Raw genomic sequence first — 57,671 nt, 5'->3', positions numbered from 1 at the left:
CGGGGACGTCAGGCATTGTAGATATATCACCTTGTTCGGTATAGGTAAGCGTTCCATATGAATTTCCATAGTTTTTGCTGTCTGCATCGTAGTTGAGATATCCGATCATTAGCCCTGCGTTATCACTGTATCTCAATCTGTCATCGACGCTTTTCTCACCTATAAAACCTGCCTTGTATCCCCAGCCTGATTCATAAGCATTATAAGCCCAAGCTGCTAAGTCTTCTGAATTTTTAGTTGCGGTATCTCTGAACATATACGGATTAATTGTATTGTTCATCACAAAAGTATATGTGTGCAGATAGTCTTCAAAGTTTATCTCAAGTCCGTAATGGCTGTTGATGCTATTTATAAGATCACTGTCATCTGCTGCTTCAAAAAGACATGCGTATGCGTCAGCATCAAAGTTCTGTACACCATCAAAGAATGATACGTATATTAGTTCTGCTTTTATTGTTTGTTCAGGTACACCATGTTCAGCCATCGCAGATTCTATAGCTTCACCCGACCGCATCATGTTGTTCAGCTTTTCAGCTTGTTCACTGTCAAGCGAAGCCATAAATTCTTCATCGGTAAAAAGCGAATGGTCAATAGCAGTTGCTTGAAAATCTATAGTACCAAGATTAGAAAAGATTATAACAGGCAAACACAGCAGATAGAAAAAACCGAATGCTATACTGAGAACAAGAATGATGATCTTTTTTCTAAGCTTTTCATCAGATAAAACCGATACAAGTATCTTAATTGCCTTTGCACTCATCACTGTACCTCTATCTTACGAACTTCATATTCTGTGCTGTTATCCGAACATTTCATTTCTTCACTATGCTTGAACACATAGGCAGCATACTCCGAACAAAACAAAACGGGTGCGCCGTCCTGACGCACCCAATCTGCATATATTCCTGTCACATTTTCGGTGTAACGTGTTCTCCATATTCCGTATTTGATCAAATTATCAATCCTCCTTCACAGCATTGTCATTCCGTTTGTTGCCTCAGCCTCGAAATCACAGTCAAGTTCACGTTTGTCGAGCAGATCATACAAATGGTCGCTGAACCATTCACGCTCGGCAATGTTTTGTGGCTCGTAGCGATAAAGAATAGTTTCAATGACCGCTGCCAAAGGCTCTTTGAATCTAAGCAGATATTTCGCTTCATCATCCGATATGCATGAAACTATATTCTCCTTGATAAACTTGGCTGCCGCAATTCGTTCGGCATTATATATGAGTTCATCTGCGGTCATATCCCACCATTTTTTTCTCATGGTCTCATACTCTCTATTTATTTTACCTACAAGCATGTCAACGCTATTCTTCATATCATGTTTCTCCTTATCAAATCTATGAGTGTAACGGTACTCAAATCCATTCTCTATATATTCTTATTTGAGAACTGAAAGTATAGTAATACTAAAATTCAGCGTCTATTGCGAACAGAAAAAAAAGAGCTGCATCAAAGCAGCTCCCTAGCAAATTCTTATTCTATTGTCAGCCCATAGCTCTTCGCTTCATCTTCATCAACATCACCATCAAAAGATATATCCTGCGAATTTTTATGTGTCATAACTATCTCCAAAAGCCTGTCTATACGCTTTCTTATCTGCGTTACTATCATATTCGCTCTCTCATGATCAATAAATTTCCTGATTTTATCATCACTAAATATCTCGGATATCTCATCATCTATACCGTCCAGTTTTGAAAGATCAAGCCATGAAATATCGGATATCAGTTTTAGCTGTTCACCATGAGTTTTCTTAAATGGCTTGCAGGTGATATCTGCCGAGGGTATCTGCGATGTCAATTTATCATACCAAAGTGAAGTGCCGTTATCGAACATCGGCGCCGCACCTTTTAATTCAAGAGTATCAGCGTCACGAAGCAGACCAAAGTTTCCGAAATGTCTGTCTTCGTTGGCTATGATGTAGTCAAATACTATCATCCGGTCCAGCATCGGTACAATGTCAAATCCGAGCTCACTGCATACATTTACAAAGTGCAGATATCCGTTCTCATCATTTGATTTCGGGCGTATCTGCATCAGCCTTGCAGCGCTGACAAGCTCGGTATCCTTGGAAACAAAATTCTCACAGACACTGTAAGGCTTATCATCTATCCATGTCAGAGTGTAGGGTATGTGGTCGATGCAAAGTCTGTCAAGGATAATTGATGCTATGACCTCATTTATAGGCTGCTGTCTGAATGGAGCAGAGCCCGATTTCAGAAGACACCTCTTGCCGTCGATTATCTTCCAGCGTTTCTGCAGATTACCGTCTGAGGTATTATCGGGCGAGGAGTAGTTGAATCCTATACTTTTTCCTGCCGTTCCGAACAGAACATCGCCTATATCATCTGAAAACTCATTATCAAAAAAGTTTACGCTTTCCCAGGTCATGTCGCTGTCCGCCGGTCTTACCCAATAATGATCGGATAAGCTTAGTCCAAGGCATTTTGTGAGCAGGAGCTCTGTATTATATATGCCGAGAGTTTCAAGCGCATCATTTATACCCATTCTGCTTGCAGGTATAGAACGCCCCGTCCACCATTTGTTGAGAGCAGCTTTATCTATAATCTCCTTGTGACGCAATGGGTGTACAACGCCTAACGGCAGATGTTCCTTAGCATAAATATCTCCGATACCGATAATAACGCCTGTATCCTCATCTATCTCAATATCCGCGACACGGATATTCTTATGCATAAGCGTATAGTTCATGTTTCTCGCCTCGCTTTCTTAGATGATTATAGCATATTTCTATGCTGAAATCAAGCATTTATATAAACTTAACGTCCGCCAGCCGAGCCAAACAACGCTGCTTTATAAGCAGGTGCTATGACCTGAAGCAAGTACCTCTCATTTCCGCATCGATAGAAACAAGTACCTCTTTCGGGAAACTTGAACAGCTCGTACTCAGAATTTTCAAGCTGCAAGGTGTCTATAAATGATGCCGCTGAAATATTACCCGGATTGAACAGAAAATGGTGAGTAGGGATAGAAAATAGAGGTTTTGTAAATTCCTTGATCTCAGGCAGAAGAAAGTCTTCGATGTTCTGCGAAGCCAGAATGAAAGCTGACTCTTTCTTTCGCACACGCTTCATACCGTTGCGTATATACTCTATCGCAGTGAGATTAGACAAGAACAGATACAGCTCATCTACTGCAGCGACCGTGTTTCCCATACCTAAAAGCTGATCATTCATGTAGCTTAGGATGTTGAACAGCATGGTGTCCTTCAGCCGCTTGTTAGTATCCATAAGACCCTTTACACCAAAGCAGACAAACTCACCGTTCTTGACATTGGTGTGACCGTTGAAGTATTTGGATTCAGCCCCTTTGCACATCGAATGAAGCCCAAGGCAAATGTTCTGGAGTATTTCTTCAGTATAGAGATGTTTCTTTTCATGATCGAATGCCATGAACTCCTTTTCTGCAAGGTCATAGAGATCTTCCATTATAGGATAATCTTTACCGGATAGAGTGTTAAACTTTGTAGTATCATCTATACCGTATCTGGCATACAGTTTTAACAGCATGATCTCGATCGTATCTATCTCTGCATCGGTAAAATCTTTGTATGCTCTGAAAAAGTCTTTTAGATAGCTTATGTGCTGGCTCAGCCTGGACACCTTTCTGAATGTTTCGGGAACAGCTTCATCGCCTGTACGGTCGCCGTCAGTCCATGCTTTAGGTTCAAGCGGATTTATCATATACTCACCGCTCATCATGTCGATATAGGTGCCGCCGAGATTGCAGCACAGATCCTCATACTCATGTTCCGGATCGAGACATAAAATACATTTGCCGGACTCACGGATATTGCACAGCAAAAGCTTCATCAGATATGATTTGCCCTGCCCGCTGTTACCGAGAATAAGGGCATTGGAATTAGTCTTGTCCTCTGTCCTGCGGTCGAAGTCCACAAGTACGTTGCTGCCGTACTTGTCCCTGCCTAGGTAAAAGCCGTGTTCATCAGTCTTGCCCGAATAATTCAGCGGATAGAGGTTTGCGACAGAACTTGCAGGCAGGACTCTTTCATACTGAGTGCCGAAGCAGTTGGATCCCGAAGGCATAACAGAAAGAAATCCTTCCTTCTGGCGGAGTATGAGACGGTCAACAGATATCTTCGACCTGGTCAGTTCCATCTGTATATCTGCCTGAAGCTCTTTCAGCTTATCAAGGCTTCCCGCCCTAAGTTCGATAAAAACAGCGCAATGCAGCAGAGGTTCTTTGTTGCGGCGCAGTTCGGAGATCAGATCAACAACATCGTTTATATTGTTCTGAGCTTTTATTGACTCGTTCACATCATTGACCGTTGTCATCATATGGTTCTTTCTCATCGCCTGCTGAACTATCTTGCGCTGTTCCATACTGTCCACAAGCCGGTCATATATACGAAGCGTTACACCGTTTCTATCAGCAAGATGAGCAAGTATTGCTCCTTCTTCAGTCGTGGGCGGATACTCGGTTATTGCCCAGCATGACTTGTAGAAATTGCCGCAGATATAATATTCAGGGTAAAACTTGATCACTCCGGGAACAGTTCTGTCAAAGAAATCCTTGGTTTCAATTACCGCTTTTTGTTCTTCGGTCAGATCTTTTTTCTTTTTCAACTTAAAAATCATCTATTGCCTCCAATTCAAACTCATTTTCGCCCTCTGTATCCGGTATCTCATCGCCTGTTATCGATGTTCCGAAGTAAAGAGCAAGCATTCTCTTTGTTTCTGCCTTTGTCATTCGTCTGGCTGAAAATCCATGCTCTAAAAGTGTTTTGTCAACTCTGTTGAGAATATTGAACACCTGTTCGGTTTTTTCACGGCGGAATCTTACTGCAAACATGAACTGCCTTGCCGAAGACATTTCAAGCTGTATCTCGTCAAGAAAATCGTAATCAGCTTTAAGCAGTCTGCGGACTGCTTCATTGTGTTCGCTCTGCAGACGTTTCTTTATATATAACTTATTATCGTCAAAACGTTCGGCACTGTCTGAGGCGATCAGTTCAAGGTCAGGTATGACCGAAAGAACAAGCATCAGACTGCGGATCTTAGTATCTATATTTGTCGCAGAAAGCACAGAGATATTAGTCGGTTCAACTGCAAACATAACTATCTCAGCTTTATCAGTTTTTACTCCGTATCGAGTAAAACGTTCAAGCCCAATAAGGGCCTGAACACCGTTTTTTCTCTTTTTTGACAATCAGTTCTCACTCCTTTTCTGCCAGCGGAACTCCTGCTGTGAAACACAGAAAAACCGAAAGGCATTCATGATATAATCCATGACCGATGTTTCGTCAGCCCGAAGGCTTAGAAAAGCATAGCACAGAGTTGCGGCTGCAGGCAGGATATTCCAGAAGTTTGCAAATACCATGACCGATACTATTACTCCGCCGCTTATGATGATAAAATCCCGAACATTCCAGAACCATAGCTTTACGTTGGCTCTGAGGTTTTCGGGATAGATATACGTTTTTATACTACCACTCCTTACTGAAAACAGCCAACATTTCTGCCGGCTGATATAAATTATTTTATCTTGTGCCTCTCATAAGCCCAAGGACTTTACCGCCCATATTGACGCTCTGACTTACGTTTGTAACATTGACTTTTACGCTTGTATCCATTCCATACATCTGAGCTATCCTCGGTACTTCATTTGCAGATAAGCACAGTCCGACAGCAATAAGAGCATGTTCTGTATAGGTCAACAGACCAATATATAAAATCGTGGTCTGTAAAAATGCAGTAAGACAGGTAGCAATGACCTGCCTGCACCAATTATAGAATCCATCGGTATATCCTCTGGGCACTCCGAACATATACAGACTTCCCACTGCAATCTGACAAAGCAGGATACCACCACGCTTGATATTTGCCAAAACTACCTTAACCGTGCAGTAACCGAACAGTATTATGAACAGCAGATTCAGAAGAGAAACCTCCATAGCTATTTCTATTACTACTGCTTGTGCTGTTTCACTAATGGTAGAGATAGTGTCACTGACAAAACTTCCCATAAGGTCCAGAGCAAAAGAACCCTGTAAGCTTGTGCATGTGGCATATAATTTCGGCGGTACCACTGTGACAAGTGACGCTGCCATAAAACCTTTAAAGATGTTTATAGCCGTATTCCTAATGTTGGCAGAGCCGTTCTCATAGGATACAGCACAATCAAATACTGCTACTATAAATCCGCAGATAAAGAGCATCCAGCCCATTGCATTAAATAATGCGATAAAGGTTTTTACCCATGAAAGAGTAAATATGTCGTTAGTTGTGCTGTTTATAAACTTGAAAAGACCGGCTATAGCTCCGTATATCGTTTCAAACAGCCACTTGAACATCATATCCCATACAGTCACCGTTATAGCATCAGCTGCCGCTCCTACCGTGCTGTCCCAAAGTGAAGATATCCCTTCACCGATCCAATCTATCACATCACCTATCCAATCAAACATCAGGCTTCACCTCCAGCACATACAGATTTGAGGATCTGCCGCCGCTTGTCCTGTGCCTGCCTTTTCTCTTTATAAATCCTTCTTTTTCAAGGTCGTTAAGAGCCCGAAACACAGTCCTGCGGCTAATATTCAGATCTTTGGCTATGGTTCGTGATGATGGGAAACATTCGCCTTTTTTATTAGACCTGTCACACAGATAACAAAATACAGTTATAGCTCGGTGCGGAAGGTCTGTATCATAAATCCTTCTTGCTACTATCAAATTATGGATCCCCCCTTATTCAGTCCTTACATTTGCTTTAGTCTTTGATGCGAAATCAGTATCCATTGGTATAAATCCATTTTCTGCAGGTTCTGACCGAATCGGTGTTTTCTGCGGATATTTTTGCTCTACTGCAGATATAAGTCTGTCCCTTTCGGCATAGTCCACACGTCTGGCTCCTCTGTCATCGAGCAGGAACGGCTCTCCAAACCTGATGCCCCACTTGAAATATAGTTTAAGTTTGCTTATCATCGGGTGTGTACCCGTTTTCATTACGATGAACTGTCCCTTGGGCATACTTTTCAGCTCATCGACCGTCATAAGCGGTCTGCCCATCATTTGTATTGACTGCGATTGCTCTTTGCCAAGAGATACAGATCCGCTTTGAACAGTCTGTTCACCCAGAGCCTTGGACAGCACTTCCGCAGACTGAGAGTTTGGTGCAAATCCGCCGAACACTGTCAGCTGGGTGTTGTCGGTTATGATCTCCATACCCTCTTTTCCATATTTCTGTTCAAGCTGTGCAAATGACTGTATGATCGCTACGATAGAGATCTTTCTTGATCGTCCTGCAGAGAACATTGCTTCTGCGCCTTCTATTTTCGGAAATGTTCCGAATTCATCACAGTAAAACATGACTCGGTCCGTAAGTGTACCACCGTTTTCATCGGCAATGGTGAGTATCTCACGATAAAGCTGCTGTATAAGCAATGACACCATGAAATACTTGCTTTGATCTTCCTCCGGAAGTATGATGAATATTGCCGATCTTTCACGGCAGAAGACCTCTGCATCTATAGCTGTTCCGAAACAGAGTATCTGCTCCATTTCCGAATCGAGAAAGCTGTTGAGCCTCGATAAAGCCGTACTCATAACAGACATCATGGACTGATCTGCACTGTTCAGCGCTGCTCCCGCAAGCCACTTGGCTTTGTGTTCTGAGGGCAGTTTTTCCATAAGTGTTGTGAAATACATCTTAGGCTTGTCCTTTGCTGTTTTGGCAGGCGGTTTGGCGATAAGATCCTGTATAAGCTTGAACACGGATACTATATGCCGTTCATTCTTTTCTCCGAATTCAGCAAGCAGAAGTATTACCGAACCCAGCAGTCCTTCGGCGGCATCGTAGAAGAAAGCATTCTGTCCGTAGTTTGCACTGTCACCGCCGCCAATGTTGATTATAGTCTTGGCTGTTATCTTAGCATATTTTTCTGCTTTTGCCTTTGCTGACAAGTTGGTGCGGTCGTTCAAGTAGATGTCCATATATTTGTTTACAAGGTGCAGGATATTGTTTTCATCACTTCTGGTCGGATTTCTCAGGTCGATAACAGACACATTGTAACCGTAACAGTCACGGGCTATCCTGCCGTAGCTTCGGGCAACATCGCCTTTTGTATCGGTCGATAAAAAACTCATACCTGATGCGCAGGCAAACTCAATATTCGGATAGAGAAAATACGCAGTTTTACCTACACCTGCCGCGCCTATCATCAGGGTGTGAACATCTCCTGTATCTACAAGTGCAGTCGTATGCTTTCCACCCCTGCAAGCAACGACCGTTCCCTGTACAGATGGCAGGTTCTTGCCTTGCCTCCAGTCTTCGGGAGAGAATTGCGAAGAAGAAAAAGTCCGTCTGATCTCAGGCTTGGTCGCCCATCTGGCTGTTCCATGCTGTCCGTCACCTACTGTTTTACTTTTTATCCTGTTGATGTTCTTGTTATCAAGAGCATTAACTACAACATAAAATATGATAAAAGCAGCCGTCATCAACCCTATCGTTATCATCTGATGTTCATTCAATCTATCACTCCTATAACATTCTTCTTTTCGCTATTATATAAATAATTATATTTATAGCTTCTTCTTATGAAATGATGACGCAGGACATATGACTCGTCATCCAAAGCCTGCCTGCGGCGATAATTCTATATCTTCTTCCTCGGCTTCAGTCTGTTCCTCTGCAGGTTTATCACAGGCTTCTTCAACTGCAGTACGCACTGCACAGTCAGCAAGTTCATAAAGCATTTTGGCCGTAGCTATGGACTGTTCTTCTGTCCTTGCAGTTTTACGCAGATCACGCATGACTTCATTATATTTGCTTGTCATATCTCGTTTTTTTGAAACATACTTGCCTTTATCTTTGTAAGCGCGATATGATTTTATAAGCCTTTTCTGCAAGTTCTGAAACCCCTGCGGTTCATCCTTGACACGCATAAAAAAAGCCGAGCCTGCAAGTGCATACTCGGCAAGGTATTTGGTTTGACCGTTTTTAAAAGCTGTTCTCAATTGTTCCGAGAGCTTATCCGGACGGCAGCGGAGGTATTTAAGCTGTTTGACATATCCATAGTATAGAGCTTTTCGCCTATGATTTTTCACCAGGCAGGGCTTGCTGTCCGTTTTTGGCTTTCAGGTCTTCATTCCAGTCTTTATAGTCAGGAAAAAGCCTTGTGATGTTCAAGAAACCGCTTTCATTCAAAATATCCCTAATGCGCTCTGCACCATCGATACCTCCCTCATCATTATCGGTACACAGTACGATATGCTCAATGTTTTCGTGCGATCCCAGAGCATGAAGCACAGCGCTTTCATACACACCATTCATAGCGATATAGCTGTGTTTCTGCCAGTCTTCCGGGTGAAGCGTGATATATGACAGCATATCTATAGGGGCTTCAAAAACGTATAGTCTGCCTGATGTACCATAGTGAGCAAAGCTGTATTTTGTGTCAGATCCCTCTACGGTCATCTTGAACGGATCACCGTAAGTGGAAGTTCCTCGTTTTGAAGCTTGTCTTGGCACACCGGCTTCATCGATCCCTACGAATACGGCATTGTGATGTTTATCATCTTCATAGAGAGTTCCTGCTTTTGCAAAGTGAGTGATAACATCGGCTCGTATAAACCTCTGTTTTATAAGATAGGCGTAAACTCGGTGCATAGTGTTGTTTTTCGGCGGTAGAATAAATGCTTTTTTTTCTTTCTTCGGAACGTATTCATTTTTGTTGTGTACTATGGGCGATACAGTCACACCGAGCAATTCCTGAACAGCCTGTACAAAATCCATACCATAAAACTCCTGCATGAACTTTATTGCACCGCCTCCGATCTGCCGTTTGTGATCATACCACTTTGAACCGTTTATCATGATGCTGTCATGTTTACCGGAACCGTCTGTATATATAAGCTTTGATGACCTGCCTGCACTTTCAAGATGTTCACCTCTCATAGCAAGAAATCTTTCAAGATCGACTGTATTAGCAAGCACTTTTTGCTCGTCTGTAAATGGGATATATGGCATAGCAACACCTCACATTTCTTGAACAAACTGCTCGGTATCATGTGACACCCTATCTGCTACTTCAGCTCTTTTTGCGTCATTAAAGCGATCGAGAGAGCCAACAAGATATCCTGTTATTCTTCGGATACGCTCAAACGGAACAGCTTCTGTATAGCAGGTCAGATCCACATACTCACCATCCGATTCAATAACAAGTATTGCAATTTTATCTTCAGGATGTTTATTACTCACGTATTTCTTGTACTCCTCTATTTCTTCTTCGGGCAGAGGTATCCCTATAACTTTTACTTTCATACGTCCTCCTAGAATGGAATCTTCTCTCTGAATGATGTCATCAGTCTTGTAAACGCTTGTCTGTCCATCATATCTGTTGACACAAACTGTCCAGATACTACCGTCAGCTTGTTATTGGCAAGTGTAGCATAGGTTTCTGCGTATCCGAATTGTGTTGCCATTCCGTCAGATCTCTGCATTAAGCCGTACTGCTGGTATTTTCCTTTGGAAACCACAGTGTTTGTCATACGAAAGTTTGTATTGAAGTCATTATCGCTAACTCCTTTCATTGAACTCCGGGTAAGACCGTAGTAATAATCTCCGACTGAATCTATCATATTTCCAAGGTCACAGTCGAGATCACTAGTGGTCATATCTATGCAAGTAACATCAATGATACCGCTGCCGCTTTCACTGCTCAGTGATATCCTATCCATTCCATTGCCGATCTGCTCAATGTGCTCAAAACTGCAGTTTTTCAGTACTTGATCTGCAATATCCGATTTATCGATAAATGTTATAGGTGAATTGAAAAACTCGGTCATAAATACGTTGTTTTCAAGTTCTTTCTTTTCCTTTTCGGATATTTCCGGTTTTGTACTAACTGCAGGTTCACTGATCTCTGCTGGAGCAGTCGTGGTTTCTGCTGTCGTTGTAGTGGTTGAAGTCATTTCTGCTCTCTGCGGCGGTGCAAGAGTTCCGCAGGCAGACAGAGACAATACCAAAGCAGCGGCTATGACTGCTGACAAATGTTTCTTCACTTTCATTTCCTCCTTTGAAAATAATAAAGGAGCACCGATTTTCGATGCTCCAAAATATGATTCGATGTTATGCTTTTATATTATTGTCCAGATATACAGCGGAGCAGTCAATGAGAACAGAAGTCCTCCGAAGATTATTGCTATAGGAGTCCATTCAAGCTGTCCATGCTTACGGTAATCCAGATATGCTGCACCGATCTTAACAAACAGCAAAACTGCCAGTATGACGTCGATAGCAGGAAAAACAACATTATCTACCACCGCCTGTATCTGTATTTTTGCTGTTGTCCATGTCGATGTTACTGCATCGGATACACTTGCGCTTGCGGGTACTGCAAACAAATACGCTGCAGTCAGCACAGTGCAAATAAATGCAAGTATCTTTCTTCTTTTCATATGATCATCCTTTCATCAGACCACTAACGCGCTCCAGTCAATATTCCTGTATGCACCCGAACTTATGAGCCACCATGTTCCGCCCATAATTAAAGCGACCGCTATTACGACCGCTAAGACTATAATCACTTTTTTCATTCATCGTCCTCCTTCTTTTTCTTTGTGATCACCATGATAAGAACACATACAGCCATTGCAGCAAGCGACTTGTTGATCAGAGAATTTCCATATACACTTCCCGTATGAGGATTAGGGCTTGACGGGATCTTTGGACTTGACTTCTTTTTATCATACATGACTACTTCCGTCACAGAACCAACTTCATTAACTGTGAACTGAACATCATTAGCCACTTCATAGCCATCAGGCGCAGTTATCTCACGAAGAGTATAGGTCTTGCCTGCGACAAGTTTACCCTCAATATAATGAGTTTCATTGGTGGATATCCATTCATCGACAATATTTCCTTCATCATCGATTATAACGAGTGCCGCACCTTGCAGTTCTTCATCTGTGGTTATGTCACGCTTTGAGATGCGTACCTTTGTGGTATCGTCTTTCATTGTGACCTTATCCATCTTTCCATCCTCGGATACTGTGAAAGTAATGTCTTCAGCGGTCACGTAACCCTCTGGACTTATTTCTTCATGAAGGATATACTCTTCTCCTGCGATCAGCATGCCCTCAATGACATGAGATATATTTGAAGATATCCATTCATCAATGATGTTCCCGTCCTTGTCAATGACCTGAAGTTTAGCTCCTTCGAGTTCTCTTTCACCTGTGGTATCTGTCTTTGTGAACTCAACCTTTGTTGAGTTATCTGTCATGATAATGGTATGGATACCGTTTTCATCACTAGCCAAAGCAGAAATATCCTCAACACTGACCCTGTTATACTCGTCTATGGTGAAGGCTATGTCCGTGGCTATAACATAGCCGACAGGAGCTGCTGATTCATGAAGAACGTAGCAACCTGCAGGAATACCGCTGACGATATGCTCGGTACCGTCGGATATCCATTCATCTAAAACCTTTCCTTCGATGTCAAGGATCTGCATTTCAGCACCGGAAAGTTCATTTCCGTAATTATCCTTCTTGGATACATGAAGCTCAGTTTCTTTGTTTACAGCAGTGATGAATACTTCATCGCCGTCCTCGTCAATGAGAACACCATATCTTTCATTGCTCAAAACATATCCTTCGGGAGGTGCGATCTCCGTAAGGATATATGATCCGTATGGAATCCCTGTGATGCTGAAATAACCGTTTTCATCTGAACGCGCTGCTGCTATTGCATTATCTCTGTCAAATATCACGCTGTCTGTGCTGAAAAGACCAAACAATGCATCTGCAAGAGGTTCGTTATGCTCATTGATCTTTATACCCTGTACAGAACCTCTCTTGAGGTAATTTACAAATTCACCTGCGTCTATATCAACTGTATAGTTGTCCTGACCTGCGTATTCAAAGGTCACAATATGCTTTTCACCGCTTAATACATACTTTTCATCAGTTGAGATCTCCTGTACATAGTATCTGCCAAAGGGCAGCTTAGCATTGAAATGTGCTGTCATATCCTCACCTACAGATGCAACAGATATTAGGCCGTCCTTGGGGATAGCCGCACCGTTTCTTGATACGATCTCTTCGTCTGCAAACAGACCGAACTCAACTTGTAAAGCATCTGAATTTCCGCCGACATTATATACACTGTCATGTTCTATGAATTTGGAAAGATGGATGTTTACTCCCTGATGATCATTAATAATGGAGATATCGGCAGTGTCGGATACATCAACATCCTGACCTGCATAGGTCAGCTCTGCTGTTCTGATCTCATTATTTTTTACATATCCGTAAGGAGCCTTTGTTTCGATTATATTGTATTTTCCAAGATAGAGCAGTTCAGACACGGCAAATCCGTTCTCATCAGTAGTGAGTCTGCCTACAAGATCTCCTGCCTTAGCATGAACTGTACCGTCAGCAGTTATTATATCCTCGGCTGCCCTTATCTCAAACTCAGCACCCTCAAGGTAACCTGCATCGAAACATGGATTATAGGTTGTATATCCTTCCTCGTGTACGGTTCCATCCTCTTCTACAGATATTGCAGTGCCAAGTGATGTTACTCCGCTGAATATATCGCCCTGCTTGTGAACGCTGATCCTGCCTTTCTGAGGTGTATCGGATTTATCTACTATAACAACAGTGACCGCATTATCTTTGGAGCTGTTGGCTCGGCTAACGCTGAATTCAACAGGAGTGCTGTCAAGAACATAACCCTCTGGCGCCTGGACCTCTACCAGCTTATAGCTGCCGTATCCAAGCATTTCGGGAGTGATGAGGCTGCCTTCATCATTTGTGTAATATACGGAAGTGCCGCCAAGCACTACCTTCTCATCTGAGCCGTTGTATATCTCAAAGCCTGCCCCTGCAAGAGCGATGTTACTGCCTGATTCTGAATCACGCTTTACGATCTTTACATAGCTTTCAAATGGTTTGTTGTTTAGGGTATATTCGTAGGTCTGGTTATTCTTTCTTATATTTACTTCGATGTCAGCGACTATTTCCGCATCGTTGACAGTTCTTGTCTGATGAAGGATATACACTCCGTAGGGCAGTGTTTTGCTCTTAGCCTGACCGCTTAAGTCTGTAACAAGATGGTCACGCTCGGTATCGCTGGCATTATCATAACTGCCTGCACTCTTGAGGTAAACATCGAATTCAGCGCCTGCTTCAAGGTTCTCTATTACATTATCGTCCTTGTCGCTGTGCTTGAGAAGTGAAAAGTCACCTTTGATAGGGGACTCGAATACTTTCATTTCGACTGTATTATGCTCTGAAGTGTAGTTCTTTTCCTCTGCACCGACCTCGTATTCGGTATTATCCAGAGTGTAGCCTTTTGAAGACTTGATTTCCTTGATCGTATACGCTCCGCATGGATATTCCTTTGTTTTGAAATGACCATTGTTATCTGTAATATACTGATCTACCAGCTCATTATTCTTATAGATACCGTAAACAGCACCCTGAAGAGTAGCATCACCCTGAGGCTGTTCATTCTCTCTGTCGATCTTCGTGACCTCTGCAGTGAACTTTTTCAGCTTGTTCTCAAACACCTTTGTTGTAGTTTCATCAGCATTGAGCATAACGGTCTGATCAGCAGGTACAACATACCTGCCAGGAACATCTTTCTCACTTATAGTATAGGTGATCTTATTGTTGTTCTTATCATAAACAGGGATATCTGTCAGTTCCGCGATACCGTTTGAAGCAGTCTTTATGGTATAGGTCTGACCATTACCCTTTATTACGAACGTCCTGCCGCCGTTCTGAGAATCCTCGGACTGCTTGTTTATGCGTATATTACCTTTCTTTGTTTCATTTACAAACTTAGTTACCACTGTAAAATCGGCATCGCCGTTTGTAAGTGTAACGTTCTGAGCCTTTGGTATCTCATATCTTGTGTCTACGTTTATCTCGGAAACATTATATGATATGGGCTTGCCGTTAGCCAAATCATATATCTTGAGATTAGCAAACTTAGCGATACCGCTGTCATCTGTCCTAGCTGTTTTGCTCTTGATCTTGCCGTTTTCGTTCCATGTTACCTTGAATTCACGATCGCTGATGATGCCATCCTCAGCTGTCTTGTTTATTATGATATTGCCATATTTGTAATCCTCAGTAACTACATTTTTACCGGGTTTAACAGTATATACGGTATTATCCAGTGCATAACCGGTAGGGGCTTTCAATTCCCTGGCATAGTATGTTCCGTTTGGAAGTTTTACTGCACCGTTTCCCTTTGCACCAATCGTCAGTTCTGCAATTTTATTCTTACAGGACTTATCCGAATAGATTCCATAAACTGCAGAACTTCCGTCTACTGATGATCTGCCTACAAGAGTGCCATCTGTAGCATACTTGTCTATTTCAAAGCTAACATCACGCGGAGTTATCCTGAAACCGAACATATTCAGTGCGGAAGCAGATTTGCCGTCAGTCTTGTTGTTTATAACAACACCTTCACTTCCGCTTGCCTCGATCCTCCAGTGTCTGCCGCCATCGCCATTTCCATCACCGACGGTATTTTTGTTTATGAGAGACTCCCTTACACCGATGTTCTTAAGATAATTTACGACTTCATTTCTGTTATCGAACTCTCCCATATATATCCACGAATGATCTTCGCCGTAATTATTTTTGGCGATGACCACAGAACCCGGAGTTATCGTTGAGCCGTCTGCACATTCCCAATAAGGACGTTTGCTTGTTGCAATGTTTTCCTTTTCGACATCTATCTTTGATGTGACTCCACCGTATGTTACAGTACAGTTATCATTAAGCGTGAGCCAGTGCATAGTATCTACAGGAACAGGATTGTTCCACGAGAATCCCGAAGTGGAATAACCTAAATGTGTGAGTGTATAATAGATAAGACCTGAGCAGTCTATACCCTGTTGTCTTATCCACTCTTCTGAAAGAGGTGAATACGATCCTTTATAATATACACCCGAATAGCCTTTAAATCCGTAGCCATAGCGTGTTCCAAGAAGAGTAGCCGCCTGAGCAACCACCGTGTCAACTGACGGGAAAGCAGGTTCTTTTATGCTTTCAGCTTTTGCTGTGAAAGAATCGGAGAGCGAACTCCCGAGCATAGAAAAAGCGCAGAGTCCAGACAAGAACCCTGCGCCGATACGCTTTAATATTTTATTTTTGATCATAGTTTTTCCTTTCTAATCGTGATCGTCTTCGCTTAGTGTTATCCCAAGCGATTCTTCATATTCATCCAGAATACTTGTGTATCCGAGGTCTCCGCATAAAAATCCCGAAGCCTGAGTATCCAGCACATACCAAGTGCCATCTATTTTTACTGCATTTGCACAGTGATTGTACCAGTCACTGATCAGTGCGTATCCGCATTCCAGTCCTATACCCTGACAAAGCGCATAGGTGACACTGGACATATATATGCAGTTCCTTTCACCGTCAAAACGGTTCTGCATATGATCATATACAGCCTGTGCTTTACTGTAGTCAGAACCATTGTTTGGGAGTCCTTGGCCGATGCTTACATAATAGCTTTTGTTATTGGGATCTCCGAAGATATTGAGCCATCTTTCGATTGCAGAACGTTCATCTATAGCAGGTTCTTCGGGGATAACTTCTGTGATCTGCTCTGTGACCGGCTTCGTTTCAATAGTTGTTGTTAATGTTGCAGTTGTTGTTTTAGGCGCAGGAGTGGTTTGAACAGTTGTAGTAGTTACAGCTCTATTCTCCGTGTCCTTTGATCCTGAATCATCATTCTGAGGGTTACCATTTGATGAAGACTGATTTGAAGTACGAGATTGCGATGTCACCGTCTTATCCGTTTGCTTATTTGAAGTACCATTGTTCTTTACACTAGATGCAGATGTCTTTTTTGCAGATGATCTTTCGGATACTGTTGTGCTTACTTCTTTTGTAGTCGTATCAGTAGTTTCAGTAAGAACAGTTTCTATTTCAGAATCGGAAGATGCTGTAACAGGTGAAGTCGTTGTCACTTGGCTTACTGCCTTGGTTTCAATTTCTTTTTCTTCTGTTCCTGTGTTGCCGCACCCTGTCAGCAGGACAGCGAATATAGTTATGAGTATTGCTTTTTTCATGCTATCAGCTCCTCTCTTCTAGCACTACGATACTACATACGCCTCCTTTTGTCAAGGCTTTTTTTGAAAGTTCTACCTTTTCTACTGATTTTACAGCTTGCTTTTTACAAAGGCATCATTGGACCGGAAGCATCCATGCTTTGTTCTGCTGTTTCTTCACCTGGAGAATCCTGCACTACAATGTCTGATCCCTGAGACTGTGCAAGTTCAGCGTTGTACGCCATTATTACAGCTGTGTTAAGTGCTTCTCTTGCTTCTTTTGTTATAGGATGAAAAATGTCTTTATACTTCTTTTCTCCGTTCTGATTGGAATAGGAGGTCGAGGGCATTGATATGAACAGGCCCTTTTCACCCTCACATACCTTTATGCCGTGAACTGCGAAATAACCGTCAAAACTTGCTGATGCAAAAGCTTTAACGCTTGAATCAGGCTTGTCTATGATCCTGTTTATATTGGTATTTATCTTCATACTATCATTCCTTTCAATCCATATTCTGCGTTAAGCACTCCGATTCATTTTCTGCCATGTCTTCTGTTCTGTCCAAACATATGACAGACTGCGGGAACATCTCTTTATACCTTTCGATCTGCTCGTCTGTGAGCGAGCAGGAGTCATATTCACCATACTTGTTCACACTGTCGCCTGAAATATAACAGGTTCCATGTACAAGAGTTTCCCCTATCTTTCTGTTAGGTGCTGATCCGTTCAGCAGAAACTCATCATTGCACCAGCAGAGTGCATCACCCTTCGGCTCAAAATACACAGGCTCTATACAGCCGCCAACAACACTCTGCATAGCATGAATATCATGCCTGATCTCAGCCATATACGGTTTTCTGTCATTTTCTAGGATAATGATCTTCATCATTTTTGCATGATCGGTCTTGTCTATATTGAAATCCTCTATCTTTTTGAATCCGAAACTATCTACGAAATAGAACCCTTTTTCTTTTCCCTCGTTTACCTCGATCACGTCACTGACTGAGATGGAGTGTCCTAAATATCCCGGAGGCTGTTCTGTATTACCGAGTGCAAACACTTCTTCAAGACTGCCTGCAAGTACTTCACCGCCATATACCTGCATATATTTCTCTGCCTGTATACCTCCATGTGACATAGTATGATCATAGTTCATAAAAAGGTTGTCACTGCCGATCTTTAGCTGAAAAACACGTATCTTCATCTTTGGAGTCTCAAGTATTTCAAGCCTTTTGGCTGCCCATGACGGAAGCTGAGTTTTGTCAGCAACACCTATAAAATCACTGCGGTAAAGCTGTTCTTTTAAACCGTCGGCAAGGAACTGGCCGAAAACCTTTTTATCTCCGTTAACATGCTTACAGCCGAAACCGCTTGTGGCATAGAAATACTGGACTATGGGGTTTCGATACTGCTCCTTCAGCTTTTCCGGTTTGATTATAAGGAGTTTACCTTCATAGTCCTGCTGCTCGGTATGCTGTTCACAGTGTTTTTTACCAAGAAGTTCATTCATGTTATTCATCAGCATATTCCTCCATACAGTGTTCAAACAGCGGACAATCATCGCAGTTATCATGTGTCTGACAAGTCCTGTCTATCTCTTCTTCGGATATCCCGCAGTCAGATGGTTTGTCTTTTTTATGTTCTTCCGGCTCTTTTACAACTGCAAGTATTATATCGTCATCGCTCTTTTCAAGGCTGATGCTCACTGGGTATCCCTTTGCATCATAAAGTCCCGAAAATGAGAACTTGCCATTTGCTGATATTACTGTTCCTGTAATGATCTTATTCATAAAACAATTCTCCCTTCATTGTCAATAGGTTCGTAGTCATTGAAAAATGTTGTCTGCACTCCGTTATTATATAGGCTGAAAATGTCATAGTTTGCTATAAGAAATTCATTGTAAAGCGCACCCGGTTCGTTATGCAGGATCATACTGTTGGGTCTTGCAACACGCATCTTATACCACTTGTCCTCACAGTACAACTCATCTATAAATTTGCAATCATTGTAGGACAGCAGAACCTTGCTTTCACAGTTAAGAAGCGTGTCATGAAGCTGTTTGTGTTTTTCATCACCAAACAGCGGAACTCCGTTATACAGATCTTCAGCCATATAGTAAGGCGGATCACAGTAGAAAAATGTCCCGGGTGCATCGTGAAACTTTATAAGGTCGATGCAATCCTTATGTTCGATGATGACTGATTGAAGCATACGAAAAGCACCATTCAGCAGATTGATCACAGACTCATAATTTACCGGTTTTATAGCCCAGCTTGTCCCTGTTGCCGAGTAACTGCATTTCATAAGGATATAGAAATTCACAGCGTCCCAAAGTCTGGGGTCTTTTGTTCGGTCATCGTACTCTTTTATTATTTCGCCTGCAAGCCACAGTTTATGGAGCTTTTCATCATGGGTCTGAGCTGAATTTATGATCTTCTTTATCTGTTCATAGTAGTCATCAAAATCTTCACCATGATAAAACACCTTTGATGATATTATAAATTGATCTCTTGCATTCAAAAAATACGCTCTGATAAGATCGTCACTTAAACTGCCGTCTGCATTGTAAACACCTGTCAGCCTGCTGATTAATTCATCAGCCCTTGATTTCAGTGTTCTCATAAAATTAACTAGATGCTGGTTGAAGTCATTATATATCTGTATAGGTGCTATCTTTCCCGAAAAAGTCAGCGCACCTCCGCCGCCGAACACCTCTACATACTTCTTCGGATAGTCGGGCATTATTCTCCTTATTACTGGGATAAGAACCGATTTCCCGCCTATCCACGGAATGGGAGGGTCACAGCCTCCGTAATGCTGATTACTCATTTTTTCCTTTCCGTCATCATTGCCGATGACGAAAAAGAGAAACAGTCGCTTTGCCGCCATCGGCAAAACGACTATGGTTTTTATCTGTTTATAATATTCTTTTCTTCTCTGCGCTCACGGTTTAGTCTTGCAATCTCCTTACTGGCATCATACCAAGCAGTTGAAAATCCACCAATAAGCAGTCCGATTATACCACCGATGATCATTCCAACAAACAACATTGTCATTCTGACATTCCTCCTTCGATATCTATTGTTTCATCTTCCATTTCATCCTCCGAGCATATATCCACATACTCTCCTATAATATTCAGCGCTTCATAATAGCTGCCCGAATTTGTAACACGTTCAGACATCTCCTTTGCTTCATCCCTCATTCCATTTCTTCTGAGCGTTCTTGATGCTATCCCTATAAGATTGAAGATATTTCCGTCAGCACCTATAAGCGCACATTTCGGTTTAGGTTTTTCAAGACTATGTTCCTCATCCACGAATCCGCCAAGTCGGTTCGGTACATAGTCGGAAAGCCAGGTACCTCCGAACTGTGAGTGGGTCTGCAAGCGCCACATAGCAAGCTTACCGATGTCAATATCTACGCCCTTAAAAGGAAACAGTATACAGGTACAGCCGTCATGCTGAAAAACAGAGATATCCTCAAATCTGCTGCCGTTCTGAAGTATTCCTTGAGCTGTCAGCATATCATTTATCCCGTCAAGCCATTCCTTCAGCTCACCGCCGCAGCCCTGCAGGATAAGCCCTTCATCCTCTGACATTGAACGCAGCTTTTCAGCTTCTATAATTTCAATGCTCATTGTTTCAACTCCATTCCAATATTTTCATCTTCCGACTGTGCCGGTTTATACTCCCTGAACTCATATAGTGATATGATCTCACCGATGAAATTAGGTGAAGTATCTTCTGTAAAGGTTATACGACCCTGTTTGCCAAGATCTATAGGTTCTTTTGTCACCACAGAACCTGCGAGGTTTACAGAAACACGTTTTTCTATAGCACAGATATCTCCATCATCGCCGTGTCTCAGATGATAGCAACACATTCCTTTTGGGATATCCGCATCTGTTATCCTTTCATTCGTGAACAGTGCGGGCTTGCCAAACAGTTCGATAAGCTCATATCCATCGTCAAATTCGATGTTGATATATCCTGTCTCCAAGGCGTTCAGATAAAGACAACAGTCTTCCTCTAGTTGAACTTCCATAACTTTTGCGGCGAACTCTATGCTTTCTTTTCCGTAATCCGGGTAGTATTCCTCTATCCTTTCGCCGTTATAATACGTACGGCGCCCGCAGTTAGCACCTATGTCCTCATCTGCCCACTCATGTTCGATATTCACGCATGGAAACATTTCGGACAGCTTTTGGATAATAGGGTGTGGTGCAGACCAGGCAGAAAGAAAGCGAAGACTATCTTTATTGCATGAATAATCTTCGCCCTCATTATATCCATAAGCATTCCATTTTGTACCCCAGTTTGCTAAACTCCAGTCGTACCAGTTGTTTTTACCATAGAGTTTTTCTTCGGCTGGTTCTAAACTTCCTCTGTAGATATTATCCGGCATAGGTATGACTTTCTCAAAATCTATCGTTCCCAGTCCGAATTCATCGTTTTTGATATCTTCCATGAGTATGTGAATATCTGCATCTTCTCCGTTCAGCTTTATTCTGTTAGTAATATGATTAGGCATCAAGCACCTCCGTTTCATTTTCTCTTATCAGCCGTCCAAGAACATACTGCTGTCCCTTGCCTGTAAGATATGTCTGACGATAGATCTTCAGCTCGCCGCCCATGTTGAACACGCTTTCTTTTACTCTGAAATATCCACGTTCTATATACTCCTGATAAGGCAGATTTCCGTCCATCAGGATACCTTTTGACCTCAGCCACCTGAACAGCCTTGTGCGTCCTATGCGTATACCGTGATCTGCACATATCTTTGCCATTTCGTTCATGTCGATGAGATCTGCTGTTTCGGACACATGGTCTGCAAATCTGACCTTTGGTTCATCACGGCGAATACGATCGTTCAGCTGACCGATATACTCAAACTGTATCTTGAACAGCTCTTTTGTCGGTTCATCAGCAAAGGGCAGATAAGTGTTTACGAATTTATCTGCATCATTGACATAACCGCCTGTTTTACGAATCGTTGGGAGAATCTCAGATGTGACCCAACGCTTGATCTTTTTAGCACTCGGAAGTTTGCTTGAAAGCACAAGGCAGTAAAAACCACTTTCGTTTATTACTATTGTCCTCTGCCTTCCACCGGGGGTGACCGATTCGTTCACCCCTTTGTCCTCATCGTCAACATGGTCTCTTATCGCTTTATGAGGGTTGCTGTAACCAAGCATTAACGCTATATCCTTGCCCACCAGCCACGGCTCGCCGTTAATGCTGACTGTCCTCACCGAGCCGAAGTCTTCATTTACAAAAGTCATTATATCATTCATTTCGATTTACCTCCTTATCGATCTCTAAAATAAATAAAGCCAGCGCTGCGATGACATTAACTGTCACCGCATTGCCGGCTTGTTTGTATAATTGTGCATTTGAGATGCCTGCCGCCTTGACCTTGCTGAACTGCTCGTCTGTAAAACCCTGCAGTCTCCAGCATTCAAGTGGCATAAGTTTACGGATAAGACCGTTGTACATCACACCGTTTCTGTCTGTCACAGTTATTGTGAACATGGGGTCATCGGGGTCCTTGAATCGTCTGCCCTGCTGTCTTACTTTTTCTTTCATCGGTGTCAGCACAGGGATCGGCTTTTCCAGAAGCAGAGCTGCTGATTTCTCACCCTTATGGGTACTCATTCCATTATTCTGTCTTGCGGTTATGCACCTCGCAAGTTCGGTAATTGCAGGTTCGGGGTTGAGGTCAATGCATTTCACAGAGTAGAATCCCTGAGTTGCAGATGGTGTGACAGTATGTGCTATATCGTGACCGACACGTCCTCTGCGGCTGTTCATATCTGCATAAGCAAGGTCGATGCTGTCACCCGGTACAGCTATCTGATAACCTGTCTTTGTAAGGGACTTTATAGGAAGACCAAGAATCTCATAAAGACCAGATCTCCCGCCGAAACCGCCTGCATTGCCTGTAAGCGTTATACTCAGTCCTTCTGGTGAATAGACTCTACATCCTTCTCGTCCGGGTATGCGTTTGATAAGAGTTTTTGGGTTTGCGTCTGTGAAAGACAATACTCTGCCGGAACATTCACCTCTAAGAAATCCGATAATGAACACTCTTTTTCTGGCTTGGGGGACACCGAAATCTGCGCTGTTAAGCACCTGCCATGCGACATCGTACCCCAGTTCATCCAGCGTCTGCAGTATGGTTTCAAACGTCCTGCCTTTGTCATGTGACAGTAAGCCGGGGACATTTTCCATGAGCAGATAGCGAGGTCTTTTAACGGCAGCGATTCTGGCAATTTCAAAGAATAGAGTTCCTCGGACGTCGTCAAATCCTCGCCGCTTTCCAGCAATTGAAAAGCTTTGACAAGGAAATCCTCCGCAAATAAGGTCGATATCCGGCAGTTCTTTTGGGTCGATCTTTCTGGCATCATCAAAATACAGCTCCTTCCGCGTGTCGTATAAGGCTTCATAAGCCTGTTTTGCGAACTTATCGCATTCGCAGTAACCGACACACTCAAAGCCGCCTACTTTCTCAAGGCCTGAGCGGAAACCGCCGATTCCTGCGAACATATCTAAATATTTTATCAAGTATGGTTTTCTCCTTCCGTGGTATTCCTGGATTTTTTCTGTGTAGATATACGTTGGTCAATTTTAACACCTCTTTCTTACTTTAATATGTAAAAACCGCAGATAGTTTGATTATAATTATCTGCGGCATGATCACTTTATAAATTTTTTTCTACTTTATAATTCTTATATTTTTATTTTTTTTATTTAATACCACAAACTTTATATCCAACCTTTCTTTTTAAATTCTTCAATACGAGCTAAATCTTCTTCTGATGGTTTTTCATCTTTGGTTTTATCAACCGCCATACGCATATACTCATTATTCCATCTATTGAGTATAGATATGATTTCATCAGAAACACGAATATCACGTTTCATAATAGAGTCCATATTCCAATCAGTTAAATCCGATGTTCCAAGTGCATTTGTAATTGCTATTTTTGATGCGGTATACTCTTTTTTCTTCTTTCCAAAATATCCGTTACCAGCAACAATATTCAACTTTTTTTCAAAAGGAAGTTTATTTCCTATATGTTCAATTTTTTCCTTGATAGTTGAATCTGATTCATCTGGAAAATAATTTGTCTGCCATTTCTGAGGAAAAATATGCTCAATCTCCCACTTTTCCGGTAAAAGCTCATCCTGTTGTTCATAGGCTAATGTCTTTAACAACATGCGTACTGCATTTCTATTGGGATTTTGTATATAAGGTTCCAACTGCATCATATCTATATTTTTGAACTCGAAATTTGGTTTGTCAGAAGCAATAATTGCAGAATTCAACTTAAGGATATCTGGTTTAACCGCATTGATGGTTGGTATCATAAGATACTTGGTAATCAACTCCATAAGAAGCTTATTTAAAAATAATGCAAATCGTTCTTCAAAGTCTTCAGTATTTCTATAGCAAACATAGTAAATTACAACCGGATACTTCCAGAATTCATTTGGATAAGAGCTTAACGTATCCAGTGTCTGTTTGATTTTTGCATTCTTTGACCATGTTTCATCCTCGATTTCTTCACCCTTATTTACAACCTTCCAAAGATTCAGAATTATAAAAAGTGTATCCATCAAATCTGGCTTGTATAATCGTTGGAACTTATTTGCTGCAAAAAACTTTCTAACACCAGGAGTTGTTGTTTTGGTATCCTTTTCCAATGCACGATAATAAAACATACTATAATAAAAGAGTTGTTGGATACTTTCGTTTGCATTTGTTGCCTGTTCATCTAAATCTTTCCAGCGTTCTATAAAACTTTTTTTAGCTTCTGATTCAAGTTTATTATATATTTCTGCTTTAAAAATATCCGCATCTGACAAAGGAAGACCTCTATCATTTAAAGTTGAGAAAATTGTTAGAGCTGTATCCTGATTATCTGCTGTTATAGGAAGTAAAATTGCCTGATTCAACAACGCATATATAAACTGATACACCATAAGTGGATTATCTATAGAATGCTTATCAAACAATTCTTGAAAATAACGATAATTTTTTGAATAGTTGTCTTTGGCATTCTTGTCTGCATGTCCAGTTTCAAGAATTGAACGAAGAATCTCATTTCCTTCATTGTTTACAACGCGTGATGTCAGAAGAATATTCTTGTAGTCCACTGTACCTGTAAGTTTATTAGTTCTCCAAATGGCAGGTTCGATTTTCCCGATAAAGTTATTTGCCTCTGCAGTTCTTTCTGATACAGGTGTTGCAACCAGTTTTGTATAAATTGCACGCAACAATAAGAATAGAGATGTTATACGCTGCTGTCCATCAATTATTTCTTGCTCGCCCTCTTCATTTTCATATGATACAACACTTCCGAGAAAATATGTACCTTCACGTTCTGTCCCGCCGTTGGTAGCTGTAAAATCCCATAAATCCTCAAAGAGAGTTTCTACCTGTTCATCTGTCCATGCATACGGACGTTGGTATTCTGGTATTACGAATGGTTTTGATTTACCACTCCCTAAAAGAGCTTCTACACTTTGTTTATTTACTTCTATAGTTGTTGGCATGTTTACACATCCTCCTGCCGGATATCTTTTTCAACATCTTACTGTTCTATAATCCCACTATCATTCGATGATAATCCTTTTATGTAACTGCCGAACATAAAGCTCGGCATGTTTTATAATAGTATATCATATTGTTGAAGTAAATTCAAGTACTACATAGACATATCAATTCCATTATTCTCGGTCATAGACTCATTCTCCATCTGCTCAACAATATGAAAACTATCAACTCCCGGAATAAGTGACAGCGACCTTCCATTATCCCACTTCATCATTAATTGACCTTTATGTAAAGCTTTACATAAGGGTATTTATGGATAGTTAGACATTATGAAAAGCATTATCGTCAGATACACAGAAACACTGTTCTCATTTCGATAATGCTTTCCATAAAAATATCAGTTGTCACATAGCTTTTTCAAGAATGCCATGAGGTCATTGTCATCATTCCAAGAGGATTTCGGAATATTGGAATCCTCAATGGCGGCTGTATAAGCTGCATCAAGTGCCTCACGCTTGCTTTTTCCATCTACTTTTGCATATACCTCAGTGGTTTTCACGCTCTCATGTCCAAGAAAGTCGCGGATGTATATTATTGCCACCCCAGCATGAAGCAAATGCATTGCCTTTGAATGCCTCATACAATGTGGTGAAAACTTATCAGGAATCATTTCCGGGTGTTCTACCCTTGCTGCTTCCACATACTTTTTGAGTATGTAGGCGACACCAGCTCTGGTCAGTTGCTTGCCTGTGCGGTTGACAAAGAGAAGTTTATCCTTGTTTTCAACGTTGTTTAGACCTGTCTGCTGCAGGTAAGAAGAAATCAGGTCTGCCGTTTTGCTGGATAGTGGCACAATCCTGTCCTTGGCACTCTTCCCGTGAAGTACAATGGTGGAAGGATGTTCTGTCCGAATGTCACCAATTCTGATCTTTGTGATCTCCGTAACACGGGCTGCACAATCATAAAGTATTGTGAGCATGAGGGCATCCCTATATCCTGACCTACGATTCATATCTGGCTGGTTAAGGACGCAGGAAACTCCATCAACGCTCATGTAACTGACAATCGGTTTGGGCTGCTTCTTCATCTTGATGCCGACAATCATACTGGATGTGTCAAGATACTCGGGAAAAGAATATCCGATATACCTAAAAAAGCACTTAATGGCGGCAAGGCGCTGGTTTCTTGTGGATACGGATCTTCCATCATCCTCAAGCTTCTTAAGAAAGCCGAGGATCACATCCTTGGATATGTCGGAAACCACAAGTTTATCCGGGGATTTGCCGAGGTTTTCCTTGCAATACACAAGCAGTTGCTTGAACGTATCCAGATATGATGCAATGGTTGCCTCGGAGTACCCTCGTTCTCCTGGAAGATATACTTGGAAAAACCTTGTGGTGATGTAAGCGAAGGAAGTTACCCTATTCTTCATAACGCACAACCTCTGGAATAGCTCTGGCACATACTTTGTCAGCACGTTCCAAAAAATCAGGAAAAACTTCTGCGGTTAAACGCAGATAATATTCAGTCGAGGTGATCTTGCCGTGTCCAAGGTAAACCATAAGACCCGTCAAGGAAGTATATATGTCTTTTCCCTGCTCGATATTCTGCTGTAAAGCATGTACGGCGAATGTATGCCGTAGATCGTGTACCCTTGGTCCTTTTCCCTTTCCCTGGTGTGAAATTCCCGCATTCCAGAGAATCTGACGGAACTTATCATAGACTGTGCGCTGTGAATAGCATTCGCTTTTTGCATTTGGAAAAAACCATCCATCGGAAGCAATACCAATGAAGTCCACATTGTTCGTATAATACTCCCTTAGGTACTGTAACAGAGAATCGGAAATTGGAATCTTACGATTCTTACCAAACTTTCCTTCATAGACAAATATGAAACCGTTTTCAAGATCAACATCTTTCACTTTGAGAGCGAGGGCTTCCGAAATGCGCAGACCACATCCATAGAGGACTCTAATTATCGCTGGGAAGATCACATTGAACCGGGATTTTCTACAGCTTTTCGGCATAGCATCTGCAGCAGCAAATATATTCTTCACCTCTGCGTTTGTATAAATGTACGGGACATAGCGGTTCCGCTGTCCTGCATATCCGATATTTGGTTTCCATGTGACTTCGCCTCCCTCAGCGGAAAAATGGCGTGCAAAGCACCATAAGGCGGATACTCTGTGCGATCTTGTCGATTGTTTTTCGTCAGCTTTTGTGAGAAACCAGTTTTCAGCAAGCTCTGCTGTAAGTATAGGCTCTTGGAGATTAATGGACAAGCAGTACCGGTCAAACTGTCTGAGAATGTTTCCGGGTGATGTGATCTTTTCACCAAGAGCCTCTTTCAGCGCAAGATATTCATAGATAGAGTCTGCAAACACGCTGTGGAATTCGTATACCGGTTTATGCTGTGTCATACTGGTACCTCCAAAGCACACGCTTTCAGCTGTGGAACGTCGAGCTGAGTATAAAGCGTTGTAACATTCAATTCAGAATGTCCCAGTATACCCGAAATTGTGGTCAGCGAGACGCCCTGCTGGATAAGGTCGCTTGCGAGGCTGTACCGTAACATATGGAAGCTGCAGCGTTTTTCGCTTCCCGCTTTCCATATCCCTGCGGACAGTGCATATTGCCGGAGCATAGATTGCATGGTCACACCCCTCGTGAATGCTTTGTACGGATGAGTGTGGCACAGAAAAACGTTGTCACAATCCACATACGGTCTTCCGTTTTTTAGATAATCAATCAATGCCCATCCGACATCAGGGAGCATGTCCAGCTCTAGTGGATTACCAGTTTTCTGCTGAATTATGCTGATTCGGTTGTTTTCAAAGTCAAGCTCATTGAGTTTAAGGGATAGGATGTCGCTGATGCGCAGCCCATATCTTGCACCGAGCAGAACCATTGCGTAATTGCGCTTTCCCAGCGCATTACCCCTGTCTATGGACGAGAGGATTTTGGAAACCTCCTCGGCTGTATAGTATTCCGAAACACGTCGATCCTTAAATACCGTTACTGCCGGAAATTTGAATACCTTATCAGTATATCCGTGCTCATTGGCAAAGATAAGGAACTTTGACAAAACTTGCACATTGGTTGCGATATATGCCTTCGAATAACCTGCAAATGTTTTCAAATAAAGGTTTATTACGTCGTTATTCAGGCTCTTGAAATCAGACGCCTTGTGATTTACAAAAAATAATGTAGCACGAAAAATAAGCATCCTGTAATTGTAAAGTGTGCCTGGAGCAAGATTGGATTCTGTCATGTACTCCATGAACTGATCCCCGGCAGTCTTAAACCCAGCAGGAAATTCGTATTCGCCTTTTGGCAGGCGTTTTGCGATTGATCCAGAAATCTGAAATTCGAGCAGGAGCATAACAGATCTGCGAACAACCGACTTGTATTCACTAAGATTACTTTCATATGGGTCAATTTTATAATGCTCCCGTAGAAGCTTGAAACCGAGCTCCTTTGAAAAATGTGTGGCTCCCTCCGCCAGAGCAAGATTTTTTAGTGCATTCCACGCCTGACGATGATGTCGAAGTGTTGAAGCTGTATATCCGAGACTGACCATATAGGAGTCTAACTCGTTAATCAATTCGGGTATAGGCATATTATTTATATATTCTCCCATAAATAAACCTCCCATTTCTTGTGCCGCGACGCAAATCTTATGTTCTAATTATAGCACATTATGGATAGAATACAAGTCTTATATTTTCCGATATTCCGTGGTAAAATTAAAGGTTAAGCATTTAACTTTTCATAATGTCTAACTATCCATAATGCCCTGCATCATCAACTCCCATAACAGTTCCACAAGTCCCGCGAGGTATAGGATTAGGATCATCAGGCATCTCGTCACAGCATACTCTCGTTCCTACTGGATATCTATTTCTTATCATCTCGGTTTCGCATCGCATTTTATCACCCCATATCCATGTTCAGATCATCATACTCTTCGAGGTCTTCATCTTCATTATCCTGATAACCCTCAGTTTCTTCAACCTCATATTCTTCGTCAAGTTCCTCATCTTCAGCTTCATCTACCTCTTCGACAGTTGTCTGCTGCTGATCTCTATCAAGCTCTGCTTTTATCAAACCAAGAACAAATTCCTTCTGCGTCATATGATGCTTGTTGAGATAATCTTTTATCTGATCAAATAATTCCTCTGGAACCTGAAACGCCATAGTTCTCATATTACCCATATTTCTTGCCTCCTGTATCTTCGGGTGCAGCTCGTTATCCAGAGCCTGGGCTACAAAATCGTTCATTGTTATACCATGTTCTTCGATGTATGCTCTTACCTTAGCATGAAGCTCGGCATCAACCTTTACGGTTATGCCTTTTTTCTCATTTGACATCTTCTTCACCTCTTTCTAAAAAGTTTTTTATTTCAGTTTCGACTATATCATCAGCTGAAACACCTTGTTGTTCTGCGGCTTTCTTGATCATTTCAACATACTTCTGTGGTATATCGATTTCTTCCTTCATGATTGACCTCCCATTCCAAATTCTTCCGATCGTGTAAAGCTGTCTAGATAGTCTTTTTCGGGCAAAAGCTGCCAGTCATCACCGCTGTTCCAGAAGCTGACATTTATTTCGCCTGCATCGGTCTTGAGATATTTCTGCTCTAAACTCTCACCCCAGCCATCACTAAGCTGTCCCGAACAGTATTTTATGAACCTTGCCATTGCATCCGCTGAAAGGTCTCCGATCACCTTTAACGTTATAACTCCTGTAAGTTCGCCGCCTATTACCTCCACGGAGCAATGTGCTGAAAAAACTTTGTTGTCCAGCTCATCATCAATACTTTCGGGATGATACCAGTGCATCAGCCCTCGTTCGCATTCCTCAGGGAGATCATTCTCACGGATGCCAATATTGATATCATCTGCATATTTAGCCATTTCAGCATTATCCGCAATGCAATTATCACGGGGATAATTGGAGATATTATGATAGATCTCCAGAGGACAGCACAGTCTGATCTCATGTGCATGATCCTTGGCAAAATGCTCCCATATCAGCTTTGCCTGCGGAACATACTGTGCATACCTCGCGTATTCATAACCTTCGCTTTCGACCATAAGTCCATCACCCTTCTCTTTATCGTATATCAGCAGACAATGGTACTGTAAGCCGTCATAGTACATACTGTCAATGTTGTCACGGATCTCCTTATGATCTTTCATCGGACTTTCCGTTATCTGTCTGAACCTGTAATTACTTACAGGCAGAGCTTTTTCAACGATGTATTCGTGTGCAGTGAAGCTTTCAGCCTTTCTTTCAAGATAGGGAAGATTGATCATCAACTTTTCCTTATTCATAAAGCTGTACCTCCCATCATCATTTCGGGCTGATCATTACGAAAAGCCTTATCTTCGCAGGAAACAACGTCCTTAGCAAACTGTTCGGCTTCTTCTATGCTGTCGGTCAGTATTTCAAACCCGACCGCTGCCGAGAATACGTCAAACTTTTCTGTACGTTCTTCATCAGTATACACTGAAAACAAAAAACCCCGACAAACTACATCGTTTCCTTCGCTGTCGCTTCGGATAATGTGATTGTCGGGGGAAATATCGATATAAAAACCTTTATACTTCATATCTGCCTCCTTATATTTTGAAACTCATCTGTATGTCATCATCAAGACCGTTATCATCGTCTATACCAAAATCTTCATATTCATCTTCATCAAAGTCCTGTGAATACCTGACATTCATATTCGAAGCGTAATCATAAGACCTTGATGCGGCTTCTATCAGATAGCTTGTATCCATACCGTTCGCCTTATAGCCGTCCCATATCGTCTGCAAATACCCCTGTGTTGGTGGAGATATCTGTCCTCTGTTCATCAGGTACGCCATGCCCATGACCTGCTTTCCGTCAAGTTCAAGAGGTATATCTTCCTGTCTGTATAGATGAGGAAATCCCTCATAGCGATTGAGTGCAGGAATATCTCTCGGGTCAAGTTCCCACAGCAGTACCGGAACTTCTGTATTCGGCTTTGGGACAATAGTTGCGACACCACGGAATTCCAACTCCCAGTCTTTGACCATTGCTGAACCTATGACCTTTGAATGCGGACACCTGAAAGCCATCTGTGGCAGGTTGATGTTTGAACCGTAAGCGATGTACAGCATCGGTTTTTCTGAATGTTTGTATTCGTTTTTCTTTTTCATTTTCTCACCTCTACATATTCATTGTAACTGCAGATTCATCTTCCCCAAAACTGCCCGACAAATCGTCCACAGGGGCGGTCTGTTCCTCATCGTGTGTTACCCCGAACTCGTCCGTGTATTGCGACACAGGGCGCACAAGCTCGTTACGAGCGGCTTCTCGTTCTGCTTTCAGACGTTCCCGTTGGGCAATAGCATCTTCTGGGTGACGCCACGCTATATTCCCGGAAAGGTGCTTCAGAAGATGAGCCCGATAGTTCTTGAACTCATCACCGATAAATCCTAAATTCAGCAGAAAAACACGAAAGCTGTACCGCATATTGTCAGAATGCGATACAGCAGGGGAGCAGTATTTTTTTGTGACAGCCGCATTTGAGATAGCTAGTGCAAGTAAGACCTGGGCTTTGACCTCTCCCGCGTGAAGCGATGCATTGCAGGCTCTTATTTCATAATGACCATGCTGAAATAACGAGTGCAGATTCAAGGCATGGTACCTAGTCGGATTGTAGTGGTTATAGCGGCTGTTTGAAGTCTCGGCATACCAAAGATCACTGATCTCATCAAGAGTCTTTGGCTTTTTTCGGTTGATTTGATCTACAAAAGTTCGGTTGATCTTTTTGCAGTAGTTTGATCTTGCGGATGATACCTGAAGAGCGTCCCACAAGAAATCCTCTTTGCTTGACCACAAGTTGACAAGGTTTCTTATCTGTTGCGGCGTGTAGTCCGATGCATCAATATGGATATGAGTACCGCAGTCATAATCAGGTCCTGTTATTGCTCCTGCTTTTCTAAGAGCTCGAATTACACTTTGAAGCAGATCGAAGTCCTCATATTCAAGCACAGGGGAGTTAAGCTCAACTTTATAATAGTCACTGGCAAGATCTCCGTTTTTCTTTCGGGCATAAATACTGCTGTCGAAGACTATCTGCCATTTTCTTCCTTTGTCATCACCGACAGTGTATTTGTCGTAGGTGCCGCCCACATGATCTATATCACCTCCAAGAACTTTTTTTATGGCTTTAGAAGCTTCGCACCGAGTTATGCCTGTCATCTCGATCTCGATGCCGAATTTTCTATTTTTAATCCCATCAAAATTTCCCGGCATTCTTTCACCTCCATTCTTTGATATGAAAAATAAAAAAGCCCGAATCCGGTGTTCTCACATTTCGTGAAAAGCACCAAATTCGGGCTGAAAAGTTTGTGAAACCTTTTGATGTAAATTTGAGTTGTTTCCCTTCAAAAAAATCTTCTATTCTTCTGAAAACGCTCCAAAAAAGAGTTCGAATCCTGTCCAAAGGCATTTTATACCAAAAATCATCTTCGGTTTTCATATAAAAAAATTCTGTTTCAGGGCAACAAAAAAGCGCGTAAATACGCGCTTTTAAGTGAAATCATCTTTTTTGACTTCATAGGTTGGCGGAGAAGGAGGGATTCGAACCCTCGATGAGCTATTAACCCATACACGAGTTCCAGTCGTGCGCCATAAACCGGGCTAGGCGACTTCTCCATCGGTTTTTGTTCTCTGTGTTTCTCACAGCTTAATTATTATAGCATATCATGATGCGTTTGTCAAGTACTTTTTCAAAAAAAATTTGTTTTTTTTGAAATTATTTTTTGAAAGAAAAATCCAGTGAACTCATATAACTCTGATAGGCCGATATTTCGGGCAAAACCTTGAATCCGTTTCAGCAGGTAAAGTTTGACAAATCCCCTGCTATGTTGTATAATTTATAAAAATGCGTTCTTGAAAGATGCTTAAAATCACGGAGGTGTGTCTGTTGTTGTGGGTGGTTTTGTTTGCCGCGGCAGGAATCGGGGCTTTGCTGTCGCTGATTTATCTGGTTACCAGATTTCATAAATTCGGTTTTATGCAGAAGCTCGCCGAAAAGAGAAAAATGCTCTCGTGGGGACTGTCGGCTTTGCCTGTGGCAGGACTTGTGGTGGTCACGGTGAAAAACATGTATATCGGCATCATCATAGCGCTTCATCTCGCTCTTATCTGGGCGCTGTGCGACCTTGTAACATTCATTCACCGCAAACGTAAGCACAGTTGGTCGTCGCGATATGAGACGGGTGTTGTGGCTATGCTGATAACGGCGGTCTATCTAGGGGCGGGCTGGTTTTTCGCCCACCATGTTTTTGAAACTGACTACCGTCTTAAAACAAAAAAGCAGTTCGATCATTCGCCATTACGGGTGGCGATGTTTGCTGATTCTCATCTTGGTGTAACTCTCGACGGCGAAAACTTTGCCCGGCAGATGAAGCGGATAAATGAACAGTCCCCCGATGTGATAATTATCGCGGGAGATTTTGTGGACGACGATTCAGAGCGCGAAGATATGGTTCGTGCCTGCAAAGCGCTGGGTGAAATGGATCCGAAGTACGGCGTTATTTATGTGGACGGAAATCATGACAAAGGCTACGGCAATGGAAGAGATTTTACTATAGATGACCTTTATATAGAACTGGAAAAGAACGATGTTAAGATACTCCGTGACGAGATTTTGGAAGTCGGTGACGTAAATTTCATCGGCAGAAAAGATCATCACGACGAAGGCAGGCTTTCTGCTAAACAGCTGATGGAATCCGCCGATGATGAAAAGTATACCATTGTAATTGATCATCAGCCCCGCGACTATGATGCTGAAGCTGCAGCAGGTGCAGACCTTGTGCTTTCCGGGCACACTCACGGCGGACATATTTTTCCCTCGGGTTTTGTGGGGTTGGCTATGGGATTCAACGACAAGGTATACGGCAAGGAAGTCCGCGGGGACACTACATTTATCGTGACCTCAGGTATTTCAGGGTGGGCTATACCATTTAAAACCGGCTGCATTTCGGAGTATGTTATCATTGATATTTATGACCGTTAAAGTATTATAATTATTATTGAAATAAATCGTTATTCGCATAGGATAATCCGACATTTGGTGTGTTCGTAAGTTTGCTTTTGATCATATCACGGTCCTATGAAAAGCCGGCAATATTTTCATTAAACAGAGCGTAGACATTATAGTCAATGCTCTGTTTTTTTAACTGAAAACCCCCGAAGCCTGTTGCCTCGGGGGTACATATCATTTATTATCCGATAGAATACTTTTCAGCATAGAAAATTGCTTTTTGAAGTTATCCGAGGAGATCTCCCCTACTGCGCGTACATTGCCTGCCGCTGCTATGCTTCTGCCGAACTTCTGCTTAGCGAGATACACGGCTATATTCAGTGATGTTTCTGTTACCATCAGAACTGTGTCAACGCGCTCACAGACTGCTTCATGCTCATCGAGCGTGCTTTTCATCAGCATTGCCATGTTTTCGGTGACTGCCGCCTGCCTTACGTATTCCTCGTCTCGGTCATCCTCTAGGACTGCGCGAAAACTGTCGTATGCCTCATTGAATTCACTGTGAAAACGGTTTACCGTAACACTGCTGTTGTGAAGTATCTTCCTGTCACGGGAAAGCCTTTCCATGACTGCCTGAAAAGCTGGGTAAGCTTCATCGAACCTGTTCCAGTAGCTGTTTATTTTCAGACGTTCAAGCCCGCCCTTGTCGAAATCAATTTTCGATGGGTCAAGCTTTTCTATCAGCGTGCTGAGTTCTGCAAGGTCATTGGTGACGCTCATAAGCACGGAGCTTCCGCTTGCCATATCCATAAGACGCTTCTGCGCCGTGTCCACAGCCGCCGCCATTTTTTCATCGTACATACTGTTTCTCCCGCTTACAGGTTTGCATTGAACAGGTTTTTCAGCTGATAGATAACATCGTCAGTATCAGCGTTTATGGTAGCTGCTTCGTTCATCTCGGATATAGCTTTCAGCTCGTCAAGATCTGCATTGTAGCCGATGGTATAAATCGGTATCTGCGAGGCAGTAACAGCTTCCTTGATACCTTTCATATCTGCACCGACATTAGACTGACCGTCGCTGAGCAGGAATACCATAGGCGAAACATTCGGGTTCTGCGCCATGAAATCTCTCAGCATTATCACAGCCTCTGAAAGTGCAGAATATGTAGCCGTATTGCCTGATGCAGTTAGAGAATCAACAGCACCCATGAAGTAAGCCTGCTGATTGATATCGAACTGACCTATCTCCAGCTCCACGTTCACGCCGTTTGAATAAGATACCACGCCGATATAGTTGGTGGCATTTATATACTTTATACTGTTGCTCAGTGACATTTTCAGGGAGTTAATAGGTTCGCCTGACATTGAGCCCGAGCAGTCGAGAACGAATACTGCCGCTATGGGCTTGCCTGTGTTTTTGTTCTTTTTCCAGAGTTTCTGGATCTGCATCCAGTTGCTTCCGCTTATATCGTCAAGTCCGCCCTTGTAGTCTTCAAGACCGTTAAAACCATATTCGGCAGCTTTTTTCTTAGCGCTGTCAGATGCGCAGAAATCAGCGAACTCCTGAAGAGCGGAAAGCTTGTCACTGCTGACATCACCCACAGCAACGAGAGGATTGTCATGTCTCATGCCGAAGGGTATGAACTTATAGTTATTTGTAAGAGTCACATCCTGGGTGTAGGACTGATATTCCATCATCATGCAGTCGAAAGTTCCGCTTTCGGCAGCTGACCTCATTTGCAGTGTATTATATGCAACAAAGGGAACGTTATCCTGAAATGACTGGAATCCCTTTACCGCGTCTGCACTCAGGGGGTCGCTCTCGTCAAAACTGTTAAGCATTGCCGCCAGGAAGTTCAGTCCTGTTGTGGATACAAAGGGGTTAGTATAACCTGTAGTTATTGTGCCCTTTGCGGTAGCATCAACTATGGCCTTGATATCCACGGTGCCGTACTCTGCTTCAAGTGAGGAATAAGTAGTAGGGTCAATGAGTATGCCTGCTGCATTTCCCACAGTTCTGTCGGTGATGGTCTGAGTTTTTATTCCCTTGTCACTCAGTATACTGCACCAGATATTAGCCGAGGGCGATATAGCATCAGGGGTGTAAACACCTGCCGCGATATAGTCTATCTGTGTACCCGAGGATATGGAGCGCAGTCTTATGCCAACGCTTTTTCCGTTTACCTCTGCGTTCGAGGAATTGAATTCCTCTGCCATTTCAGTCATCCAGCCGTCAGTGCCAGTGCCTGCCTTTTCGGGTGAGGAGAATATCTCCACCACGATATCCTTGCCGTAAGGTTCAACGCCTACGGGGTAAGTATTGTCGATATCGGGAAGCTCCTCAGCCGCATATGTATCATCGAAAGAAACTGTGCCTTTGGGCGCGTAGTTCCTAGTAACAGTTACTTTCTCCGCGTTGTTTTTCAGATTCTTGTCAATATCTTCAGCACTAAGGATCTTATTGCCATTCTTATCAGTGTCATTTTCCTTTGATTTTTTAGAGCCGTTTGATGACACTGCAGCTATTATAACTATAATGATACCTATAACTACTACCACAGCGCCAAGCACAGCGGGTTTCATCTTTTTTGTCATTTTTGCACCCAACCTTTCATATTGTTCATTCCTCAAGACTTCTGTAATCCGATGTGGTATCTATCAGCTTCTGCATATCTGCAAGAGGTGCTTCGGATATCTCATCAAGGCATACCAGTTCATGTATAAGGCAGTCGAATTTTGTGTTTATCTCCTCAAGCCTTTCTGCCCTGGTGCTTACCTCATCGATGTACTGCCTGCACATATTGTCATTTTCATCCTGTGACCACTGGCGGTAATCGAAAACGCACACCCTTTTCTTTATGGCTCTTGCATTTGATGCTGAAACTTTCAATACATCATCCAGTACCGATACATAGTTCTGATAGGTGATATCTGCGGGATTGAAAGAATCAGAAAGCATACGCAAAGTCTGGTCATACTTCGTTGTTATGCCCTGAATGCTCTCCTGAATGCGTGAGCCAAGCTCAGTCTGCCTGAATGGGTTGTGATAGCTGAAAGCACTCTTATCGACACTTCCGAGGTCTGAATTTATCAGCATAGCTATCTTCGGGTCACCGCCCATATTCTTTAGACCATAGAACTCATAAAGTCTGAACCATTCCGCAAGATCACGGTACTTCTCATAAGGTGTCTGCTGTGCTGGAAGTCCCGGTCCTGCAGGCTGTGAGCTTTGTGTCAGCGAATAGATATACATTCCGTAAGCACCCGTCAGCGCCAGCATAAGTATTATGCCCAGCACTTTCATGGCGCCTCCCCGCTCAAATATCCCGATAGCTCCCGGGGCGGCCAGCAATATCAGCGAAAGCAGATAGACTATGCTTACTATTATATGTTTAGGTTTCAAATGTTTCACCGCTTTTCTGTGTTAATGCATTATAATTTAATATATTATACCATTTTTAATATATAATGTCAATACAGATTTTATCGTATAAAAGCAAAAGGCAGACCATACTTTAATAAGACATAAAATGTCATAAACAGACAAAAAGAGGATTTAAGTCGGTAAAGATAAGCTGTAAAGCACTGAAAATGCTTTGTTTTCGGATCCGCGGGTTGCTTTTCGATCTTAAATATGATATAATATTTGTCAATAAGAAAACGATTTGCACATACAGGTATTATATGATGAGGAAAAGGGATCGATATGATATTTTCTAACAAACTATCCAAATTATTAACCGTGGTTTTTACCGTAGCTGCGATGACTTTTCTTGCAGGCTGTAACGATGTAAAATACGATAAGGAATTCAAAAGCGAATCACCGTCGGGAGAGAAAACAGTTACTGTTAAAGTCGATCATGTCAGCCGGCCCGATGTATTTTATAATGATGAATGCATCTTTGAATACAGCGGTTCAGGTTTTTCCGAAACGGTATATTGGAACATAGAATGGATATCGGAAAATGAGATCAGGTTATACCATAACAGCTATGAGGGAGAAGATTACAGTATTGAGATCCCTGACGAATGATATTATGTATAACAGATTGACTTTGCAGGAAAAATATTGTATAATAATCAAGTAAGTTATTCCGTATTTGCAAAAACAAAGGAGGATAAGAATGAAAAAGAAGATACTATCAATGACTCTCGCGCTTTGTTTGACTTTAGGTTCGGCTGCAGCCCTGCCGCAGGGTGTATTCACCGATAATACGTTCATAACTGCCACTGCTGAGACCGAGGGGCTGTTTGAGTATACGATCCTTGACAGCGGCTCTGCAATGATCACAAAATACAACGGCATGGCAGATAACGTCACGATCCCGGAAACGTTAGGCGGCAAGCCTGTGAAGCTCATCGGTGAAAATGCGTTTTATAAGAACGAGAATATTGTTACAGTAAAAGCGCCAAGCACGCTGGTCAATATCAGCTCCAACGCATTTGCATATTGCTCAAAGCTGAAAAAAATAGAAAACCTGAAAAACAGCAAGCTGACTTATATCAATAACTGTGCATTTTATGAGTGCGGCAATCTGCAGATGAAAAAAAGTGATTTTCCGAGTAGCATCGCTCATATCGGAGCTCTCGCTTTTTACAAATGCCCAAAACTTGAAGGCATCGATCTGAGCAATGCACAGACCATTGAAGGCGGTGCATTTGAAGGCTGCACGTCACTGACATCTATTGAAGCTCCCAAGGTAACGAATTTAGGTGCTTCAGTTTTCAAAGACTGCGAAAATCTGCAAAGCGTCACTCTTTCAAAGAATTTAAAAACTCTGACAAACAGAATGTTCCAAGGGTGCAGGAAACTAAAAAATTTCAGCATACCCAAATTTGTTACAAGCATTGGCGACTACTGTTTATATAACTGCGATAATTACACATATATCGAAGTTCCGCCTTGTGTAACGAACATTGGTGAGTATGCTCTAGGTTGGAGATATTTCAAAACATCTCAGGTAACCGGATCAGAGCAAATTACCGACGCTATTTACTGCTATGAGAAAAGCAGAGCAGCGACTGAGAAATATGTAGATGCCGGCTATGGATATCAGAGCTTTTCCGTTATTGTTATCGACTGCAACCACACCTATGAAGATGAGGTCACTAAAGAAGCTACCTGCACTGAAAGCGGTGTAATGACACATATCTGTTCACAGTGCCTTGATAAATATACCACTGAGATACCCGCCCTCGGTCACGATTGGAGCGAATGGAAAGTAACCACACCTGCCACCGAAGAAAAAGACGGAGTCGAAACACGCACCTGCAACAGATGTGGTGAGGTGGAAACCAGACCAGTTGCTTATGTACCCGGCAATGTGATAGACAAAGTAAATTTCACTATCACCGAGCCGAAGGTAGGTCAGGAGATATCATACATGACTACGAGCGATGACCCCGACCTGGTGAATGCATGGGGCATCATAAAAGAGAGAAGACGCCGCGGCAGGATATATTTATGGTATGAGGACGAAACTGCCCTGAACAATGAAGACACAAATATATTCAAAGCAGGCAAGACCTACACCGCAGTGTTCAGCATACATCCTGTATCGGAAAAGGATACTTTTAGTGACAAGCTTAAAGTGACGGTAAACGGCAAGCCTGTTGATGACCTTATAATAAATTCCGACTACGCTTCATTCAGCATATCCTACACGCTGGATAATGATTTCATCATTGGTGATGTTAACGGTGACGGCGTGATCAATGTAGCCGATATATCTAAGGTGGCTGCACACGTCAAGGGCAAGAAACTGCTGACGGAAGAACAGCAGAAACGCGCTGATGTTAACGGTGATGGCAAGATAACTGTTACAGATATCACAAAGATCGCAGCTCATGTTAAGGGAAAAAAGTTACTGAGTTAATATAGCATTTATTCAAAAGCTCCCCCTGTTTATTACAGACAGGAGGAGCTTATTGTTATAATCCGATGAGAAATTTATCCATAATAGAACCAAGATATCCGAACAAAAAAAGAAGTGGGTGCTGCGGTTGCAGCACCCACTTCTTGATCTTTTAATCAGATAATCGGACCAGCTTATCAGATAACTGTTACGATAACTGCGTTCTTGATTGCGTTATTAACATCCCATGTACCGTTAACCTTAGCAGCGATCGCTACCTTGTAGCTCATGCCGGGTGTCAGGTTCTTAGGAGTTACGTAAGATGTGGTAGAACCGGAGATAGACTGAGTCTGGATTCTCCACTTGCCTGCCAGATATACTGCGATACCGTAGTTCTGAGCATTCTGAACAGGGCTCCATGTGAACTGGATCTGATGATACTGAGCGCTGTAGTTCACTCTGATATTTGTAGGATAAGTATTGCCGGAAGGCTGAGGATCGGGATCGTTATTAGACTTCTCGGGTCCCTTGATACCTGTACCGGCTACTGCACCGATAACTTCGTCAACATAGAATGAAGTTGTAGAGCTGTCAGTCTCAACGTAGATCTGCATATTGGAAGCGTCAGAGGGGATCTTGAAGTTAGTGTTTGCAAGCTGTGTCCACTCGCCCTTCTTTACAGTTTCAGTAGCGATCTTTGTGTAATTTGTGGTGCCGCTGGCATCATCATACTGCATTGTGAAATGGAACTTATCGGTTGCGTCGCCTTCAGTATACTTTACTATCGCACTGAAGCTATATTCATTGCCGGGCTGGAATGCACGAGGACTAAGTGTGTAAGTAGCACCGTTCCAAGCGCTCTCTCTGCCTGATACATACAGTGAGCTGTTGCCAACGAATGCAGTAGTGTTGCTGGAAGCTACCTTTGCAGAACCTCTTCCGGAGAAGTCATCGGTAGAACCTTCAAATCCGCAGTTGAAGTACCAGCCGTACTGATTGGGCTCGATAGGCTTAACTTCGCCACCGCCGCTGTAATTTGAACCATCGCCCCACTGGCTGTCGGGAATGATAGAAGTGATGTAGTTGTAAGCAGTCTTGGGCTGGTTGTTTCCATCGTAAAGCAGAGGCAGGTTTCCGGTTTTGCCTACCCAAGAGTTATTATCGTTAGGACCCCAAACCTGAACAAGTGTAACCTTGCCCTTGTACTTGCCGCTCTTGTTTACGTCAACACAGTGCTGGAAAATAGCCTTGTACTTTTCTGCCTGCTGCTGATCGGTATACTTATAACCGTCACGGGAGATATCAAGCTCAGTTACCTGAACATCGATACCGAGGCTGAGGTAGTCATCCATTGCAGCAAGGTATTCCTGAGTTGAACCCCAAGAATTATATGCGCTACAGTCAATATGAGACTGCATTCCCATACCGTCCAGCAGACCCTTGTTGTGCAGAGGAATAAGGATCGTATTCTTTATGCAAGTCTTCTTGGCACTTGCAAACTCGTTGTAGTCGTTGTAGTAAAGCTTACAGCCGGAAGGAGCATACTTTCTTGCATAAGTGAATGCCTTTTCAACGAATGAGTTGTTTCCGTAAACTCTTACCCATGCAGAAGAACCGTTCTGTCCGTTAGTGCCGTTGGTAGGACGCAGACCGCCGTTTGAAGCAGTGCCGTCATAGATAACCTCGTTACATACGTCATAAGCGTAAATGTTTACTGTAGGATACTGTGTAGCGTATGCATTGAACATATTCTTGATGTAGCTTTCCATACGCTGATCCATAGTGTAAGAATTTACATAACCGTTGTTGTTATTGAATCCCTGCTTGAAGAACCACTCGGGAGTCTGGCTGTGCCATACCAGTGTATGACCACGGAAAGCGATATTGTTCTTTGCGCAGAAGTCAAGTATAGCAGCGCAGCGGTTGAGAGTTACTTTGACATTGGTATCGGTAGAACCGCTCTGAACGATAGTAGCATCAGGCTTAGTCTCGTTCTCGCACTCAATAGCATTGTGATCCTTGAGGATAATGCCCTTGATACCGGAATTATTAACGGTACTTCCGTTCAGGATATTACCTACACGGAAGTAATCAGCGAACTCGTCCTTCAGGCCCTTGCCATAAGGAGCAGCCTCAGCTATAGCAGCTGACTTCTGTGCAGTTACCTTAACATCATCAAAGATGAAATCATCAGTATTATCGTTAGTAAGAGTCAGTTCATACTCATATGTGTTCTCAGGAGCCTTGTATTCAGCTGAAAGTTCAGCCCACTTACCGGCCTTGACTTTCTTTTCATCAAGAACAACAATAGTCTCTTCATCAGTCTCTTCATCAATGTACTTCAGGGTCAGCTTGAAGGTGGAATCCTTTTCGCTGAATACCTGCATCGAATAATCGTACTTTACACCACCGAAGAGGTACAGACCCTTTGTCGAAGCAGCACCGTCATTCACTGAAGTACGACCTGTTACCTTCATGCCTCTTGTAGATTCAAAACCGTTGTTTTCATCTGCCAGAAGTTCAATAGAGGTATCTGTGCCGTGCCAACCGTCATAGTTGAGCTCAAAGCTGTCGTAAACGACTTCCTGTGCATAGACAGGTGCGGTAAACTGCGGCAGCGCTGTTGTAAGACAGCTCATGGCCATCAATACCGCCAGGAATTTCTTATGCTTTTTCATAATAACCTGATCATCTCCTTAAATAGACCATATTTTTTCGACAACGTTATTGTTGTGCGAAGTTTAAAAATTTGAACTAGAAAAAATAAGATATAGTTATTTTTTCTAACTATATTGTACACAATCCTCGCAGGTATTTCAACCTACAATTTGCAGATTCAGTGAAAAAAATGCAGATTTCCTCTTGATTTTTGTAATTAATGTGCTATAATAAGAATTAGTAATCAATTAGAGACAGGAATAAAGTATGAAATAATAGGAGTATATTATACTATACGACATGATTTTTTTCTATTTAAAATCGCAGTGGTGTACTGTAATATGGCGTATATTATAATGGTAGGCTGAAAAGCTAAAGGAGTAAATCATGAATACTGGCAATCGTCCGCTCATAGGTGTAATAACCGCACGAGCGTCCCAGAGCGAACAGCGGCAGCTGCTCAAAGGTATTCTTTCAAAAGCCGATGAGCTGGGCATAGATATCGCTGTATTTTCAAACGTCTACAATTTTGCGGAGTACTCCGCACAAACAGAGGTGGAAAACAAGATCTACGAGCTTGTACATTCAGAGCGTCTTGACGGGATCATAATAACTTACGAATCTCTTATGTATAACGAGCTTCGTGAGAATATCCAGAAACATATCAAAGATCTTGATATACCCATCGTCTTTACTGATGCCGAATTAGATGGATGTACCTGTATAAATACAGATATGAAGAGCGACATTATGTCCGTCGCCCGTCATCTCACTGATGTGCACGGTTTCACTGATATTGATGTCATGACAGGACCGAAAGACGGCGAGATCTCACACATTCGCGTAGAAGCCGTGCGTGAAATAATGGAGGAAAGAGGCCTGCACTTTGGCGAGGACAATGTGATATACGGCAATTTCTGGTACAATTCCGGCGAAGAACTTGCTGAGGAGTACATAAGCGGAAAACGCAAACTTCCCCAGGCGGTGATATGTACCAACGACTATATGGCTTTCGGGCTTCTGGATAAATTGTTAGACCACGATATAACAATTCCAGATGATCTTACAATTATAGGATATGAACATATCGGTGAAAGGGTATACCACTCCCCTGTTCTGACTACCTATCAGCGCAACCGTGCCGCCATAGGAGAAAAAGCCGTGGCGATCATTCATTCAAAACTCACTGGGGCACCAATGCAGGAGATAGACACTTCGGGATATATGATCCCCGGCAATTCCTGTTCCTGCGGTGTTGAGAAAAAATATCTACGCGAGGAACTGCTGGAGATAAGGCAGACCAAAAACTATACCGAATTGAACTTCTGCGGCAACTTTGAACAGCAGGCTGTCACCTGCCGCTCAATATCCGACTACATACGCGCCCTGCAGGATTTCTCATACCTTATAAGGAATGTTTCAGGCATTTACCTCTGCCTGCATGAGGATTGGTGTGCACGTTCCCTAAAATCTTCGGTAAACGAATTTTCAAACAACGAACCAATGATATGCTACCGCATAATCAGCCCCGAAAACGGTTCCGACGAACCTGCGTTTTTTACAAGGGGTCAGCTTTACCCTGATGAACTTCCCGGTGCAGGGGACAAAAATTTTCTCTACTTCACACCTATCTTTTCGGAAGGCAAGGAGTTCGGATACTTTATTTTCCAGTACACCACCCCCGATACATATGATTCGGTAATGGTAGACTGGCTGAAAGTCAGCGTAAATGCGCTGCAGGTGCTTCGCATGAAAAACGACATCAATACCCTGCTTGAATGCAGCAATCTATCGGAGTACCACGACACGGCTACAGGCCTTTACAACGAACAGGGCTTCACCAACGAGCTTGCCAACGCCTGCAAAAAGCTGAGCGGCAAGGAAAATCTGGCACTTATAATGGTACGCACAGGCATATATTCGGACGACAGCCGCATAGACAAGAAAAATCTGTCTGTAAGAATGGATATAGAGATATCCGATTGTCTGAACCAGACCGCCGCCATTATAAACGGTTTCTGCGGAAAGATCTCAGACAAGCTGTATATCATTGCCGCAGAAGGACAATTCACGGATGAGGATATCGCCCTTGTGATGGATAAACTGGAGATCATCATATCTCATTCTCCCCTTTACATTCAGGAGAGAGGGATCGACACTCTGTTTATGGCTTCAAGGCTTATATCTGCTGAAGAAAACATCGAAGAGTGTATTCCTGCAATGACAGAAGATATCAACATGAAGATTAAACAGCTTTCCGATAAGCGACATCACGCCTACTACAATGACTATCTTCAGGTCAGGAACTCCATGTACCGCGACCCCGGAAACGAGTGGGATGCCCAGAAGACCTGCCGCGATTTCCGCCTGAGCTACGGTCATTTCCGCGCTACATACAAGGATATCTTCGGCATAAGCTTCCATCAGGATCTTATAATGAGCCGCATCGCCATGGCAAAATATCTCCTGCTCACTACCACTATCGGTATACCTGCTATATCCTTTAAATGCGGTTATAAGGACGAAAAATATTTCATGAGACAGTTCAGACAGTTAACTGGCACTACGCCAAACAGCTACCGCAACAGTTCTCTCTGAAAAGTCGCAGATAATAATTAGTATACTATCACAAAAATCCGGCAGACTCCAAAAGTCCGCCGGATTTATTGCTCTGGTTATTTTTGATATACTATTACTTCACAGTAACCGAGAATGCTCTTGCGTTCAGGTTGGAAGTATCCCACTTGCCGTTTACCTTGGCACAGATCACCATTTCAACCTTTGTACCTGCTTTCAGTTTGGGTGAAGTGAAAGTTGTATCCTTTGTATAAGCGTATACTTTCCACTTGCCGCTCTGCTTTACTGCCACGCCGTACTCAGTTGCGCCCTTAACCTTTGTCCATTTGAGCTTGAACTGATGATACTGCACGTTGTACTCGATATTTTCAACAGCAGGATATTTAGTTGTCTCTTCCAGAGGAGTTACAGTTATCGCTTTGGAAGTATCCATTTTCCACTCGCCATTTATCATAACAGCAACTGCTACCTTGTAGTTTGTCCCTGCTTTCAGTTTTTTCAGAACGTAGGATGTTCCATCGCCCTTAGCAAGCATCTGCCACTTACCACCTACATAGCCGCATACAGCGTACTTTTCAGCTTCTGCTACATCTGTCCATGTGAGTTTGACAGCATTTCTGCCTTTCTCAAAAGTTATATCGGGGGACTTATAAGACGAAGGTGAATAATTGTATGTATCGGTATACTCCTTGCCGCCTATAGTTGCCTTAGCGGTATATATGATAGCATCTTCCTCGCCTTTCTCTGAGGAAACCTCAGCTGCATAGCTTACTTTTGCACCGCAGTCGGAGCATACGAACACGAATTTTGCAGAGTAATTGCCTTCATTATTTGTCCATACACACTCAGGTGTTTCGGAGTAGTGATGATCGGCTGCCTTTGCGAAGATCTCGCTTTCATCCAGTTTTGTTCCGTCCACGAAAGTAAAGAGCTCGATCTCGCCCTTTGTAATGGTGACGGAATCTTCGGTATTGGGTATGGACATAACTGCTTCATTTCCGTCAACCTTTACACACAGCATATCGGAAGTTATACCCTTGCCGAAGCGTATCTCATCGTAAGAACGTCCCCACACGGTGTAATCCCTGACAATATCATGTCCGTCACCGAGGTTATAGATATACACGTCATCAAATTCCTTGCCGCGTATCTTATCATTGCCCTTGCCACAATAAATAGCAGGAGTTTCGTCACCTACTATGAAATCATCATCACCGTCAGTACCCTCTACACACGCCATTTTCAGCATTTCAAGGAATGTCCACTCGACGCCGTCAGCGAACTTAGCCTTCTCAATTGGGTGAAGAGGACCGGAAAATCCCGACTGATATATACCAGGCAGTTCAACTGCATCATCGGAGTCGTTGACCTTTATGGTAATTTTATTGCCAAACCGGGTCACATGAACTTCATCGGAATTGATATCTGCAAAGAAAACAGTGTCTTCTCCGCTGGCAGGATATGAACCACCGTTAGATTCATCAAATATATCATGTCCGTCACCGCGGTAGTATACAAAGGTATCGGTACCGCCGCCTGCATTTACGTAATCGTTGCCCTTGCCGGGAACAATATAATCATCGCCGTTTGCAGTATAGTAAGTATCATCATCATCTGTTCCTGTTATAATATATCCAAAGGAATCCTTGCCAATGAAGTAGGTAGTATCTTCTACATATCTGGTCTGTTCGAGGTAATCATGGAGATTCCATACCGTACCGTCCTTGAATGCAACGTACTCGATAGGCTCCATATACTTTGAAGCACCGTTCTGATAAGTACCGGGTATATTTACAGAACCCTTTTTATTTCCCTTTACATAGAAAGTAAAGCCGTTTTCTCTGCGAACATATACATCATCAGGTGTAAGGTCTGCAAAATAGATAACATCTGTTCCTCCGTTTGACCATGCGTTTACACTATCTGTTATCTTGTCATCGCCGTCACCATAGTAATATACGAATACATCGTCACCGAAACCGCTGTTTATGATATCATTGCCCTCGCCTGCAACAACTATATTATTGCCGTCAAGATTTATGGTATCATCACCTTTGCCGCTGTTTATAACGTTATATCCGGGATTTTCCGAAGTAAACAGCCTGTTCCTTTCACGCGATATAGTAATGTAATCGTTTCCATTTTCAGAAATAATAATGTCATTGCCGTTAGAAGCAGTAATAGTGTTATCACCGCTGCCTGCATGGATATAGTATTCATCGCCGCCATCAGCTGTAATGGTATCATTTCCTTCTTCGCCCCAGATAACGGTAGACTCTTTATAGCCAGTCAGCTCATCATCCTCAGCTGTGCCCTTTATTTTGTTTACCAGCTTGATTACGTCCTTATATTCAAGAGTGATATAAGAACTGAACTGTATATTCTCTACCCTACTCAGCGAGTTTTCAAAGTAGTCATCAACAAATACGAGAGTTTCGTTTTCAACATCAAGTATATACAGATCACCACCGTCACGGTAAAGGGCAAAGTGAGTATCCGATGTGTCATAGTCGAATATTATCGTATCCTCGTCACCCGAATTGCGCTCACAGTAATCGCCGATATATACATAACCGCTGCCTTTCTGTATCTTGTATGTATCGCTGCCCGAACCTGCATTGTAGGGGGTGATGTACTCGCCATTAGAGGGCTTTATAACTATTTCATCTTCCACAATGTTCCAGTAGCCGTGCTCTGTCATGAAATCCTCTATCTGTTGAAGGGCTTCATTTCGTGTATTTACTGCCATAAATATTTTGTCCATACGCTTGAGTATCTCACACGCCTGAGCGACAGTTATTTCCACAAATATATCTCCCTGGAGAGCATCAGGTCTGTTTTCCAGACCATATACAAGTCCGTCACGGTAAATCACAGCTTCTCCATTGATGAAATGAAGCTCATATCTCTCGGGATTTGCAGTAAGATCCTCATAGTCCTCCTTTGTCATAACTATGGAAGCCTGCTCATCAAAATTCTCGCTTACATACTCTCTGCTGATACTAACATATCCTGTTTCCTTGTATTCTTCATATTTATCGTAATACTCTTTAAAACCATCTATATATTTCAGTATATCAAATGGATCTTTAAGTGCGTCGTACACACCGTCTATAAAACCTGCGTACTCATTAGCCTGATCCGTGATAGTAGGATCATCGGCAAATTTTTGGCCCGCAGCCAAAGGATCGACTATACCTTTAACTATCGCCACCGCACCTTCAATATCTATTTTTGCATCATAATCTTCATAGGGATCTGTTGCCGCAAAAGCAGGTACTGCGCAGCCCATTGTCAGCGTCAGCGCCAACACGGATGCAATCACTCTTTTTGTCTTTTTCATGTTGAAAAACCTCCTCAACTAACTTTTTTCGTCCCAATAAAACATATCCATCGTTTTCCAAACGACGCAGTCATTATACTACAGAATATAGAATTGGTCAATAGTTTTATATAATATATATAATTTCATACATTTTTTAACCATTATTAAGTAAAGATAATCATTATTATTACATAATTTGTAAAACATGACCTCATCATAAGTGATGATAGCACTGAGAGCACAAACCATCTACAAATGCACCAAGGAAATAGTATCCCATTTATCACTGAAAAGCCATTCATCCTTAGTATACTTTTCCTTAATATACTGCTTAACTTAATGTATATTCCAGCAGTTCAGAAAATCGTTGAATTGTAAAAATGTCCATTAATCATTAACCCTTATTATTTGAATTCAACAAAAATATTAACAATCGCAAGAATTTACTTTACATACGATAATTGCTATGTTATTATAATAGTGTAGGTGAACTGAAAAACGGTCATTTTGTTCTTGTCATTTTTGAAAAAACTCTTTGATTTTTTGAGATTTTATACTGAGATACAAGACACCTGGTGATCTCCGTTTGCCCGAAGACAGATCATTTTTCAATTCAGAGATAGACATTTTATCAGCCGCGCAAACTATTACCCGGATTTTTTGCGACGGCTGCGAAATCGTTTACGCAGATTTGAAAATAAGTATCTGAAAAATTACCTACAGAAAGGAAGATTTATATGGGAAAGGGAAAATTTCTCAAAAGATCACTTGCCTGCGTATCCGCAGCAGCAATGATGCTCACAGGTAATGCAGTATCCATCGCTGAAGCCGCTGTGATCGACAAGGAGAATCCCAACAACTACCACAACTATGCAGAAGCTCTGCAGCTTGCACTTTGTTTCTACGATGCGAACAAGTGCGGTGACGAGGTAACAGACGACGGCTATTACTCATGGCGTAATAACTGCCATGTAAAGGACGGTTACATTCCGCTTCAGCCTATGAGTCCGATGCCTAATGTCAACAAGGGCAAGACCGACGATATGTTACAGGAGGATCAGGGTCTGGGCACTGCTGACGACGGAAAGACCAAGCCAAACCTCGGCGATACCGATCCGTCACTCTATGTCGGCGTAAATATGTCGCAGAAGTTCATCGACAAGAACAAGAAGTACCTCGATCCCGATGGTGACGGTACTCTCGATCTGACAGGCGGCTGGCACGACGCAGGCGACCACGTTAAGTTCGGTCTCCCCGGAAGCTATTCCGCTTCTACCGTGGGCTGGGGTTACTACGAGTTCCGTGATTCATACAAGGAACTGGGTCTCGACAAGCACGTTGAAGACGAACTCCACTGGATCAACGACTATTTCATGAAAGTTACTTTCATGGACGACAAGGATAATGTCATCGCTTACTGCTATCAGGTCGGCGAGGGCAACAACGATCATAACTACTGGTGCCCCCCTGAGCTTCAGTTAGAGGACACAATGGTAGCTTCTTCTTCATGCGCCGTTAAGCGTCCTGCTTACTTCGCAACTGAAGAGATGCCCGCTTCTGACCAGTGCGCAGGCGCTGCTGCATCACTGGCTATCAACTACCTCAACTTCAAGGACACCGAACCTGCATACGCAAAGAAGTGTCTGAAATACGCTAAGGCACTTTACGATTTTGCAGTAAAGACACACGTTGAAGACTGGGAGCCCGGAAAGGTGCCCAACTGTTACAGCCTGGGCTACGACGGCGGTTTCTATACCTCCAGCTATGACTACGATGAGCTGGCATGGGCTGCTGTATGGCTCTACTACTGTACCGAAGACTACGATTATATCAACGATATCATCGCAGTTGACGAGACTACCACAAACGACAAGGGTGCTCACCCCTACACAGGATACATGAAGCGTATCATCACCGATACAGGCAACTGCTGGCAGAACATCTGGGTACACTGCTGGGATACAGTATGGGGCGGCGTATTCGCTAAGCTGGCTCCTGTTACCAATACAGCACGTGACTGGTACATCTTCCGCTACAACCTTGAATTCTGGTCAGGCTGCGCTGAAAGCGTAGATTCCTCCGAATGGGGTTATGAGCCTGTTCACGGTCACAAGTACTTCGGTATGGATGACTATCTCTGGAACACAAAGATGACAGCAGATAAGATCGCTGATCTTCCTATCAGCGAGACCAGCGGCGACTTCATCGCTAAGTCTCCCAAGGGCTGGGCAGTCGTATCGGGCTACGGCTCTGCACGTTACAACACAGCTGCAGGTCTCTGCGCTTGCGTATACGCAAAGACCACAAAGGACGAAACATTCCTGCCTTGGGCAAGAGCTCAGATGGAATACATCCTCGGCAACAACCCCATGGGTTATGCTTATGAGGTAGGCTACGGCAACAACTTCGCAAGCCATCCTCACCACCGTGCATCTCACTGCTCCGCTACACAGAGCATGGACGATCCCGTAACACAGGTACACACCCTCTGGGGCGCACTTGTTGGCGGTCCCGATCTTAAGGACAATCACGTTGATATTACCAAGGACTACATCTACAACGAGGTAACAGACGACTATAACGCAGGCTTCTGCGGCGACCTTGCCGGTCTTTACCACTACTACGGACGCAAGGGCTGCAAGGATGCAAAGGAAAACCACATAATCGAGAACTTCGATATGTCCTCCAATGCAAAGGGCTATGATCAGGTCGATGAAAATGGCAACAAGCTGCCTGTAGGATATTTCGTATCAGGCGCTAAGGCTCAGGAGAAGGAAGACGGTGTTCAGCTGAAGGTCGTTCTTCACAACAGAACAGTTAATCCTCCAAAATTCGAGTGCGATGTTAAGGCAAGATATTACTTCAACATCAAGGAACTTCAGGACAAGGGTTACGGCATCGACTATATCACTGCACGTATCGACTACGATCAGGTTGCAGGATATTCCAATAACAAGTCACACGCAACTCTTTCCGACCCCGTTAAGTACGACAATAAGGGTACATACTACGTTGAGATCACCTGGAAGGACTGCAAGTTCTACGGCAGCCGTGTATACCAGTTCGCTCTTACAACAAAGATGGATCCCGATAAGTTCATCTTCCCCGAGTGGGATTCTTCAAACGACTACAGCTATGGCGATCTTGTAAGCTTCGATGATGATAACGCAGCTGAAGCTATCACAAACAAGATCACACTTTACGCTGACGGCAAGCTCATCTGGGGCACAGAGCCTAACGGCAAGACCGCTGCTGATGAGAACACCGGCAATACAGAAGTTGCTAATCCTACCGTTAAGTGTGATTCAACCACATCCAACTCCGCTAAGATCAGCTGGAGCAAGGTTAGCGGTGCAACCAAGTACGGCGTATACGGCAACGAAAACGGAACCTGGAAAAAGGTTGCTGAGCTTACAGGTACTTCCTACACCTTCAGCGGCCTTAAGCCCAGCAAGAGCTACAAGATTGCAGTTCTTGCATTCGTAAACGGCAAGTATAGTTCCGATTTCTCCAAGGCTATAACATTCACTACTAAGAGTGAATCTTCTTCTACTACTTCTGATTATCCCGAGATAATCAAGGTAGATTACAGCGAAGAGTATCACCAGGTAAGATTGACATGGAAGCCTGTAAAGGGTGCTACCAACTATGGTATCGCTGTATATCTGGCTGGCAAGTGGAGAGTTCAGACTTCTTCCATCTCTGCATCTGCTACAAGCTATGTTACTCCCAAGAACCTGACACCCGGCAAGAGCTACAAGGTAGCTGTGGCCGCCAAGGTAAACGGCACTTGGACAGTGAATGATTCCCTCAAGCACGCTGTAACAGTTACTGTAAAGTAATAACAGAATACTAAAGGGACTTTATCAGCCCCTGCAAGATAAGAGCTCAGCAGACCCTTAAAGGTCAGCTGAGCTCTTTGTTGTTCTATACCTAGTTTTGCCATTTACAACAAAAGCGACCAGGATTTCTCTTGGTCGCTTAACATAAGTACCGGGGATCAGTTCACCCAACAGTTCCTTTATCTCAATAATTTAGAAAACGATATCATGGAAAAACTCTGTTCAGCTGATAAATTATCTCGCTGAAATATCTGTCACTGAGTTCATTCACCTTAATGCGATCACAGCTCGGTAACTTGCAGAAGTATAGATCTTCAATTGTAACATCAGCGTCTTCGTCCCTGTATACATCAACACCAATTCCGGAATGCTCCAGAGTAGCCCTTATACCATTATTTCTAGCAAAAATATCCTCACGGATAAAATCACATATGGTCGGACCATCAATCACAGTGCCCTTTCTCCAGCCGATCTTTTCCATAGCGCTTGCAAGCTCTTTACTTTTTATCACACGACCCTTGAAACTTTCAATGCAGTCCTTGTTCTTTTCTTCCTCTGTCGGTTTATAAACGCTCCTTCTAAGCTGTATGAAAGGCTGTACTATCTCGTAATCTTTGAGCTGCTGTTTCCACGCCGAAAGCTCATCATCACTGAGTTCAACAGGATGAACAAGACCTATCTTTACATCTTCGGGTATGATGAATTCTTCATCGTCAACAGTGGTAAAGCTGCCATCATCAAGGTAGCGGAAGCTCTTTTCAAGCTTATCATCTTTATATATGCCCCAGATAAGACCTATGGCGAATCGGTGCATTATAGGATTGACTACAAAAAGCTTCTTCCAGTTCTGAGAAGTCCATGTTCGGGCGGTGCGCATTGTATCTTCAAGACGAACCATCTGTGCTGCAACAACGGTCTTCATCATCTTTTTCATAGCTGTAAATTCCTTGTATGCGGCATCTGCAATTTGCTTGTTATCCCCTGCTGCGGGCTTAGGCATTGTTTTTAATTTCTTTCCGTCGCAATATATCTCGGGTTCAAGATTGGGGGAAATATAAACCTTGAAGCGCCTGCTTTCGTAATCGAAAGTACGGCACATATTCTCGTCGAATCCCAGATCAGGCACAAGAAGATCCGCAAATTCTTCTTTGCTTATGCCCAGCTTTTCAGAAGCGCACAGCAGTGCATCAGCCGATGCCTTACGTATGGAATTGAACCTGTGTTTTCGGGACATATATTCAACTTTCATGACATACTCGCTGCTGCCGTTGAGAGTTATCGCATGGGGTATCTCCTTAGCGAGTGCACCTTTCTGCCAAAGAGGCCAAACATCCATAAGCTGATCAAACACCGACATAGCTTCGGCACCACCGTATACACTTGCAAAATAAAGCACCCATTTGTACTTCGCCTGAGCAAACAGTGAATCAGGCAGTTCATATCCAGTGCCTTCAAGATCCTGCAGCAACTGAGGTTTAACCTCGGGCGGAGTATTGAGCCATCTGATCAGAACTTCATTTGCAAGTCTGCAAACATCTTTCTTTACAAGTTCTGCAACTATGATATCCGCATTCGGGTCTTTCAATCCCACTGAATTTGCAAAGCACAGCATAAGTGCTTTTATGTAGTTTACATCTGCTTCGGTGCCATCTTTTTTATGTACAGGGAAGAGGGGCTCTTTAAAAAGCCAGTCCAGCTTAGATGCTTTTTTACCCTTGGTCATTTCTTTTACTATCTCTTCGGCAGAAATCTTTTCTACAGTGCTGTCCTCATCAGATACCACCGCAAGCATACTGCCTATTCTGGCTTTCAGCTTGTCTGTCTTCTCGACAGATAGTGCTTTTTTTAGCTCGGGGATATAAACTTTTGTCCCTTGCCGTTCGATGATGGTTAGAGCACTGTCTCTTGACGAAGATCTCTTTGAGCCAAGCAGTTTTACAACATCGTTCTTCCATTCAGGATGCTTTATGACTATCTCAGCAACCTCCTCGCTTATAGCTTTGGAAGAATCTCCGGCCAGAGACATTATCTGCTTGTGGTACTTGTTCTCATCATTTTTGAAAAAACTCAGTGCTATACTCTTTGCTGATGCATTGCATTTTGTTATATCAACAGCAGCAATATCATCTACGTGACTAGCAAAACTGCTTATAAAGTCTTCCCTGTCTCCGTCATACAGAATAAACTGTTCTATGATATTGCTGAATATATCAAGTACATAAACTATTTTCACACCCACAGCCAGTAATTTTTCGACAATGCCCATGATATGATCTCTGTCGAATCCCGCAATTTTTTTCAGATGATCGCTGTATCTTCCCACACTGCCGCCAAGCACAGCTATACATCGCGTTATAAAATCGTCCTCGCCCAAACATCCGATATAATGACATTCTGCATAAGAATGATATCCAAGCTTTGTACTCTTTACTATCGGCCATACCTCATCAAAGGAGATATCACCGTTTATATAGGCTTTTATCTTGTCTTTTTCCTTATAGTCTGAAATAACAGCTTCGGCTGTTTTTTCTCTGCTAATTTTCTTTATCTCATCATCATTAAGACTTTCATCCGGTTTAACAGCTTTAAGAGCATTGTTCATCAGCACCATATCTTTTAAGTCGCTGCGATCCAGCATATAGCTTTTAAATATCTCCGTCTGCATTTTTGCGGCTGATCGGATCGGTATCTCCGAATGGCGGCGCATCCTCAGCATATTTATAAGAACGTCGCGTGTTAACGTTCCCTCCGCAGAGAAAAATGCATCCAATGTCCGCTCCCTATTTTTCATATATTTTGAAATAGTATCGTAGATATCATTTGCTTTTTCAGCCACATATTTATTGAAATGTTCCTTTAACTCCTCATCAAAAAAGCTAGCAGACGAAAGCGCCGTCAGAAGATATATATCATTCTCCTTAATATCACCGTTCATGATCTCCTTTATCATGGATACTGCATTCTGCGATTCATCGGAAAGAGACATATATTCCAGAGCATTCGCACAAAGCATCAGCTTGATAGTATATATATTATCCGAAGTCAGTTCAGCCGCTTTAAGGTAAGAAGCAGACTCTGTCGGAAGATCAGGATGACCTATCCTAAACTGAGAAGTATACATAGCATAGCGCAGTGCTAATGACCTAGCCTCTGCTTCATCACCGTAAACTTCCATAAAAGAATCTGTTATAAGCTTGCAAAAGGCAGATTCATCCATATCAGATATTTGCGAGTTCAGAGGTATCAGCATCCAACAGGCATTTACGTCCATCAGCTTATAGCTCATAAGTATGATCCTGCGGTAAAGTTCCTCGCTATTGTGAGGTATCACATCATTTCTGAAAGCACTGCGATAAGCAGAAGCTATCATCTCCTCAGGCTTATTGACCTGCATGGTCAGTTTTTCAAAAAGCTCCATATCACGCTCTTTACTTATATCCAGCCATTCAAGAGCATCTGCTGTCAATTTCTTACTGAATCCGCTCTTCAGCATGATCTGTTCAAGCTCAGGGAACTTTATAGCCATATATATCGATTCCTTTCTGTTTGAAATATGTCTGCAAAGTATTACAGATAAAAAATACGTTGATCCTCAGTTTATTGTATCATATAACTTAACATAAGTCAATTATTCTTACATTGTATATATAAACAACCTTTGCCACTGTATTTTATATGTTTTACCTCTGGAAATAAATTTACAGTTGTGATATAATTTTTGTTGAATACTATTTAAACATAGTATCATCTTGGAACACTCAGTAAATCAGATATACTTCATTTGAAAAGGAGAACACATTGAAACAGTTACATAAGATGAACATTACTAATATCGGCGGAAGATCATGTACCATTTACGCAGATGATACTCCGAGTGTTTTACTGATTCAGCCAGCAGATAAGCGTGAAGCAGAAACACTTGACAAAGAGATAGCACATATCAAATCATTAACTGTCATGTCATTTGTGTTCGCGGCTTTTGAGATATCCGACTGGAACAGTGAGCTTTCTCCATGGGAAGCTCCGCCTGTTTTCGGTAAAGAACCTTTCGGAAAAGGTGCAGACAGTACACTCGCCTACATCGAAGAAACTCTTATACCAAATCTCCAAGAGCGGTTTTCACTTAACTCGGATATACCTGTTGTTCTCGGAGGATATTCCCTTGCAGGACTGTTCGCTTTGTGGTCAGGATATACATCTGATAGATTCACGGCAATAGCGGCGGCATCACCATCTGTGTGGTTTCAGGGCTGGTCAGAATTTACTGACAATCACTCCCCTGCCCCAAACAGGATCTACCTCAGCTTAGGCAAAAAAGAAGAAAGAACCCGAAACAATGTCATGGCTGCAGTAGGCGATAATATCCGCAGACAGTATGATAAGCTGAAAACCCAAGGCGTAGATGTTGCCCTTGATTGGAACGAAGGCAACCATTTCACCGAACCTGAGATAAGAACTGCCAAGGGTTTCGCATGGTGTATTGACACAAAATTTATCTAATGAATGGAGCTTCCTGTAACCAAACAAATCAAGGGGTTGCAAAAAAGAACACCTCAGTGTAGAATGTAAATACTGACGATGCGAAAGTTAGTAATACAAACTACAGAAAGGTGTCCTCTATATGTATTATACACAAAATGAAAAGATTTTGCAAGTAGGAGAAGAAAAAATAATTGTCGGGATCGATGTAGGCAGCGAAAAGCACTATGCCAGAGCATTTGACTGGAGAGGGATGGAGTATTCAA

51 protein-coding genes and 1 tRNA gene (1 of these 52 running past the window's edge) are annotated in these 57,671 nt (G+C 42.6%); 6 read left to right on the top strand and 46 right to left on the bottom strand.

Annotated elements, in window-relative coordinates; genetic code table 11:
* The 40 genes from BM265_RS12150 to BM265_RS11965 all read right to left on the bottom strand — a co-directional run.
* Positions 1-760, bottom strand: the 5' portion of a protein-coding gene (locus BM265_RS12150; protein ID WP_074962083.1) for a hypothetical protein. 245 nt of this gene lie to the left of the window's left edge; the window shows 760 of its 1,005 coding nt (coding positions 1-760); it begins with the start codon at positions 758-760; its stop codon lies beyond the left edge, outside the window.
* Positions 760-954: a hypothetical protein gene (locus BM265_RS12145; protein WP_074962082.1), complete on the bottom strand. Its 195-nt coding sequence runs from the start codon at positions 952-954 to the stop codon at positions 760-762. Before BM265_RS12145 ends, BM265_RS12150 begins: the two co-directional genes overlap by 1 nt.
* A gap of 15 nt (positions 955-969) precedes the next feature.
* Positions 970-1,323, bottom strand: coding sequence for a hypothetical protein (locus tag BM265_RS12140; RefSeq protein WP_074962081.1), 354 nt, complete (start codon positions 1,321-1,323; stop codon positions 970-972).
* A gap of 158 nt (positions 1,324-1,481) precedes the next feature.
* On the bottom strand, positions 1,482-2,720 hold the full coding sequence (locus tag BM265_RS12135) for a HipA domain-containing protein (protein WP_074962080.1): 1,239 nt from the start codon (positions 2,718-2,720) through the stop codon (positions 1,482-1,484).
* Positions 2,721-2,788: 68 nt separating this feature from the next.
* Positions 2,789-4,627, bottom strand: coding sequence for a VirB4 family type IV secretion system protein (locus tag BM265_RS12130; protein ID WP_074962079.1), 1,839 nt, complete (start codon positions 4,625-4,627; stop codon positions 2,789-2,791).
* Positions 4,617-5,198 carry a hypothetical protein gene (locus tag BM265_RS12125; protein WP_074962078.1) on the bottom strand — a complete coding sequence of 194 codons (582 nt, stop codon included), beginning with the start codon at positions 5,196-5,198 and terminating at the stop codon, positions 4,617-4,619. Before BM265_RS12125 ends, BM265_RS12130 begins: the two co-directional genes overlap by 11 nt.
* On the bottom strand, positions 5,199-5,369 hold the full coding sequence (locus tag BM265_RS20710) for a hypothetical protein (protein WP_242940841.1): 171 nt from the start codon (positions 5,367-5,369) through the stop codon (positions 5,199-5,201).
* Between the two features lie 160 nt (positions 5,370-5,529).
* Positions 5,530-6,456, bottom strand: a complete 927-nt coding sequence (locus tag BM265_RS12115; RefSeq protein WP_081358452.1) for a conjugal transfer protein TrbL family protein — start codon at positions 6,454-6,456, stop codon at positions 5,530-5,532.
* The gene (locus BM265_RS12110) at positions 6,449-6,718 is read right to left on the bottom strand and encodes a helix-turn-helix domain-containing protein (protein WP_013498086.1); all 270 of its coding nucleotides are present in this window, start codon (positions 6,716-6,718) and stop codon (positions 6,449-6,451) included. The genes BM265_RS12115 and BM265_RS12110 overlap by 8 nt, the downstream gene beginning before the upstream one ends.
* A gap of 15 nt (positions 6,719-6,733) precedes the next feature.
* Positions 6,734-8,482, bottom strand: a complete 1,749-nt coding sequence (locus tag BM265_RS12105) for a type IV secretory system conjugative DNA transfer family protein (RefSeq protein ID WP_242940844.1) — start codon at positions 8,480-8,482, stop codon at positions 6,734-6,736.
* Positions 8,483-8,611: 129 nt separating this feature from the next.
* Positions 8,612-8,821, bottom strand: coding sequence for a hypothetical protein (locus tag BM265_RS20705; RefSeq protein WP_242940840.1), 210 nt, complete (start codon positions 8,819-8,821; stop codon positions 8,612-8,614).
* 256 nt (positions 8,822-9,077) lie between these two features.
* Entirely contained in the window at positions 9,078-10,013 is a 936-nt protein-coding gene (locus BM265_RS12095) for a DUF3991 and toprim domain-containing protein (RefSeq protein WP_074962075.1), read from the bottom strand.
* Positions 10,014-10,022: 9 nt separating this feature from the next.
* Positions 10,023-10,307, bottom strand: coding sequence for an anaerobic ribonucleoside-triphosphate reductase (nrdD, locus tag BM265_RS12090; protein ID WP_074962074.1), 285 nt, complete (start codon positions 10,305-10,307; stop codon positions 10,023-10,025).
* 8 nt (positions 10,308-10,315) lie between these two features.
* Positions 10,316-11,047 (bottom strand): hypothetical protein, encoded by a 732-nt coding sequence (locus tag BM265_RS12085; protein ID WP_074962073.1) that lies wholly within the window; start codon positions 11,045-11,047, stop codon positions 10,316-10,318.
* Between the two features lie 75 nt (positions 11,048-11,122).
* On the bottom strand, positions 11,123-11,443 hold the full coding sequence (locus BM265_RS12080) for a DUF3852 domain-containing protein (protein WP_074962072.1): 321 nt from the start codon (positions 11,441-11,443) through the stop codon (positions 11,123-11,125).
* A gap of 15 nt (positions 11,444-11,458) precedes the next feature.
* Positions 11,459-11,581: a DUF945 domain-containing protein gene (locus BM265_RS20700; RefSeq protein ID WP_143098720.1), complete on the bottom strand. Its 123-nt coding sequence runs from the start codon at positions 11,579-11,581 to the stop codon at positions 11,459-11,461.
* Positions 11,578-16,173 (bottom strand): SpaA isopeptide-forming pilin-related protein, encoded by a 4,596-nt coding sequence (locus BM265_RS12075; protein WP_074962071.1) that lies wholly within the window; start codon positions 16,171-16,173, stop codon positions 11,578-11,580. The genes BM265_RS20700 and BM265_RS12075 overlap by 4 nt, the downstream gene beginning before the upstream one ends.
* A gap of 12 nt (positions 16,174-16,185) precedes the next feature.
* Positions 16,186-17,094, bottom strand: a complete 909-nt coding sequence (locus tag BM265_RS12070) for a transglutaminase-like domain-containing protein (protein ID WP_074962070.1) — start codon at positions 17,092-17,094, stop codon at positions 16,186-16,188.
* Between the two features lie 104 nt (positions 17,095-17,198).
* On the bottom strand, positions 17,199-17,564 hold the full coding sequence (locus BM265_RS12065) for a SpoVG family protein (protein WP_081358451.1): 366 nt from the start codon (positions 17,562-17,564) through the stop codon (positions 17,199-17,201).
* A 13-nt stretch (positions 17,565-17,577) separates the two neighbouring features.
* Positions 17,578-18,594, bottom strand: a complete 1,017-nt coding sequence (locus BM265_RS12060) for a DUF3846 domain-containing protein (protein WP_074962068.1) — start codon at positions 18,592-18,594, stop codon at positions 17,578-17,580.
* Positions 18,587-18,865 carry a hypothetical protein gene (locus BM265_RS12055; RefSeq protein ID WP_074962067.1) on the bottom strand — a complete coding sequence of 93 codons (279 nt, stop codon included), beginning with the start codon at positions 18,863-18,865 and terminating at the stop codon, positions 18,587-18,589. The genes BM265_RS12060 and BM265_RS12055 overlap by 8 nt, the downstream gene beginning before the upstream one ends.
* Positions 18,862-19,965, bottom strand: a complete 1,104-nt coding sequence (locus tag BM265_RS12050) for a DNA adenine methylase (protein WP_074962066.1) — start codon at positions 19,963-19,965, stop codon at positions 18,862-18,864. Before BM265_RS12050 ends, BM265_RS12055 begins: the two co-directional genes overlap by 4 nt.
* A gap of 20 nt (positions 19,966-19,985) precedes the next feature.
* Positions 19,986-20,132 (bottom strand): hypothetical protein, encoded by a 147-nt coding sequence (locus tag BM265_RS20120; RefSeq protein WP_177219588.1) that lies wholly within the window; start codon positions 20,130-20,132, stop codon positions 19,986-19,988.
* Positions 20,129-20,716: a hypothetical protein gene (locus BM265_RS12045; protein ID WP_074962065.1), complete on the bottom strand. Its 588-nt coding sequence runs from the start codon at positions 20,714-20,716 to the stop codon at positions 20,129-20,131. Before BM265_RS12045 ends, BM265_RS20120 begins: the two co-directional genes overlap by 4 nt.
* On the bottom strand, positions 20,713-21,609 hold the full coding sequence (locus tag BM265_RS12040; protein ID WP_074962064.1) for an LPD28 domain-containing protein: 897 nt from the start codon (positions 21,607-21,609) through the stop codon (positions 20,713-20,715). The genes BM265_RS12045 and BM265_RS12040 overlap by 4 nt, the downstream gene beginning before the upstream one ends.
* Positions 21,602-22,372, bottom strand: coding sequence for a BRO family protein (locus tag BM265_RS20695; protein WP_074962063.1), 771 nt, complete (start codon positions 22,370-22,372; stop codon positions 21,602-21,604). The genes BM265_RS12040 and BM265_RS20695 overlap by 8 nt, the downstream gene beginning before the upstream one ends.
* A complete protein-coding gene (locus BM265_RS12030; protein ID WP_074962062.1) occupies positions 22,365-23,642 on the bottom strand; it encodes a DNA cytosine methyltransferase in 1,278 nt (425 codons plus the stop codon). Before BM265_RS12030 ends, BM265_RS20695 begins: the two co-directional genes overlap by 8 nt.
* Before the next feature lie 201 nt (positions 23,643-23,843).
* Positions 23,844-25,637 (bottom strand): DUF262 domain-containing protein, encoded by a 1,794-nt coding sequence (locus tag BM265_RS12025; RefSeq protein ID WP_074962061.1) that lies wholly within the window; start codon positions 25,635-25,637, stop codon positions 23,844-23,846.
* Positions 25,638-25,789: 152 nt separating this feature from the next.
* On the bottom strand, positions 25,790-25,912 hold the full coding sequence (locus tag BM265_RS12020) for a DUF4314 domain-containing protein (protein ID WP_081358449.1): 123 nt from the start codon (positions 25,910-25,912) through the stop codon (positions 25,790-25,792).
* A 123-nt stretch (positions 25,913-26,035) separates the two neighbouring features.
* Positions 26,036-27,070, bottom strand: a complete 1,035-nt coding sequence (locus BM265_RS12015) for a tyrosine-type recombinase/integrase (protein WP_074962060.1) — start codon at positions 27,068-27,070, stop codon at positions 26,036-26,038.
* Positions 27,060-28,058 (bottom strand): tyrosine-type recombinase/integrase, encoded by a 999-nt coding sequence (locus tag BM265_RS12010; RefSeq protein WP_074962059.1) that lies wholly within the window; start codon positions 28,056-28,058, stop codon positions 27,060-27,062. The genes BM265_RS12015 and BM265_RS12010 overlap by 11 nt, the downstream gene beginning before the upstream one ends.
* Positions 28,055-29,278, bottom strand: coding sequence for a site-specific integrase (locus BM265_RS12005; RefSeq protein ID WP_074962058.1), 1,224 nt, complete (start codon positions 29,276-29,278; stop codon positions 28,055-28,057). Before BM265_RS12005 ends, BM265_RS12010 begins: the two co-directional genes overlap by 4 nt.
* 142 nt (positions 29,279-29,420) lie before the next feature.
* Complete coding sequence (locus BM265_RS20925; RefSeq protein WP_278287639.1) at positions 29,421-29,549, bottom strand: DUF4314 domain-containing protein; 129 nt, start codon at positions 29,547-29,549, stop codon at positions 29,421-29,423.
* A gap of 22 nt (positions 29,550-29,571) precedes the next feature.
* A complete protein-coding gene (locus tag BM265_RS11995; protein ID WP_074962057.1) occupies positions 29,572-30,009 on the bottom strand; it encodes a toxin-antitoxin system HicB family antitoxin in 438 nt (145 codons plus the stop codon).
* Entirely contained in the window at positions 29,999-30,139 is a 141-nt protein-coding gene (locus BM265_RS11990; RefSeq protein ID WP_074962056.1) for a CopG family transcriptional regulator, read from the bottom strand. The genes BM265_RS11995 and BM265_RS11990 overlap by 11 nt, the downstream gene beginning before the upstream one ends.
* Complete coding sequence (locus BM265_RS11985; RefSeq protein ID WP_074962055.1) at positions 30,136-30,975, bottom strand: DUF6329 domain-containing protein; 840 nt, start codon at positions 30,973-30,975, stop codon at positions 30,136-30,138. The genes BM265_RS11990 and BM265_RS11985 overlap by 4 nt, the downstream gene beginning before the upstream one ends.
* Positions 30,972-31,253, bottom strand: a complete 282-nt coding sequence (locus BM265_RS11980; protein ID WP_074962054.1) for a hypothetical protein — start codon at positions 31,251-31,253, stop codon at positions 30,972-30,974. Before BM265_RS11980 ends, BM265_RS11985 begins: the two co-directional genes overlap by 4 nt.
* Before the next feature lie 10 nt (positions 31,254-31,263).
* Entirely contained in the window at positions 31,264-31,830 is a 567-nt protein-coding gene (locus BM265_RS11975) for a gamma-glutamylcyclotransferase family protein (protein ID WP_143098719.1), read from the bottom strand.
* 10 nt (positions 31,831-31,840) lie between these two features.
* Positions 31,841-32,932, bottom strand: a complete 1,092-nt coding sequence (locus BM265_RS11970; RefSeq protein WP_074962053.1) for an amidoligase family protein — start codon at positions 32,930-32,932, stop codon at positions 31,841-31,843.
* Between the two features lie 309 nt (positions 32,933-33,241).
* Positions 33,242-33,334: transfer RNA gene (locus BM265_RS11965), tRNA-Ser, on the bottom strand.
* A gap of 313 nt (positions 33,335-33,647) precedes the next feature.
* On the opposite strand from BM265_RS11965, the gene BM265_RS11960 reads away from it, so the two are divergent.
* Positions 33,648-34,700 carry a metallophosphoesterase gene (locus tag BM265_RS11960; RefSeq protein WP_242940838.1) on the top strand — a complete coding sequence of 351 codons (1,053 nt, stop codon included), beginning with the start codon at positions 33,648-33,650 and terminating at the stop codon, positions 34,698-34,700.
* A 201-nt stretch (positions 34,701-34,901) separates the two neighbouring features.
* Here the strand turns inward: BM265_RS11960 and BM265_RS11955 are convergent, their stop codons facing one another.
* Genes BM265_RS11955 through BM265_RS11945 form a run of 3 tightly spaced genes read right to left on the bottom strand, consistent with a single transcriptional unit; the run spans position 34,902 to position 38,072 of the window.
* A complete protein-coding gene (locus tag BM265_RS11955; protein ID WP_074962051.1) occupies positions 34,902-35,528 on the bottom strand; it encodes a hypothetical protein in 627 nt (208 codons plus the stop codon).
* Between the two features lie 14 nt (positions 35,529-35,542).
* Positions 35,543-37,264: a VWA domain-containing protein gene (locus BM265_RS11950; RefSeq protein WP_074962050.1), complete on the bottom strand. Its 1,722-nt coding sequence runs from the start codon at positions 37,262-37,264 to the stop codon at positions 35,543-35,545.
* A gap of 25 nt (positions 37,265-37,289) precedes the next feature.
* The gene (locus BM265_RS11945; protein WP_074962049.1) at positions 37,290-38,072 is read right to left on the bottom strand and encodes a hypothetical protein; all 783 of its coding nucleotides are present in this window, start codon (positions 38,070-38,072) and stop codon (positions 37,290-37,292) included.
* Between the two features lie 303 nt (positions 38,073-38,375).
* On the opposite strand from BM265_RS11945, the gene BM265_RS11940 reads away from it, so the two are divergent.
* Both BM265_RS11940 and BM265_RS11935 read left to right on the top strand, forming a co-directional pair.
* The gene (locus BM265_RS11940) at positions 38,376-38,702 is read left to right on the top strand and encodes a hypothetical protein (RefSeq protein ID WP_074962048.1); all 327 of its coding nucleotides are present in this window, start codon (positions 38,376-38,378) and stop codon (positions 38,700-38,702) included.
* Positions 38,703-38,793: 91 nt separating this feature from the next.
* Positions 38,794-40,545 carry a leucine-rich repeat protein gene (locus tag BM265_RS11935; RefSeq protein WP_074962047.1) on the top strand — a complete coding sequence of 584 codons (1,752 nt, stop codon included), beginning with the start codon at positions 38,794-38,796 and terminating at the stop codon, positions 40,543-40,545.
* Between the two features lie 176 nt (positions 40,546-40,721).
* Here the strand turns inward: BM265_RS11935 and BM265_RS11930 are convergent, their stop codons facing one another.
* Positions 40,722-43,202: an endo-1,4-beta-xylanase gene (locus tag BM265_RS11930; protein WP_074962046.1), complete on the bottom strand. Its 2,481-nt coding sequence runs from the start codon at positions 43,200-43,202 to the stop codon at positions 40,722-40,724.
* Between the two features lie 367 nt (positions 43,203-43,569).
* Between BM265_RS11930 and BM265_RS11925 the strand changes: the two genes are divergently transcribed.
* Positions 43,570-45,780 (top strand): substrate-binding domain-containing protein, encoded by a 2,211-nt coding sequence (locus BM265_RS11925; protein ID WP_074962045.1) that lies wholly within the window; start codon positions 43,570-43,572, stop codon positions 45,778-45,780.
* Between the two features lie 94 nt (positions 45,781-45,874).
* On the opposite strand, the gene BM265_RS11920 is transcribed toward BM265_RS11925, so the two are convergent.
* On the bottom strand, positions 45,875-49,102 hold the full coding sequence (locus tag BM265_RS11920) for a calcium-binding protein (protein WP_074962044.1): 3,228 nt from the start codon (positions 49,100-49,102) through the stop codon (positions 45,875-45,877).
* A 719-nt stretch (positions 49,103-49,821) separates the two neighbouring features.
* Between BM265_RS11920 and BM265_RS11915 the strand changes: the two genes are divergently transcribed.
* Positions 49,822-52,926, top strand: coding sequence for a glycoside hydrolase family 9 protein (locus BM265_RS11915; protein ID WP_242940837.1), 3,105 nt, complete (start codon positions 49,822-49,824; stop codon positions 52,924-52,926).
* Between the two features lie 205 nt (positions 52,927-53,131).
* Here the strand turns inward: BM265_RS11915 and BM265_RS11910 are convergent, their stop codons facing one another.
* Complete coding sequence (locus BM265_RS11910) at positions 53,132-56,452, bottom strand: DUF4132 domain-containing protein (protein ID WP_074962043.1); 3,321 nt, start codon at positions 56,450-56,452, stop codon at positions 53,132-53,134.
* A 290-nt stretch (positions 56,453-56,742) separates the two neighbouring features.
* Between BM265_RS11910 and BM265_RS11905 the strand changes: the two genes are divergently transcribed.
* Positions 56,743-57,426 carry an alpha/beta hydrolase gene (locus BM265_RS11905; RefSeq protein WP_074962042.1) on the top strand — a complete coding sequence of 228 codons (684 nt, stop codon included), beginning with the start codon at positions 56,743-56,745 and terminating at the stop codon, positions 57,424-57,426.
* Positions 57,427-57,671 lie beyond the last annotated feature (245 nt).

Source organism: Hominimerdicola alba, assembly GCF_900112155.1.
Classification (GTDB): domain Bacteria; phylum Bacillota; class Clostridia; order Oscillospirales; family Ruminococcaceae; genus Hominimerdicola; species Hominimerdicola alba_D.
This window is presented reverse-complemented; position numbering and strand designations above follow the sequence as displayed.

Excerpts from the sequence above, each read along its gene's own strand:
- BM265_RS12140 (WP_074962081.1), bottom strand. The coding sequence starts at position 1,323 with ATGAAGAATAGCGTTGACATGCTTGTAGGTAAAATAAATAGAGAGTAT.
- BM265_RS12135 (WP_074962080.1), bottom strand. The coding sequence starts at position 2,720 with ATGAACTATACGCTTATGCATAAGAATATCCGTGTCGCGGATATTGAG.
- BM265_RS12130 (WP_074962079.1), bottom strand. The coding sequence starts at position 4,627 with ATGATTTTTAAGTTGAAAAAGAAAAAAGATCTGACCGAAGAACAAAAA.
- BM265_RS20710 (WP_242940841.1), bottom strand. The coding sequence starts at position 5,369 with ATGGTATTTGCAAACTTCTGGAATATCCTGCCTGCAGCCGCAACTCTG.
- BM265_RS12115 (WP_081358452.1), bottom strand. The coding sequence starts at position 6,456 with ATGTTTGATTGGATAGGTGATGTGATAGATTGGATCGGTGAAGGGATA.
- BM265_RS12105 (WP_242940844.1), bottom strand. The coding sequence starts at position 8,482 with ATGACGGCTGCTTTTATCATATTTTATGTTGTAGTTAATGCTCTTGAT.
- BM265_RS20705 (WP_242940840.1), bottom strand. The coding sequence starts at position 8,821 with ATGACAAGCAAATATAATGAAGTCATGCGTGATCTGCGTAAAACTGCA.
- BM265_RS12095 (WP_074962075.1), bottom strand. The coding sequence starts at position 10,013 with ATGCCATATATCCCATTTACAGACGAGCAAAAAGTGCTTGCTAATACA.
- nrdD (WP_074962074.1), bottom strand. The coding sequence starts at position 10,307 with ATGAAAGTAAAAGTTATAGGGATACCTCTGCCCGAAGAAGAAATAGAG.
- BM265_RS12080 (WP_074962072.1), bottom strand. The coding sequence starts at position 11,443 with ATGAAAAGAAGAAAGATACTTGCATTTATTTGCACTGTGCTGACTGCA.
- BM265_RS20700 (WP_143098720.1), bottom strand. The coding sequence starts at position 11,581 with ATGAAAAAAGTGATTATAGTCTTAGCGGTCGTAATAGCGGTCGCTTTA.
- BM265_RS12075 (WP_074962071.1), bottom strand. The coding sequence starts at position 16,173 with ATGATCAAAAATAAAATATTAAAGCGTATCGGCGCAGGGTTCTTGTCT.
- BM265_RS12070 (WP_074962070.1), bottom strand. The coding sequence starts at position 17,094 with ATGAAAAAAGCAATACTCATAACTATATTCGCTGTCCTGCTGACAGGG.
- BM265_RS12065 (WP_081358451.1), bottom strand. The coding sequence starts at position 17,564 with ATGAAGATAAATACCAATATAAACAGGATCATAGACAAGCCTGATTCA.
- BM265_RS12060 (WP_074962068.1), bottom strand. The coding sequence starts at position 18,594 with ATGAATAACATGAATGAACTTCTTGGTAAAAAACACTGTGAACAGCAT.
- BM265_RS12055 (WP_074962067.1), bottom strand. The coding sequence starts at position 18,865 with ATGAATAAGATCATTACAGGAACAGTAATATCAGCAAATGGCAAGTTC.
- BM265_RS12050 (WP_074962066.1), bottom strand. The coding sequence starts at position 19,965 with ATGGCGGCAAAGCGACTGTTTCTCTTTTTCGTCATCGGCAATGATGAC.
- BM265_RS20120 (WP_177219588.1), bottom strand. The coding sequence starts at position 20,132 with ATGACAATGTTGTTTGTTGGAATGATCATCGGTGGTATAATCGGACTG.
- BM265_RS12045 (WP_074962065.1), bottom strand. The coding sequence starts at position 20,716 with ATGAGCATTGAAATTATAGAAGCTGAAAAGCTGCGTTCAATGTCAGAG.
- BM265_RS12040 (WP_074962064.1), bottom strand. The coding sequence starts at position 21,609 with ATGCCTAATCATATTACTAACAGAATAAAGCTGAACGGAGAAGATGCA.
- BM265_RS20695 (WP_074962063.1), bottom strand. The coding sequence starts at position 22,372 with ATGAATGATATAATGACTTTTGTAAATGAAGACTTCGGCTCGGTGAGG.
- BM265_RS12025 (WP_074962061.1), bottom strand. The coding sequence starts at position 25,637 with ATGCCAACAACTATAGAAGTAAATAAACAAAGTGTAGAAGCTCTTTTA.
- BM265_RS12020 (WP_081358449.1), bottom strand. The coding sequence starts at position 25,912 with ATGATGAAGTGGGATAATGGAAGGTCGCTGTCACTTATTCCGGGAGTT.
- BM265_RS12015 (WP_074962060.1), bottom strand. The coding sequence starts at position 27,070 with ATGAAGAATAGGGTAACTTCCTTCGCTTACATCACCACAAGGTTTTTC.
- BM265_RS12010 (WP_074962059.1), bottom strand. The coding sequence starts at position 28,058 with ATGACACAGCATAAACCGGTATACGAATTCCACAGCGTGTTTGCAGAC.
- BM265_RS12005 (WP_074962058.1), bottom strand. The coding sequence starts at position 29,278 with ATGGGAGAATATATAAATAATATGCCTATACCCGAATTGATTAACGAG.
- BM265_RS20925 (WP_278287639.1), bottom strand. The coding sequence starts at position 29,549 with ATGATAAGAAATAGATATCCAGTAGGAACGAGAGTATGCTGTGACGAG.
- BM265_RS11995 (WP_074962057.1), bottom strand. The coding sequence starts at position 30,009 with ATGTCAAATGAGAAAAAAGGCATAACCGTAAAGGTTGATGCCGAGCTT.
- BM265_RS11990 (WP_074962056.1), bottom strand. The coding sequence starts at position 30,139 with ATGAAGGAAGAAATCGATATACCACAGAAGTATGTTGAAATGATCAAG.
- BM265_RS11985 (WP_074962055.1), bottom strand. The coding sequence starts at position 30,975 with ATGAATAAGGAAAAGTTGATGATCAATCTTCCCTATCTTGAAAGAAAG.
- BM265_RS11980 (WP_074962054.1), bottom strand. The coding sequence starts at position 31,253 with ATGAAGTATAAAGGTTTTTATATCGATATTTCCCCCGACAATCACATT.
- BM265_RS11975 (WP_143098719.1), bottom strand. The coding sequence starts at position 31,830 with ATGAAAAAGAAAAACGAATACAAACATTCAGAAAAACCGATGCTGTAC.
- BM265_RS11970 (WP_074962053.1), bottom strand. The coding sequence starts at position 32,932 with ATGCCGGGAAATTTTGATGGGATTAAAAATAGAAAATTCGGCATCGAG.
- BM265_RS11955 (WP_074962051.1), bottom strand. The coding sequence starts at position 35,528 with ATGTACGATGAAAAAATGGCGGCGGCTGTGGACACGGCGCAGAAGCGT.
- BM265_RS11950 (WP_074962050.1), bottom strand. The coding sequence starts at position 37,264 with ATGACAAAAAAGATGAAACCCGCTGTGCTTGGCGCTGTGGTAGTAGTT.
- BM265_RS11940 (WP_074962048.1), top strand. The coding sequence starts at position 38,376 with ATGATATTTTCTAACAAACTATCCAAATTATTAACCGTGGTTTTTACC.
- BM265_RS11935 (WP_074962047.1), top strand. The coding sequence starts at position 38,794 with ATGAAAAAGAAGATACTATCAATGACTCTCGCGCTTTGTTTGACTTTA.
- BM265_RS11930 (WP_074962046.1), bottom strand. The coding sequence starts at position 43,202 with ATGAAAAAGCATAAGAAATTCCTGGCGGTATTGATGGCCATGAGCTGT.
- BM265_RS11925 (WP_074962045.1), top strand. The coding sequence starts at position 43,570 with ATGAATACTGGCAATCGTCCGCTCATAGGTGTAATAACCGCACGAGCG.
- BM265_RS11920 (WP_074962044.1), bottom strand. The coding sequence starts at position 49,102 with ATGAAAAAGACAAAAAGAGTGATTGCATCCGTGTTGGCGCTGACGCTG.
- BM265_RS11915 (WP_242940837.1), top strand. The coding sequence starts at position 49,822 with ATGGGAAAGGGAAAATTTCTCAAAAGATCACTTGCCTGCGTATCCGCA.
- BM265_RS11910 (WP_074962043.1), bottom strand. The coding sequence starts at position 56,452 with ATGGCTATAAAGTTCCCTGAGCTTGAACAGATCATGCTGAAGAGCGGA.
- BM265_RS11905 (WP_074962042.1), top strand. The coding sequence starts at position 56,743 with ATGAACATTACTAATATCGGCGGAAGATCATGTACCATTTACGCAGAT.